The sequence below is a fragment of the Streptomyces sp. Q2 genome, from assembly GCF_056820935.1.
In genome coordinates this window covers 1-56,264 of record NZ_JBXEJE010000040.1, presented here as the reverse complement: position 1 = coordinate 56,264, position 56,264 = coordinate 1, and the positions used below count along the sequence as shown (strand labels likewise).

Genomic DNA, 56,264 nt, shown 5'->3' with positions numbered 1-56,264 from the left:
ACGGCAACTGGATCTTCGCGGTCGGCGGCAACAAGGAGTCCGCGCGGGCCGTCGGCGTGCCGGTGACCTTCACCAAGATCTCGCTGTTCATGCTGGTCGGTTTCGGTGCCTGGTTCGTCGGGATGCACCAGCTGTTCACCTTCAACACCGTCCAGTCCGGCGAGGGCGTGGGCCAGGAGCTCATCTACATCGCCGCGGCGGTCATCGGCGGCTGTCTGCTGACCGGCGGCTACGGCTCGGCGATCGGCCCGGTCTTCGGTGCCTTCATGTTCGGCATGGTGAACCAGGGCATCGTCTTCGCCGGCTGGAACCCCGACTGGTTCAAGGCCTTCCTCGGCGTGATGCTCCTCGGCGCCGTCCTGATCAATCTGTGGGTCCGCCAGTCGGCGACCCGGAGGTGACCCACATGACTACCAACGAAACCGGCACCCACGGCGCCGTCATTCCCGACAGTGACACCGCCGCCCCGGACACGGACGCCCCGATCGTCGAACTGCGCGGTGCGGGCAAGTCCTACGGCAACGTCCGCGCCCTGCACACCGTCGACCTCCAGGTCCATCCCGGCCGCGTCACCTGCGTGCTGGGCGACAACGGCGCCGGCAAGTCCACCCTCATCAAGATCATCTCGGGGCTGCACCAGCACACCGAGGGCGACTTCCTCGTCGACGGCGAACCGGTGCGCTTCTCCACCCCGCGCGAGGCCCTCGACAAGGGCATCGCCACCGTCTACCAGGACCTGGCGACCGTCCCCCTGATGCCGGTGTGGCGCAACTTCTTCCTCGGCTCCGAGATGACCCGGGGCCCCTGGCCCGTGCGCCGTCTCGACATCGAGCGGATGAAGAAGACCGCCGACGAAGAGCTGCGCAACATGGGCATCATCCTGCACGACCTCGAACAGCCCATCGGCACCCTCTCCGGCGGCCAGCGCCAGTGCGTCGCCATCGCCCGCGCCGTCTACTTCGGCGCCCGCGTCCTCATCCTCGACGAGCCCACCGCCGCCCTCGGCGTCAAGCAGTCCGGTGTGGTGCTGAAGTACATCGCCGCCGCCCGCGACCGCGGCCTCGGCGTCATCTTCATCACCCACAACCCGCACCACGCCTACATGGTCGGCGACCACTTCAGCGTCCTGCGCCTCGGCACCATGGAACTGTCCGCCTCCCGCGACCAGGTCAGCCTGGAAGAACTCACCAACCACATGGCGGGCGGCTCCGAACTCGCGGCTCTCAAGCACGAGTTGTCCCAGGTGCGAGGCGTCGACGTCGAGGAACTCCCGGAAGCGGAGGACCTCACCGCGTCCGTGGCGGCCACCGGCGAGGGGAAGCCCTGAGATGCCCCGCTCCACACGCGTCAGTGCCTTAAGGTCCTGCGGCGCCTGAAGGGACGGCCATGAGACCCCGTGGCACGAGCGAGGAACTCGGCGTCGCCGTCATCGGCACCGGCCGGATGGGCGCCGACCATGTCCGCCGTATCCAACAGGTCACCAGCGGAGCCCGGGTGACCGCCGTGGTGGACGTCGACGCGGAGCGCGCCAAGTCGGTCGCGGCCCGCGTCGACGGCTGCACCGTGCACACCGACCCGGCCTCCGCGATGGCGGCGGCCGACGTCGACGCCGTCCTGATCGCCTCCCCGGGCCCCGCCCACGAGGCGGCTGTGCTGACGGCCTTCGAGCACGGCCTGCCGGTGCTGTGCGAGAAGCCGCTCACCCCCGACTCGGCCTCCGCCCTGCGGGTGCTGGAGGCCGAGCGCAGGCTGGGCCGGCGACTGGTCCAGGTCGGCTTCATGCGGCGCTACGACGCCGAGTACGTCAAACTCAAGGCGCTCCTGGAGACAGGCCAGTTGGGCCGCCCGCTCATGCTGCACAACCGGCACCGCAACGTCGCCAGCCCGCCCGGCTTCACCAGTGGCATGCTCATCAGCGACTCCGTGGCACACGAGACGGACGTGACCCGCTGGCTGCTCGGCCACGAGATCACGGCCGTCACGGTGCTGCGCCCGACCCCCTCCGCGAGCGCGCCAGAAGCCCTCCAGGACCCGCAGTTCGTCGTGTTCGAGACGGACGGCGGCGCGGTGTCCGACGTCGAGATCTTCGTCAACTGCGGGTTCGGCTACCAGGTCCAGGCCGAGATGGTCTGTGAACGCGGCACCGCCCGGGTCGGCGACGGCCACGCCATGGTCACCCACATGGCCGGCCGCTGGGGCGGCACCATCGACCAGGACTACACCGTGCGCTTCGCCGACGCCTACGACCGTGAGATCCAGACCTGGGTCGACGCCACCCGCCGTGGCGAGACGGTCGGCCCGAGCGTCTGGGACGGCTACGCCGCGGCGGCGGTCTGCGAGGCGGGGGTGCGGGCCCTGGAGGACGGCGGCCGGGTGCGGGTGGAACTCGTGGAGAAGCCCGCGCTGTACCGGTGAGCGAGGCCGTGGAGGCGGCGACGCCGGCCCGTCGTGTCCGCGGGCCGGCGTGCCCCCCGGACCCGGACCTCAGCCCCCGAAGCCCCCGGCCGTCATGCGGGGGCGCGGCGCGAACCCCGCCGCCCGATAGCACGCGTCGATCAGCGTCATCGTCGCCAACGCGTCGTCCGTGTCCGGCGGCACCGGAGCGCCGCCCCGCACCCGGTCCGCGAACGCCTCCAGCTGATACGTGTAGGACGACCGCGTGCCGAGCCGTTCCGTGCGCTCGCCCTCCGGCGTACGCACCACGATCCGGTCGTCCAGGTGCGGCAGCACGAAGTTCGGCGCGCTCGCCTCACCGCGGGTGCCGACGATCTTGCAGCTCATCTCCAGTTCGGCGTACGCCATGTGGCAGCGGGCCGACGCGACCGCCCCGCCCGGGTACGCCAACTCGGCGTCCAGCCACTCGTCGACGCCGGGGGCGGCCGCGCGTTCCCCGCCCCGTGCGGAGACCAGCCGTGGCGCGCCGCCCGCCCAGGGAGCCAGCATCCGCACGAAGTGCAGGCTGTAGCAGCCCAGGTCCATCACCGCTCCGCCGGCCAGCGGCAGCGACCAGCGCGGGTCGAAGTCGTCCGGGGCCGGGATGGCGACCATCGTCTCCACCCGCCGCAGTTCACCGAGTTCACCGCTGCCCAGGATCTCGTGCAGACGCCGGGTGAGCGGGTGGAAGAGGTAGTGGAAGCCCTCCATGAAGACGGCCCCCGACTTCGCCGCCGCCTCCCGTACCTCGGCGGCCTCCTCGGCGTTGCTCGCCGACGGCTTCTCCGTCAGGACGTGCTTGCCCGCCGCGAGGGCGGCGAGGTTCCACGGCCCGTGCAGGCCGTTCGCGAGGGGGTTGTAGACAACCTCGACCTCGGGGTCGGCGATCAGGCCGGCGTACGAGTCGGCCACCCGCTCCACGCCGTGCGCCGCGGCGAAGGCCTCGGCGCGGGAACGGTCGCGGGCGGCCACCGCGACGAGGCGGTGGCCGGTCGCCCGGGCCGGGTCCACGAGGGAGCGTTCGGTGATGCGTGCCGCGCCCAGTACTCCGATGCGCAGTGGTTCCCGGCCCGGTTCGCTCATGCCTGCCGTACCTCCTCGATCGTCACGGGACGGTGCTCGCCCAGCGACAGGGTGCACGCGTCGGCGATCCAGCCGGCCTCCAGCGCGTCCTCGATCGTGCACGGGGAGGTGCGGGTGCCGGCCACGACCTCGGTGAACGCGGTGAGTTCGGCGCGGTAGGCCTCGGTGAAGCGGTCCATGAAGAAGTCGTGCGGGGTGCCGGCCGGGAAGGTCACGCCGGGCTCGACCGAGCGCAGCGGCAGCTTGTCCTCCAGGCCGACGGCGATGGAGTCCGTGAAGCCGTGGATCTCCATGCGGACGTCGTAACCGCGGGCGTTGTGCCGGGAGTTGGAGACCACCGCGATGGTGCCGTCGTCCAGGGTGAGGATCGCGCCCGTGGTGTCGGCGTCGCCCGCCGCCTTGATGTAGTCGGCGCCCCGGTTGCCGCCGACCGCGTACACCTCGGTCACCTCGCGGCCGGTCACCCAGCGGATGATGTCGAAGTCGTGCACCGAGCAGTCCCGGAAGATGCCCCCGGAGGCGGCGATGTACGCGGCCGGCGGCGGCGCCGGGTCCAGCGTGGTCGACCGCACGGTGTGCAGCTTGCCCAGCTCACCGCTCTGCACGGCGGCCCGCGCGGCGACGAACCCGGCGTCGAAGCGCCGGTTGTAGCCGATCTGGATCGGGACGGCACTGCCCTGGACGGACTTGAGGACCTCGACGCCCTCCCGCATGGTGCGGGCGACGGGCTTCTCGCAGAACACGGGCACGCCCGCCTCCACGGCGGCGCGGATCAGCGCCGGGTGGGCGTCGGTCGCCGCCGCGACGACGATGCCGTCGACCCCGGCGGCCAGGACGGCCTCGGGGGAGTCCGCGACCTCGGCGCCGAAGCGCTCGGCGGCGGCCTTGGCGGCGTCCGCGAACGGGTCGGCGACGACGAGCGAGGTGACCGCGTCGAGTCCGGAGAGGGTCTCGGCGTGGAAGGCGCCGATGCGGCCGAGGCCGAGGATTCCGATACGCATGGGGGACGTGCTCCTTGGGGTGCGGGGGTCTTACCAGCGGGGAGGAGAAGGTGGGGCTACGAGCCGAGGGGGCGAAGGCGGAAGCGGAGGCGGAGAAGGCGGTGGGGAGGAAAGGTCAGTCAAGTCCGCCCAGGACGTTCTGGTCCCAGTCGATCACCGAGCCGGTGACCACTCCGGACCGGTCCGACAGGAGGAAGACCACGAAGTCGGCGATTTCGTCCGGCTGGCCCAGTTTGCCCATCGGCAGCCGGGCCGCGGCCTGCTCGCGCCAGTCGTCTCCGGCGCCGTGGAAGGCCTTCTGCGTGGCGTCCTCGCCCTCGGTCGCGGTCCAGCCGATGTTCAGCCCGTTGATGCGGACCCGGTCGAAACGGTGCGCGTGGGCCGCGTTGCGGGTCAGGCCGACCAGTCCGGCCTTCGCGGCGACGTACGGGGCGAGGAACGCCTGCCCGCCGTGCGCCGAGGACGTGATGATGTTGACGACCGTGCCGGGTGCCTTCCTGCCCACCATGTCGGCGACGGCGGCCTGCATGGCGAAGAAGGGCGCCTTGAGGTTGATGGCGATGTGCTGGTCGAACAGCTCGGGCGTGGTGTCGAGGAGCGTGCCCCGCGAGGTCAGCCCCGCCGAGTTCACCAGGCAGTCGACCCGGCCGTACGCGGCGACGACCTGTGCCACGGACGCCTTGGCCTGCTCGGCGTCCGCCAGGTCGGCCCGTACGAACATCGCCTTGCCGCCCGCGGCGGCCAGCTCCGCCACCAGGGCCTCGCCGGGTTCCGGGCGGCGGCCGGTGACGGCCACCACCGCGCCCTCCCGGACGGCGGCCCGCGCGATGGCGGCGCCCACCCCCTGGCTGCCGCCGTTGACCAGGACGACCTTGTCGTCGAGAAGTCCCATGCGTTGCAGGCCCTTTCAGCTCGTGCGGCGCTCGGCGCCGGCCCGTAGTTCGTCCCGCAGTGCCTCGGGTGTCCACGCCTCGCGCACCGCCCGCCGTACCGTGTCCGCCTGCGACGGCGGGGCCAGGCCCGCGACCGGCGGATCGCTGTCGAGGTTGGTGGGGAAGGCGTATCCCTCCGCGCTCGCCGCGATCACGTTGTCCAGCCACGCCTCGTCCGCGCCCCGGGCCCGGCGCTCGAGCAGCACGGGGAACACGGCGTTCGCGACGGCCTCGCGGTCCACCGTCTCCATCGCCCGGCCGAACGCCGAGGACACCTGGAGGAGGTTGGCGGTGCGCCGGATGTCCGCGGAGCGGTTGGTCCCGGCGGCGTGGAACAGCGCCGGGTTGAAGAAGGCCGCGTCGCCCTTGGCCAGCGGGAGCTGGATGTGCCGTTCCTCGAAGTACGCCCGGAACTCGGGCAGGCGCCACGCCAGGTAGCCCGGTTCGTAGGTCTGCGAGTACGGCAGGTACAGCGTGGGCCCGGACTCGACCGGCATGTCGCAGTGCGCGACCGCGCCCTGCAGCGTGAGCACGGGGGAGAGGCGGTGTACGTGCGCGGGGTAGGCGGCCGCCACCTCGTTGGACAGGAAGCCCAGGTGGTAGTCGCGGTGCACCGTCTGCGCCGCGCCGCCCGGGTTGACCACGTTGACCTGCGAGGTGACCTGGTAGCCCGGACCCAGCCAGGCGGTCGAGACCAGCGCCAGGATGTCGTTGGCGTAGTAGTCGGCGAACGCGTCCGGGTCGTGCCGGGCCGCCTTCTCCAGGGCGTTCCAGACCCGGTCGTTGGCGCCGGGCGTGGCGAAGTGGTCGCCGGCCGTCGCACCCGAGGCGTGCTGCGCGGCGATCAGCGCGTCGAACACGGCGGAGAGCCGGTCGACGACCGACGGGTCCGGGAAGGCGCCCCGGAAGACCACGATGCCGGGCCCGTCGGTGAGGGCGCGCACCAGTTCGGCCTGGACCTCGCGCCGGTCCTCGGCGCGCAGCCGCGCACTGTCGTAGACCAGGACGTCGCGCTCCACCGAAGCGGCGTAGGGGTAGTCGGCGAGGTCCGTCGAGCGTTCGACGAGCGAGCGCAGTCCGGCCAGGTCGCAGTCCCGCTCGGACAGCCAGGCACGGCGTTGCACGGAGGTGAAGGACATCGTCGTCCTCTCGATGACAGGGGTGACTCGGCGCTGCCATTCTTGTCAGTACAAACCCCTCGAACAACCGGCAGCGAGCCATCAAAAACCCCTCAAAGGAGCCGCAGGTGGGCCACCCCTTCCCGATCCGGGAGATCGCACGTCAGGCGGGCCTCAGCGAGGCCACCGTCGACCGGGTCCTCAACGGGCGGGGCGGCGTGCGCGAGAGCACCGCGCGGGAGGTCCGGCAGGCCATCGCCGACCTCGACCGACAGCGCACCCAGGTCCGTCTGGTCGGCCGCACCTTCATGATCGACATCGTGATGCAGGCACCGGAGCGGTTCTCCACGGCCGTCCGCGCCGCCCTGGAGGCCGAGCTGCCGTCCCTGCACCCGGCGGTCGTGCGCTCGCGCTTCCACTTCCGCGAGACGGGCCCGATCCAGGAGCTCACCCGGACCCTGGACGGGATCGCCCGGCGCGGCTCCCAGGGCGTGGTCCTCAAGGCCCCGGACGTCCCCGAGGTGACCGCGGCCGTGGGCCGGCTCGCGGAGGCCGGCATACCGGTCGTCACCCTGGTCACCGACCTGCCCGCCACCGCCCGCCTCGCCTACGTCGGCAGCGACAACCGGGCGGCCGGCGCGACCGCCGCGTACCTCATGGGCCAGTGGCTCGGGGACCGCCCCGGCAATGTCCTCACCAGCCTCAGCAGCGGCTTCTTCCGCAACGAGGAGGAGCGCGAGATGGGCTTCCGCAGCGCCATGCGCGCCCTCCACCCGGACCGCACCCTGGTCGAGATCGCCGAGGGGCAGGGCCTGGACGCCACCCAGTACGACCTCGTCCGGGCCGCACTGGAACGCGACCCGGACATCCGGGCGGTGTACTCGATCGGCGGCGGCAACATCGCGACCCTGCGCGCGTTCGAGGATCTGGACCGCCCGTGCGCGGTGTTCGTCGCCCACGACCTCGACCACGACAACACCCGGCTGCTGCGCGAACACCGCCTGTCCGCCGTGCTCCACCACGACCTGCGCCACGATCTGCGCGAGGCCTGCCACCTCGTGATGCGCGCCCATGGCGCCCTGCCGCCCGCGGGGCCCACGCTGCCGTCGGCGATCCAGGTGGTCACGCCGTACAACATGCCGCCCCAGGCGACGGCCGTGTGATCCCCGGCGGCGTTCGGGGGCGTGACGGGCGTGGATCCGAAAGGGAAGCTTGCACAGCCCCTACCGTCGAGCCCATGTGGACATCGCGCCCGGACGGCGGGCCGGACCGGTTGCTGGCACTCGCCGACGGCGTGTTCGCCATCGCCATCACGCTGCTCGTCCTGGATCTCTATGTGCCACGGGGCCTGGAGCCCGACCAGTACCACGAGGCCCTGCGCCGGGTGCTGCCCGACCTCGGGGCCTACGCGCTCAGCGTGGTGGTGCTCGGCGGCTACTGGCGCGACCACCGCAGGATCTTCCGCGGCGTGCGGGAGGTCGACGGACAGGTGGTCATCCTGTCCGTCGCCGGCTTCGGCGTCGCGGCCCTTGTGCCCTTCCCGACCAGGCTGCTCGCCGAGTACGGCGATCAGCCCGTGTCGGTCGCCGTCTACGCGGGGGCGGTCGCCGCGCTCGGCGCCTGCCATCTCGCGGTGGCCGCCGTCCTGGCCCGACGCCCCTGGCTGCGCCATGACACGCCCTCCGATGCGGCGACCACGCTCTACCTCCTCGACAGCGCCACGATCGTGGTGGTCTTCCTCGTCACCGTCCCGCTGACCTTTGTGATCGGCCCCACGATCATGTGGCTGTGGCTCGTCCTCGTCCCAGCGAAGGTCTACCTGGGCCGGCGGCTCCAGACGTCGGGCCGAGGACAGGCGTGACGCCCGACGCACGGCGTCACGTCCGGCCGGGCCGAGGCACGGTCTCATCCCTGCTCGCCCACCTCCGCCCAGGCACCGCTCTCGGCCGACCGCACCATCGCCTCCAGCGCGGCGGCGCTGTGCACGGCGTCCGTGAGGGTGGCCCCGTGCGCGGTGCCCTCGGCGATCGAGCGGAGGAAGCGGTGCGCCTCGATCACCTTGAGGTCGTCGTAGCCCATGGCGTTGGCGGAACCGGGCTGGAAGGCTCCGTACTCGCCCTCGCCGGGGCCGATGTACACCGTGCTGACCGACTGGTCCTGGTAGCGGTCGCCGCGGCTGACGCCGAGCTCGTTCATCCGGCGGAAGTCCCAGAACACCGCGCCCTTGGTGCCGTGCACCTCGAAGCCGTAGCTGTTCTGCTCGCCGACCGAGACCCGGCAGGCCTCCAGGACGCCACGGGCGCCGGAGGCGAAACGCAGCAGGCAGTTGACGTAGTCCTCGTTCTCGACCGGACCCAGCTCGCCGCCGGACGCACGGCTGTGACCGGCCGTGGCGCCGGTGGGGCGGGCCCGCTCCGGGACGAAGACCGCGGTGTCGGCGGTCAGCGAGGCGATGTCGCCGAGCAGGTACCGGGCCAGGTCCACACCGTGCGAGGCCAGGTCGCCGAGTACTCCGCTGCCGCCCCGCTCCCGTTCGTAGCGCCAGGTCAGGGCGCCCTCGGGATGGGCCGCGTAGTCGCTGAACAGGCGGACGCGGACATGGGTGACCGTGCCGATCCCGCCGGTGGCGATCAGCTGCCGGGCCGACTCGACGGCGGGCGCGTTGCGGTAGTTGAAGCCGACCGTGCCCTGCACGCCGGCCGTCGTGACGGCGTCGGCGACCGCCCGGGCGTCGGCCAGGGTCAGACCGACCGGCTTCTCGATCCAGACGTGCTTGCCGGCCTCGGCCATCGCGACGCCGATCTCCCGGTGCAGGAAGTTCGGCGCGGTGACGCTGACGGCCCGCACCCGCGGATCGGCGGCCACCTCGCGCCAGTCCCGGACGGCCGTGGCGAACCCGAACTGCTCGGCGGCCGCCTCGGCCCGCCCCGGCACCTCGTCGGCGACCGTCACCAGTTCCGGGCGCAGGCCGAGCTGCGGATAGTGGTGCAGGACGCGGGCGTACGCCTGGGTGTGCACCCGGCCCATCCAGCCGAATCCGATGACGGCGACACCGAGCGTATCCACCATGAGCCCCTCTTTGGACCGGTCCACAAACTGTCCAAGCCACCCTGAGCGGGCTTTCTACAGGTGTCAACCCCTTTGACAAGGTGGCGCGCCGCATGGAACGGTCCAGAGCATGAGACAGCCGACGATCCGGGACGTGGCCGAGCAGGCCGGCGTCTCCAAGTCGCTGGTCTCGCTCGTACTGCGCGGCTCCGACCAGGTCCGCCCGGAGAAGCGGGAGGCCGTACTGCGGGCGGTGCGGGAACTCGGCTACCGCCCCAACGCGGCCGCCCGCAGCCTCAGCGAGCAGCGCACCCGCACGGTCGGCGTCCTCCTCAACGACCTGCGCAACCCCTGGTTCGTCGACCTCCTCGACGGCCTGAACCCGCTCCTGCACGAGCACGGCCTGCACATGCTGCTGGGCGACGCCCGCCTCAACCGCCGCACCGGCCAGGACCTCGCCCGGCCCTTCCTGGACCTCCAGGCCGACGGCCTGGTCGTGGTCGGCACCCTGCCCGACCCGGCCGCCCTCGGCACCGTCGCCGAGCGGATACCGGTCGTCGTCGCGGGCGCCCGCGAACCCGTCCCGCCCGGCGTCGACGTCGTCGCGGGCGACGACGAGCAGGGCGCCCGGCTGGTCACCGAGCACCTCATCGGCCTCGGCCACCGCCGCATCGCGCACATCGCGGGCTACGGAGCCGTCGGCGAACTGCGCCGCCGCAGCTTCGAGGCGGCCATGCGCGCCCACGGCCTCGCCGACCGGGCGCTCGTGGAGACCGGCGACCTGACGGAGGAGGGCGGCTTCCGGGCCGCCGTACGGCTGCTCGGCCGGCCGGGGCGGCCCACCGCCGTCGTCGCCGTCAACGACATCACCGCCGTCGGCGTGCTCTCGGCGGCCGCGGAACTGGGCCTGCGCGTCCCGCACGACCTGTCCGTCACCGGCTACGACGACACGAGCATCTCCCGGCTGCGCCACCTGTGGCTCACCACCGTCGACAACGCCGGCCACGAGGTGGGCCGCCGCGCCGCCCGCTGCCTCCTCGACCGCTTCGAGGGAGCCCAGGGAGCGGGACGGCTCCACCTGGCCACCCCGACCCTGGAGATCCGCGGCACCACGGCCCCGCCGCTCACAGACTGATCGCGTAGGCCTTCCGCAGCGTCTCGTGCACTGTCCACGTCGTACGGTCGCCCGCGCGCAGTACGGCCATGTCCCCGGGTCCGACCCGCAGCGTCGGCCCGCCCTCGACCTCCACCGTGGCCGACCCGCTGACCACCACGAACAACTCGTCCGCCTCGGTGTCGGTGACCACGCCCGGCGTGATCTGCCAGATCCCACGGAGCTGCCGCCCGTCCTGCGACTCCCAGACGACCTTCCCGGTCACCTCAGGCGTCCCGGACACGATCTGCGCCGGGTCGAGGGGCTCGGGTTCGAGCTCGGCGTCGGGGATGTGGAGAGCGAAGCTGTGCGTCATGCGCCGACCCTAACCAGGCGCGACCGTCTCCGGCCGCCGACAGAGTGTGGGGGAGGTGCCCAGGCGGGAGGACACTTCGTCGCGGGTTCGCGCCGGCTGGCGCCGCCGCCGGGCCCGGGTGATCGTTGGGGGCATGGCGGACAGTACGGCGGCCGTCTCCGAGCCGCACCGGCACAACACGCGCGAGGCCGTCCTGTTCGGCGGTGTCTACGGAGCGGTACTGGCCTGCTCCATGGTCGCCGCGCTCACCCAGCACGGCCACTCCTCCGAGGGCAGCCGCCGCTACGACGCGTTGTGGCTGCTGGTGACGGCATTCGCCTCCGCCCTCGCGCACGGCTACGCCCACTTCATCGCCGAGCGCGCCCCGCACCGCCGCTGGGACGTCCTGCGCGCCCTCGTGGACGAGTGGCCCCTGATCGCGGCCGTGCTGCCGACCGTGGTCGTTCTCGCGGGGGCGGGCTGGGGCTGGTGGCCGGCCGACGGGGTCGAGTACCCGGCGTTCACCCTGAACATCGTGCTGCTGTTCACGCTGGGGCTGGTCACGGCCAGGTGGTCGCACCGCACATGGGCCGTCGCCGTCCTCATCGGAGTGGGCGACGCGCTTTTCGGGGCGGTCGTCGTCGTGGCCAACGCGGTCATCAAGTAGTCGGTGACATCCGAGGCGGCCGCCCCCCGTCGTCCGGTGGCGGCCGCCTCGGTCCTCATAGGGCGTGCGGTCACACCTTGGCCGCGGCGACCTCCGTGGTCTCGGCCGGGCCGTCGGCGGCGGGTGCGGTCCGCGGGGCGCGGTGCTCGGGGATGAAGGTGGCGATGAGGAAGGCGAGGAGGGCCGCTCCGGCGCCGAGGGCCATGACGACCTTGAAGCCGTTCTCCGAGGGGAGGGCGTAGCCGCCGAAGTCGGTGGTCATCTGGGCCAGGATGACGCCGGCGATGGCGCTGGCGAAGGACGTGCCCAGGGACCGCATGAGGGTGTTGAGGCTGTTGGCGGCGCCGGTCTGGGTGGGGTCGACGGCGCCCATGATGAGGGCGGGCATCGCCCCGTAGGTGAAGCCGATGCCGCCGCCGATGACGCAGGAGACCAGGACGAGGTGCCAGACCTCGGACATGAGGACCATGTTGAGGCTGTAGCCGCAGGCCACGATCAGCGCGCCGATCATCAGCGTCAGCTTGGGGCCCTTGGCCTTGGTGATGGCCGCGGACACGGCGGACATGGCCATCATGACCAGGCCCTGCGGGGCCAGCACCAGGCCGACGGTGAGCATCGACCTGCCGAGGCCGTAGCCGGTCTGCTCGGGCAGCTGGAGCAGCTGCGGCAGCACCAGGGACATCGCGAACATCGAGAAGCCGAGCGCGACGGAGGCGAGGTTGGTGAACAGCACCTGCGGGCGGGCGGTGGTACGCAGGTCGACCAGCGGCCGGCTGCTGCGCAGTTCGTAGAGGCCCCAGGCGATCAGGATCGCGACCGAGGCGATGCCGAGGCCGAGCGTGGTGACGGACGTCCAGCCCCAGTCGCCGCCCTTGGAGACGGCCAGCAGCAGGGTCACCAGTCCGGCCGACAGGCCCAGCGCGCCGACCAGGTCGAAGCGGCCGCCGGCCCGCACCGTGGACTCCGGCACGATCACCACCACCAGCACGAAGGCGACGGCGCCGAGGGTGGCGGAGGTCCAGAACAGCAGGTGCCAGTCCCACCTGTCGGCGATGAAGGCCGCCGAGGGCAGGCCAAGGGCGCCGCCGACGCCGAGGGACGCGCTCATCATGGCGGTCGACCCGGCGAGCCGTTCGGCGGGCAGGATGTCGCGCATGATGCTGATGCCGAGCGGGATGACGCCGGCGGCCAGGCCCTGCAGGGCGCGTCCGGCGATCATCGGGATCACGGAGTCGCTGAGCGCGCAGACGACGGAGCCGGCGATCAGCAGGACGATGCTGACGAGCAGCATGCGGCGCTTGCCGTGCATGTCGCCGAGGCGGCCGACCACGGGGGTGGCGACGGCGGCGGCGAGCAGGGTGGCGGTGACGGCCCAGGCGGTGTTGGACGCGGAGGCGTCGAGGAGTCTGGGCAGCTCGGGGACGATCGGGATGACCAGGGTCTGCATCAGCGCGACGACGATTCCGGCGAAGGCCAGCACCGCCACGACGGCGTTCGACCTCGGCGGGGCGGATGTCCCCGCTGCGGCGGGTCGGGCAAGGGCGTCGGACATGGCAAAGGCCTCCGGTCAGAGCAAGGGGGTTCGGTTCGGTCAGTATTGCTTGACTCACTCAAGTTAATCTCAATTGATTGACTTAAGCAAGCGGAAGGGTGGGGGCGCCACGGGCGGGGCGGGGCGGGGCCTCGGGTGGCCGCCGTGCGGATGCTGCCGCCGCGCCGTCGGCGTTGACGACCGTGACGACCGGCCGGTCGTGGGTGTAGGCGAGCCGCACGTCGGCCGAGCCGGTCACGGCGTGCTTGGTGACGTTGGTCAGGGCCTCCCGCGCGACCCGGTACGCCGTGAGAGCGGCACCGGCGGACAGGGGCCGCGGGTCCCCGTCGGTGACGGGAGTGACCGCGAGGCCGGTGTGGTGGAAGGAGGCCGCGAGGGCGGGGAGCTGTGTGAGGCCGGGGGTGGGAGAGCCCGGCCATGTGCCGGCCAATGCCGAGCGCGTGCTGTCGAAGGAGCGGATCTGCCGGTGCGTATGGGGGCGGGTATCGCGCCGACCAGGTCATCGAGAAGCTCGTCTCCCGCCGCCGCGCAAGGCGGACCGGGAGGACCCCGCCCTCATCCACACCCGCCGCGGCTTCGGTTGCGGGCTGGGCCGCGCCACCCGCTGAACCGCTCTCGAAGCGCCCTGCGGGACACTCCTGGGAAGATCCGCCCGCAATGCAGCCGACAAAATTGTTGACAATTTTGTTTGGCTAGATTTAGGTTCGACAGGCACTCACTCAGGGAGGGCAGCGATGCCGAAAGAAGCCCGTCCGAGCACCGGAGAGCAGGCCAGACAGCACGCGCTCGCGCAGCTGCGGCAGGCGATCCTGCACGGCGAGATGGCACCGGCACAGCGGCTGGTGGAGAACGAGCTCGCCGAGCAGTTCGGTGTGACACGGGCCAGCATCCGTGCGGCACTGATCGACCTGGAGTCCCAGGGGCTCGTCGAGCGGATCCGCAACCGAGGCTCGCGGGTACGGGTGGTGACCGTGGACGAAGCGGTCGCCATCACCGAGTGCCGCATGGTCCTCGAAGGGCTGTGCGCGGCGAAGGCGGCCGTCGCGGCCAGCGACGAGCAGCTCGGTGAACTGACCGACCTCGGCACGGCGATGACCAAGGCCGTGGCCGACGGCGAGCCCGTGACCTACTCCGACCTCAACCACGAACTGCACACCAGAATCCGGGAGTTCTCCGGGCAGCAGACCGCCCTGGAACTCCTGGAGCGGCTCAACGCCCAACTGGTGCGCCACCGCTTCCAGTTGGCGCTGAGGCCGGGACGCCCGCAGCAGTCCCTGAACGAGCATCTGGCGATGATCGAGGCGATCAGGGCCAGGGACCCGCAGGCGGCCGAGACGGCCGTCCGCGCCCACCTCACCAGCGTGATCGAGGCGCTGCGCGTCTGAGCGGCGCGAGGCGGGCGCACACCTGTCCACCCCGAGGAGAAACCGAGCATGACGCACCCAGGCGCGCCCGCCACCCCCCGATCGACACTCGTCGTCACCGCGCACGCGGGGGACTTCGTATGGAGAGCCGGTGGAGCCATCGCCCTGGCCGCCTCCCGCGGGGAGAAGGTCACCATCGCCTGCCTGACCTTCGGCGAGCGGGGCGAGTCCGCCAAGGCCTGGCGCGAGGGCAGGAAGCTGGACGAGATCAAGGCGCTGCGCCGGGACGAGGCCGAGCGGGCCGCCGCCACCCTCGGCGCCGAGGTCCGCTTCTTCGACGCCGGCGACTACCCGCTGCTCGTCACCCCCGAGCTCACCGACCGGCTCGTCGAGGTCTACCGCGACACCCAGCCCGACGTCGTCCTCACCCACCCGACCGAGGACCCGTACAACGGCGACCATCCGGCAGCCAACCGGATGGCCCTGGAAGCCCGGGTCCTCGCCCAGGCCATCGGCTACCCCGGCCCCGGCGAGATCATCGGCGCCCCGCCGGTGTTCTTCTTCGAACCGCACCAGCCCGAGATGAGCGGCTTCAAGCCCGAGGTGCTGCTCGACATCACCGAGGTGTGGGACACCAAGCGCAAGGCCATGGAGTGCCTGGGTGCCCAGCAGCACCTGTGGGACTACTACACCGACCTCGCGGTCCGCCGAGGCGTGCAGCTCAAGCGCAACGCCGGCCCGAACCTGGGGCTCGCGCACAAGACCATGGCCGAGGCCTACATGCGTCCGTACCCGCAGATCGCGAAGGAGCTGGCATGAGCGGCGTCATCGTCACCAAGCCCCCGAAGGCCGAGCTCGACGACGTCGACGCGCTGGCCGGCTACGGCGTGGCCACCGTCAGCGAGGCCATGGGCCGCACCGGTCTGCTCGGGCCCGGGATCCGCCCGATCCAACAGGGCGTACGGGTCGCGGGCACCGCGGTGACCGTGCTCAGCTGGCCCGGCGACAACCTCATGATCCACGCCGCCGTCGAGCAGTGCGGCGAGGGCGACATCCTGGTCGTCACCACCACCTCTCCGTGCACGGACGGCCTGTTCGGGGAGCTGTTCGCGACCGCCCTGCACCGGCGCGGGGTGCGCGGCGTCGTCATGAACACGGGCATCCGTGACACCCAGGAGCTGCGGGAGATGGGCTTCGCCGCCTGGTCGCGGGCGGTCTCCTCACAGGGCACGGTCAAGGCCACCGGCGGTTCGGTCAACGTGCCGATCGCCATCGACGGTCAGGTCATCCGCCCCGGTGACGTGATCCTCGCCGACGACGACGGCGTGGTGGTCGTACCCCGCGAGCGGGTGCGCGCCACCGTCGAGGCGTCCGAGGCCCGCGAGGCCAAGGAGGCCAAGGCCCGCGCCGCCTTCGTCGACGGCCAACTCGGCCTGGACCGGTACGGCTTGCGGGAGACGCTGCGGAGGCTGGGCGTCGAGTACAAGACGTATGACGAGTACGAGGGGGAGCGGTCGTGACCGCGGCGCCCGAGGGGGTGCCCTGCCTGCTGATGCGGGGCGGCACCTCCAAGGGTGCCTACTTCCTCGCCGACGACCTTCCCGCCGAACCGGCCCTGCGTGACGAGCTGTTGCTGCGGATCATGGGCAGCCCCGACGAGCGGCAGATCGACGGCCTGGGCGGCGCCCACCCGCTCACCAGCAAGGTTGCCGTGGTCTCACCCTCAGCCGACCCACGGGCCGACGTCGACTACCTTTTCCTCCAAGTCGGCGTCGGCGAACCAGAGGTGAGTGACCGTCAGAACTGCGGCAACCTCCTCGCCGGCATCGGACCGTTCGCCGTCGAACGCGGACTCGTGGCCGCGGGGGAGGAGGAGACCTCCGTCCGCATCCGCATGGTCAACACCGGTGACCACGCGACGGCGACCTTCCCGACCCCCGGCGGCCGGGTGCGCTACACCGGGAACGCCGAGATCTCCGGTGTGCCGGGGACCGCCGCGCCGGTCCTGATCGAGTTCCCGCCGAGCGCGAACCCGCTGCTGCCCACCGGCAACGTCCGCGACGAGATCGACGGCGTGCCCGTGACGTGCGTGGACAACGGCATGCCGACGGTCCTCATCGAGGCCGCCTCGCTCAAGGTCACCGGCTACGAGTCGCCCGCCGAGCTGGAGGCCGACGAGGGACTGGCCGACCGGTTGCGCACGATCCGCCTGGAGGCGGGCCGCCTGATGGGCCTCGGTGACGTCTCGAACGCCACCGTGCCCAAACTCTCGCTGCTCGCCCCGCCCAGGGACGGCGGCGCGGTCACCACCCGCACCTTCATCCCGGTGCGCTGCCACACCTCGATCGGGGTGCTCGGCGCGGCCAGTGTCGCCGCCGGACTGCGGATCGACGGCAGCGTCGGGGCCGGCCTCGCGGAACTCGACGCCGACGGCGACCGCATCCGCATAGAACATCCCATGGGGTTCCTGGACATCGAGAGCAGCCTCGACGCCACCCCCGACGGCCTGCCCTCCGCCCGCCGTACCGCCGTGGTCCGCACGGCCCGCAAGATCTTCGACGGCACCGTCTTCCCCCGGTCCGCCGAGACGGCACCGATTCCCCCGCACACCCGAGGAGGCCGACGATGACTCCGCCGCTCGGCGACATCGCCCACATCGGCCACGCCCAGCTGTTCACCCCCGACCTGGACGCCAGCGTCGCCTTCTTCACCGACTATCTGGGGCTCACCGTCAACGGGCAGAACGGCGACACGGTCCACCTGCGGACCTTCGACGACTACGAGCACCACAGCCTGGTCCTCACCGCCCGCGAACAGCCCGGCCTCGGCCGGCTCGCCCTGCGCACCTCCAGCGAGGAGGCACTCCAGCGCCGTGTGAGGGCGGTCGAGGAGGCGGGCGGCAGCGGCCGCTGGGTCGAGGACGAGCCCGGCCTCGGCAAGCTCTACGTCACCACCGACCCGGACGGCCACGAGCACGCCCTGTACTGGGAGAGCGAGCACTACCGGGCCCCCGACGAGCTGAAGCCGGCGCTGAAGAACCAGCCGCAGGCCAAGCCCAACCGGGGCGTGGGGGTGCGGCGCCTGGACCACGTCAACTTCCTCGCCGCCGACGTGCTCGCCAACGCCGAGTTCCAGCAGAACATCCTGGGTGCCCGGCCCACCGAGCAGATCCGCCTCGACACGGGCAAGATCGCGGCGCGCTGGCTGACGTACACGAACAAGTCGTACGACGTCGTCTACACCTCGGACTGGACCGGCTCGGCGGGCCGGCTGCACCACATCGCCTTCGCGACCGACACGCGCGAGGACATCCTGCGCGCGGCCGACCTCGCGATCGACGCCGGTGTGTTCATCGAGACGGGCCCGCACAAGCACGCCATCCAGCAGACGTTCTTCCTGTACGTCTACGAGCCCGGTGGCAACCGCATCGAGCTGTGCAACCCGCTCACCCGACTGGTGCTGGCGCCCGACTGGCCGCTGATCACCTGGACCGAGGAGGAGCGGAGGAAGGGGCAGGCCTGGGGGCTGAAGACCATCGAGTCCTTCCACACGCACGGCACGCCGCCGGTCGCGTAACACCCCCTCGTCTCCCTGTCGCCCCGACGCTCTTCATTGTCGATGAAATTGTTGACAAAAACGTTGACGAGCATCCCCGCGGGTATCCAGCGTCGGGGCACCACGCCCGCACGAGAGGAAGACAACGATGTCCTCCTCCCCCTGTCCGCCCGCGGCAGCACACTGGCCCTCCTGGTCGTCGGCCTGTGCCGGCTGGCCGTCCTCTTCGACGGCCTGGACATGTTCATCTGCGGCTCGGTGCTCCCGCACCTGCTGGAGACGAAGACCTTCGGCCTCACCCCGGACCAGGCCGGCGACCTCGGCAGCTACGCCACCTTCGGCATGCTGGTCGGCGCCCTGACCGCCGGCACGATCGCCGACCGGATCGGACGCAAGAAGCTGATGGTCTCCCGCGTCGTCCTGTTCTCGCCGGCCTCGGGCGTGTGCGCCCTGGCGGACGGCGTCGCCGTCTTCGGCCTGGGCCAACCCTGGCCGGCGTCGGCCTCGGCGGCCGGTTCCTCGCCGCGGGCAACGGCGAGTGGGGCTTCACCGCCTTCGCCCTCGCCGGACTGTCGTCCATGGTCTTCATCGGCATCGCCACGCTGCGAGGCTCCCGGCAGGCTCCGCGCAGCGCCGCCGGTCAGGAGCTGATCGGCGCCCACTGACGGAGTGGACCCGCTCCCGAGGGCGCGAGGACGGACGCCGGCCCACCGCAGGGGATGCGGGCGCCGGCGTCCGGCGTCAGGCTCGGAGTATGAACGAGAGCTGGGATGTCCGCCGCGCGGGGCCGGCCGAGGCCCCGCACCGGGCGCTGATGATTCCGGGCGGTCTGTGCACGACCGAGTTCTACGCGGACGTGATGGCCGAACCGGCGGTGGAGGGACTGGGGATGGTGGCGGCGACGATGCCGGGGTTCGGAGGGACCTCGGCGCCCGAGGACGTCACCCTGGACAACTACGCCAGGCTGATGGCCGGACTCGCGGCCGAGTCCGGCTGCGACGTGGTGGTGGGCCACAGCCTCGGGGCGAACGTGGCGATCGAGATGGCTGCGTCCGGCCTGTTCCCGGGACCGCTGGTCCTGTTGTCGCCGACGTTCTCGCGCGGGGACGAGGCGAAGTTCCTGGGCGTGATGAACTCCGTCGGACGGGTACCGGTACTCTCCGCCGCCGCCTGGGCCGCGATGCTCAAGCTGCTGCCCCGAGCGATGAAGCACGAACTGCCGCCGCGGCGCGCGGAGGCGCTGGCGGCGGACATGGGCCACAACGACCCGGAGACGTGCCGGCGGATCATCCGGCGCTACTACGAGTACCTCGACCGGCACCCGTCGCTGGTCGCGCGACTGTGTGACTCCGGCGCCACCGCCTGGGTGGTCCGGGGCGACCACGACGAGATCGGTCTGACGGACGGTGAGCGGCTGGAGCTGGAGGCCTGCCCCCGCATCCACATGGTCACGGTGCCCGACGCGGGACACGCGGTCCTGGTCGAACAGTCCGCACGCGTCGCCGACGTCGTCGTGGAGGCGGCCGCCGCGACCTCGGCGGCCTGAACCGGGGGCGTCCGCCTCCTCAGGAGCGGACGGCCTCGCGTAGGTGGCGGGCGATCAAGGCGTACGTGTCGCGCGCCTTCTCGTCGTCCGAGCCGTCGTACCCGTGGTCGGCCCCGGCCACGTCGTGGTGCCCGGCCAGGGACCCCGTCTTCCGCAGTCGGTCGGCGTAGCTCACGGCCTCCGCCCGCAGCAGGTCGTACTCGGCCGTGACGACGAGGGCCGGGGCGATGCCCGTCAGATCCGCGGTGTCGCAGGAATGGGCGGGCGACACCAGCCGGTCGGTGCGCAGCCGGACGTCCGGGACGTACGAGGTGTCGAAGACGTCGGCCATCCAGGGCCGCAGCATCGGCCGGTCGACACTGGCGCGCTTGTGCCGGGCACCGGTCGCGAGGTCCAGCGGGGGATAGTGCAGGACCTGGAGCGCGATCGGGGGACCGTCCTCTTCGAGTGCCTGGCGCGCCACGGCCGCCGCGAGTCCGCCGCCCGCGCTCTGCCCGCCCACGGTGAGGCGGCTGCCGTCCCAGCCGTGTTCGGCGCCGTGCTCGGCGACCCAGCGGACGACCTCGTACGCCTGCCTGGGCGGAGCCGGGAACGGGTGCTGCGGGGCGACGACGTAATCCACGTTGATCACCACGACCCCCGCCCGAGCGGCGAGGAAGCGGCACAGCGGGTCGTCCAGCTCCGTGAGCGACATGACGTAGCCGCCGCCGTGGAAGTTGACGTGCACCGGGGGCGCCGCCCCGCCGGTCTCCTCGGTCGCGGGCAGGTACACCGTCACCCGGGCCGGGGCGATGGTCGTGGGGATCGTCAACTCTTCCACGGTGCGCGGGAATTCGGGGAAGCGGGCGTGCGAGGACGCCGCGGAGCCACGCCCGCCGGAGCGCCGGTCGGCGAGGAGGGTCATCCGTTGCATCGTCTTGGCGGCGAGGGTGGCCACCGCCGGGCGGGCCAGGAGAGGCATGTGGTTCCGTTCGCTGGGACTGCGGCGGGCCCGGGGGGAGCGGGCCGGCGCCTGACGGGCAGCGTGCCGCTGCCGTTTGCTGCGGTGTTACCGGGCGCCAAATTTACTTGAGTCAGGCAATGTAAGGCTAGAGCGGAGTCTCAGTGCCGGGTGCGCACGCCGTCGAGGGCGACGGACAGGACCCGGTCGCGCTGGGCGTCGTCGTCGAACGTCGTCGCGCTGATGCCCGCCACCATGCGCAGCAGGTCGACGAAGTCCATGTCCGTGCGCGCCTCGCCGGACTGCTGGGCCCGGACGAACAGCGGCCCCCCGGCCGCGTACAGGGAATCGCGGCAGGCGGCGAAGATCTCCGACTCGTCATTGAGCGCCTCCCGCACGGCCCGCTTGGTCACCATGTAGCCGGCGAACCGGTCCAGCCAGGCCGTCAGGGCGTCCCAGGGCTCGCGGTCGGCGACCTCCTCGGCGACCCGGCACAACGCGTTGACCTCATGCGCGTAGACGCTCTCGAAGAGGTGGCGGCGGGTGGGGAAGTTCCGGTACAGCGTCCCGATGCCGACGCCCGCGCGGCGGGCGATGTCCTCCAGCGAGGCCTCCGAGCCGTGCTCCGCGAAGGCCTCGTTGGCGGCGGCGAGCAGGGCGTCGTAGTTGCGGGCCGCGTCCTTGCGGTGCGGTCGCCTCGACGCGACGATCTCGCTGACGGGGAAGGGCTGGGCGGTCACGGCTGCCTCCCGGGCGGGCGACTCGATTGAAGCGGAGGGTTGCCTCCGCTAGAGTGGAGGCGTACCTCCACTTTAGCAGTGCGGGGTGCGCTCACCGTGGACGCGTGCGGCCGCACGCGCCCACGACGTCTCCCGCAAGTCCGGCGGGCCCTGTCTCCCGGGCACCGTCCGCCCCCACCATCCCCTCCGCGACCGCTCACCGCGGCCGTCCGCGTCCCGTTGCCGCCCGCAGGGCACCCCGGGCCCGTACGGACGACCGTGATCAGAGGCTTCGGCCGCGTTCTGTGTTCGGAGAGGCTTTTTCATGCCCCGCAAGTCCACCCGCCTCACCTTCGCGGTCCTCGCTGCCGGTGCCGGCGTGTTCTCCATGCTGCAGTCGCTGATCGCACCGGCCCTGCCGACCGTCCAGCACGCCCTGCACACCTCGCAGTCCACCGCCACCTGGGTGATGACGGCCTATCTGCTGTCCGCCTCGGTCTTCACGCCGATCCTCGGCCGCGTCGGCGACCTCATCGGCAAGAAGCGCACACTGGTCGCCGTCCTGGTGACCGTGACGGTCGGCTGTCTGCTCGCCGCGCTCGCGCCGAGCATCGGCGTACTGATCGTCGCCCGGGTCGTCCAGGGCGTCGGGGGAGCCCTGTTCCCCCTCTCCTTCGGCATCATCCGGGACGAGTTCGCCCCGTCCGAGGTGAGCGGCAGCATCAGCAACCTGTCCGCCGTGATCGCCGCGGGCGGCGGCGTCGGCATGGTCGCCGCCGGACCCATCGTGACCACGCTCGACTACCGGTGGCTGTTCTGGATCCCGGTCGGCATCGTCGTCGTGGCCACCCTCATCGCCCTGCGCTACGTCCCCGAGTCGCCCAACAGGGCCGAGGGCCAGGTCAACTGGCTCGGCGCCGCACTCCTGTCGGCCTGGCTGGTGGCCCTGCTGCTGCCGCTCAGCCAGGCCTCCGTGTGGGGCTGGGGATCGGCCCGGGTGCTCGGCCTGTTCGCCGCCGCCGTCGCCCTGTTCGCGCTGTGGCTGTACACCGAGGCCCGCTCCCGCACCCCGCTCATCGACCTGCGGGTCATGCGGCTGCCGGCCGTGTGGACCACCAACACCGCGGCGCTCCTCTTCGGCGCCGGAATGTACTCGATCTGGTCCTTCCTGCCGGGCTTCGTCCAGACGCCCACGTCGGCCGGGTACGGCTTCGGGGCGAGTGTCACCGCCGCCGGACTGCTCATGCTGCCGATGCTGGTCGCGATGTTCCTCTCGGGTGTGCTCAGCGGCCGGCTGGAGCCGGTCCTGGGCGCCAAGACCCTCCTGACGGCCGGTGCCGCACTCGACGCGCTCGCCTGCGGCATCCTCACCTTCTGGCACGACGAGCAGTGGCAAGTCGCCCTGGTCGCAGGCGTGTTCGGGCTCGGCATCGGACTCGCCTTCGCCTCCATGGCCAACCTCATCGTGGGCAGCGTCCCCGCCGACCAGACCGGCGCCGCCACCGGCATGAACGCCAACATCCGCACCATCGGCGGATCCATCGGCGCCGCCGTCACCAGCGTCCTGGTCACCGGCCGCCTCCAGCCCTCGGGCCTGCCGTACGCCTCCGGTTACACCCACGCCTTCGCCCTGCTGGCCCTGCTCTGCCTGGCCGCCGCGCTGGCCGCGCTGCTCGTGCCGGTCCGGCGCGGTGGCCCTGCGACCGGCAAGGCCCGCGCCACGAGTGAGGCGACCGCCGTGGAGCAGGAACCCGTGGCCCACGGCTGACCCGCGCGCAGCGGGCCGACCCGCCGCGGCAGCGGGCCGACCCGCACGCATGGGGTAGGGTTGACCTGCGCGCTCACACGGTGACCTCACACGGATGCCGGTGGAGAGCGCACCGGGACGTGGCGCAGCTTGGTAGCGCACTTGACTGGGGGTCAAGGGGTCGCAGGTTCAAATCCTGTCGTCCCGACTTGCGGATCAGCAGGTCAGAGGCCGTGACGGCGATACCCGTCACGGCCTTCGCGGTTTTCCGGGGCCTGCGTCGAGCCGTTCCCGCAGCGGTCGAGTTTTACGCCAACGCTCATGTGCGGTGGGCGAGTCCGCGACTCCTTGAGTGTGGGGAGCGATTGCCGACCGGGGCGGGGCGATCGATCCCAGGGCGTTCCGGCATCCCGAACCCCTCGCGCGCGCTTCGGCCGCGCACTGAACCCGGCGCGGCCATGGGAGAGTTCGGACGTCGTCCATCCCGGCGATGGGGGCGGACGTACCCACCAGCCGCGCGCAGGCCAGGAAGAGCCTCGCCCGCGACCTCACTCGCCACCCGCCCCCCGACGGCAGGAGTCGACGCCCGCCCCGTGGACGCCCCCTTGACGCCGGCCGGAGCTCGGCCGACACTCCGGAGGGGAATCCTAGTGAACAGGTAGGGAAGCATGAGGTGCCTTGGACCGGTCACCGCCGACGTGAGCCGTACGTCCGGGCAGTCACCCCTTCTGACCTCCCGCCGGCACATCGATCTGCTGCGAGTGTGCAGCGCGATCAGCCCCCTGGGCTGAGCCCGGCCTTCCCCCCGCGCCTCGACGCCCGCCGGCGCCGTCGCACGCGAGGGAGGCCCGCCCCCTCACCGCCCGACGTCGCCTCCGCGGCGTGTACGTCCACGCCTCCACCCGGGGAGAACCATGTCCGTCACACCGCTCGCCGCCATCCCCTCCGCCCTGCCCGCCCCGGCTTTCCGGGGGAGGATCGGCCGGGACGCGCGCAGCGGGCACTACGCCGTGCCCCGCCGCTACCGCCTCCACCTGTCGCCGACGTGTCCCGACGGTCTCCGCATCGCCGTGACGCACAGCCTGCTCGGACTCGACGACGTCTGCCCCGTGACGCTTCTGGGCGCGGTCCCCGACTGTCCCGACGGGGGACACTCCGCACTCCGCCCGCTGTACGAGGCGAGCGTGCACCGGTACACCGGTGCGGCCGCCGGGCCGGTGCTCAGCGACGACTGGTCGGGGCGGATCGTCAGCACCCACGCCCCCGACATCACCCGCGACCTGGCCCTGCACTTCGGGGGCGGTCGCTCGGCGCTGTACCCGTGCGGGGCGGAGTCGGAGATCGAGGCCGTGGAGCGGCTCTGCGGGCAGGGCATCGAGCAGGCCGCGCAGGCGGCCGGGGCGGCGGGCCCGGACACCGGGGCGCGTGACGTGGCTCTCGACAGGCTGCTGGAGACGCTGGGGTCGCTGGAGCGCCGGCTCGTCGGACGCGCGTATCTGATCCGTGATCAGATCACCGCGGCCGACGTCGAGTTGTGGGTCACGCTGGTCCAACTCGACACCGTGCACCGCCACCACCTGGACGCCGCCGCGGTGCACCGCATCGCCGGCCACCCCCTCGTGTGGGCCTACGCCCGCCGCCTGGCCGCCCACCCGGCCTTCGGTGTCCACCTCGACCTCGACGGCATCGCCCGCCGGCACCACGCCCGCTGCCGGGGCCTGGAGGCCGCCGGAGCCGCCGTACAGATCCTCGACTGGGCTGCTTACGCGGCTCAGCAGGCGTAGCCGGTTCCATCTGGCGGACCGGCGTTGACATTCGTACGGGCGTTTGTCTTAACTGACTGGCAGAACGGTAATGAGTGTCAGCGACAAGCCCTGGCTTGCTGACCGGCAACCCTCGCACGCGGTGGGGTGCCCCAGGTGACGACCGGACCGGATGACATTCGGTAAGCGCGAGGGCCCTTCGGGCCGGAAGAGCATGGTGACGGACATGTACGCAGCTCCCAGGACGGCCCCGCGCCGCTCCCAGAGCTGCGTGCCGCCGTACGCGCACCGGCTCGTCGCCGACCGGGCCGTCGATCTGCTCCGCGTGAGCAGCGCACTGTGTACCGCACCGGGCCGTGCCCGCTGTCGGGGCTGACGTCCTTCCCCAGCCCCCGCGTTCCTGACGAACCCCGCCCTCGCGGTGCCTCGTCGTCCGCCCAACCCCCGGTCACCGTGCGTCCCCGTGTGCCACGTCCCGCCGCCCCAGAGCGGCCGCCGTAGCAGTACCATGTTCGCCGCGTCCGGGGGGTCCCGACCCCCGCCGGAGCCCTCCATGAGTGAACCCCCAGGCGCAGCCGTGTCCCTCGCCGAGGCACCGCCGCCCGCCGACACCCCGTCAAAACCACTCGCCGCCCAGCGGGTTCTGCCACTGCGGCGGCCCGGCCGCTGGATCGCCACCGCGGTCGTCCTGGTCCTGGCGGCCCAGTTCGTCCACGGCCTGGTGTCCAACCCCTTCTACCAGTGGGACCGCTTCGGCTACTGGTTCCTGCGGCCGACCATCCTCGACGGGCTCCTCATCACCCTCGAAGTCGCCGCCTACAGCGCGGTGTTGGGCCTCCTCGGCGGCATCCTGCTGGCCCTCGCCCGGCTCTCGCGCAGCCCGGTGCTCCGCGCCGTCAGCTGGACCTACATCTGGGCACTGCGGTCGATCCCGCTGATCGTGGTGTTGCTGTTCCTCTACAACTTCAGCGCCCTGTACCGGACACTCAGCGTGGGCGTCCCCTTCGGGCCGGCCTTCCTCACCTTCGACGAGTCGCGGCTCGCCACCGACATGGCCGTCGCCGTCATCGGCCTCAGCCTCAACGAGGCGGCCTACGCGGCCGAGGTCGTCCGCGGCGGCATCCTCTCCGTCGACCAGGGCCAGCACGAGGCGGCCTCCGCGCTCGGCCTGCCCAAGGGCTACCAGTTCAGGAAGATCGTCTTCCCGCAGGCGCTGCGGTCCATCACGCCGAACTACGTCAACCAGCTCATCGGCCTCATCAAGGCCACCTCGCTGGTCTTCTACGTGTCCCTGCTCGACCTGTTCGGCACCGCGCAGACCATGGGCGCCACCTACCCCGGCGACATCGTGCCGCTCCTGCTGGTCGTCACCGTCTGGTACCTGATCCTCACCAGCGTCGTGTCCGTCATCCAGTTCTACGTCGAGCGGTACTACGCCCGGGGCGCCACGCGAACCCTGCCGCCGACGCCGTTGCAGAAGCTGCGGACCGGTCTCACCGACCTGAGGGACCGCATCCGCCGGGAGGCCGCCGTATGACCGCCGACACGATCGAGCACGCCGCCGCCGTCGAGGTCCACGACGTGCACAAGTGGTACGGCACCCACCGGGTGCTGGACGGGGTCGACCTGACGGTACGGCCCGGCGAGGTCACCGTGATCCTCGGCCCGTCCGGCTCCGGCAAGTCCACCCTGCTCAGGGTCGTCAACCACCTGGAGAAGCCGGAGATCGGCCACGTCAGCGTCAACGGCGAGCTGATCGGCGTACGCCGCCAGGGCGACCGCCTGAAGGAGCTGAGCGAGCGGGCCATCCTGACCCAGCGCAGCCGCATCGGCTTCGTCTTCCAGAACTTCAACCTCTTCCCGCACCTCACCGTGCTGGACAACGTGGCCGCCGCCCCGGTGGCGACCGGGAAGCTCGGCAAGGCCGAGGCCCAGGTACTCGCGCGGGAACTGCTGGACCGCGTCGGCCTGGCCGACAAGGCCGCCGCCTACCCGCGGCAGTTGTCCGGCGGCCAGCAGCAGCGCGTGGCCATCGCACGCGCCCTGGCGCTGCGTCCCGGAGTCATCCTCTTCGACGAGCCGACCTCCGCGCTCGACCCCGAACTCGTCGGTGAGGTCCTCGCCGTCATCAAGGACCTGGCGAGGAGCGGCACCACCCTGATGATCGTCACCCACGAGATCGGCTTCGCCCGGGAGATCGCCGACCGGGTCGTCTTCATCGACGAAGGCCGGATCGTCGAACAGGGCCCGCCCTCCGAAGTCCTGGACAAGCCGCGCCACGAGCGGACCCGGGACTTCCTGAGCAAGGTGCTCTGACCCGGCCGACGCCGGGAACCACCGCTTCCCCCCACGCCACCCTCACCACCCTCCGCATGACAAGGACAAGGACAGCCATGCCCACCCAGATCTCCCGACGCGGCCTGCTACGAGGCATCACCGCGGCGACCGCCGTCACCGCCCTCGCCACCCAGCTCACCGCCTGCGGGGGCGACAGCGACGCCGCCACCAGGACCGACACCGCCGGCACGGTCACCGTCGGTCAGTTGTCCAACGGCGCCGCCAAGGAGACCACCCTGAAGGTCTCCGAGGTGAAGTCCATCAGCGCCGAACTGCCCGCCGCCCTGAAGAAGAGCGGCAAGCTGGTGATCGGATCCGGCACGCTGCCCTCCGGCAGCCCGCCGCTCGGCTTCGTGGGCGACGACCAGAAGACGATCACCGGCTCCGAGCCCGACCTCGGACGGCTGGTGGCCGCCGTCTTCGGACTCGAGCCCGAGGTGCGCCGGTCGACCTGGGAGAACCTGTTCATCGGCCTCGACAGCGGAAAGGTCGACGTGGCCTTCTCCAACGTCACCGACACCGAGGAGCGCAAGCAGAAGTACGAGTTCGCGTCCTACCGCAAGGACGATCTCGCCTTCGAGGTGAGGAAGGACAACACCTGGAAGTTCGACGGCGACTACCAGAGCCTCGCCGGCAAGACGGTCTCCGTCGGCAACGGCACCAACCAGGAGAAGCTCCTCCTGGAGTGGAAGGCGAAGCTGGCCAAGGAGGGCAAGAAGCTCACCGTCAAGTACTTCCAGGAGAGCAACAGCATCTATCTGGCGTTGAACAGCGGCAAGATCGACGCCTACTTCGGCCCCAACCCGAACCTCGCCTACCACGCGGCGAAGACCGCCGGCACGCCCCAGGCCACCCGCATCGCGGGCCAGTTCTCCGGCGCCGGCGAGACGCTCCAGGGCCTGATCGCCGCGACGGCGAAGAAGGACAGCGGCCTCGCCAAGCCACTCGCCGACGCCATCAACCACCTGATCGAGAACGGCCAGTACGCCAAGTGGCTCGCCGCCTGGAACCTCTCCAACGAGGCCGTCGCCAAGTCCGAGGTCAACCCGCCCGGCCTCCCACTGGCCAACTTCTGATCGATCGTCACGCCGCCTGCGACACATGCCGATCACACCAAGAAGGGACACCGTCTCCGTGGCCCGTCCGACCGTCCTCCGCGGGGGCGCGGCCCCGTCCGCACCCGACGCCCCCGTCCTCGACAACGCCGTGTGGGCGGCGCTCGACGGCCCGCACGCCCACCTCGCCGAGCGCGTCGGCCGAGCCGCCCGCTACCCGGCCGACGTCTACGACTTCGCCGCCCTCGCCGATCCCGACGACCCGGCCGCCTGGGCCGACCTGCACACGCTCGTCGGTGCGGGGACCGTCGTACGGATCAAACCGGTCGAGAAGGTGCCCGCCGCCTGGGAGGTGGTCGGCGGCGGGGTGGGTGTCCAGCTCGTCGACACCGCGCTGCGGGCCGAGCCCGCCCCCGAGGCGGTACGGCTCGGGCCCGACGACGTCCCCGAGATCCTGGACCTCGTCGCCCGCACCAGGCCGGGCCCGTTCCTGCGGCGGACGGTCGCGCTCGGGACCTACCTGGGGATCCGGGAGCGGGGGCGACTGATCGCCATGGCCGGCGAACGGATCCGGCCGCCCGGCTGGACGGAGATCAGCGCGGTCTGCACGGACCCGCGACACCGCGGCCGGGGCCTGGCCACCCGGCTGGTGCGCGCGGTCGCCGCGGGCATCCGCGAACGCGGCGACACCCCGTTCCTGCACGCCGCCGCGGACAACACTCCCGCCATCCGGCTGTACGAGTCGATCGGCTTCACCCTGCGCCGCCGCTCGCCCATCCTCCTGGTACGCAGCCCCGGAACATCCCACGAGGCCAGGACGTTGTGACTCACGACGAGATCCGCGAGGCGCCCTCCCGCGCCCGGACGAAGGAGGTGACGGCCGTGCCCCGCGTCCTCCACGCCGTCCACCTCCACTCCCGGCCCCACATCGATCTCCAGCGCGTGGCCGGCGCGCTCTGTTGCTCCTGACCCGTCGCCCAGCCGCCGTGCCCCCCTGTCTGCGGGCCGGTGATCTCGTACGGACCTCCAGGAAGGCACCCACTCGTGTCCCCATCTCCCTCCCCCTCCCTGCACCTTGCCGTCGCCCTGGACGGCACCGGCTGGCATCCGGCCTCCTGGCGCGAGCCGGTGTCCCGTCCGCGTGACCTGTTCACCGCCGGATACTGGGCCGACCTGGTCGCCGAGGCGGAACGCGGCCTGCTCGACTTCGTGACCATCGAGGACGGACTCGGCCCGCAGTCCTCCCACTTCCTCGAACCGGACGAGCGCACCGACCAGGTGCGCGGCCGCCTGGACGCCGTCCTGATCGCGGCGCGCATCGCCCCGCTGTCCCGGCACATCGGCCTGGTGCCGACCGCGGTGGTCACGCACACGGAGCCGTTCCACCTCTCCAAGGCGATCGCCACCCTCGACTACGTGAGCACCGGCCGCGCGGGACTCAGGGTGCAGATCACCGCCCGCCCGAACGAGGCCGCGCACTTCGGCCGCCGCACCATCCCCCGCATCGAGGCCTACGACAGCCCGGACACCCGGGACCTGGTGGCCGACCTCTTCGACGAGGCCGCCGACCACGTGGAGGTCGTGCGCCGCCTCTGGGACAGCTGGGAGGACGACGCGGAGATCCGGGATGTCATCACCGGCCGCTTCGTCGACCGCGACAAGCTCCACTACATCGACTTCCAGGGTCGGCACTTCAGCGTCAAGGGGCCCTCCATCACGCCCCGCCCGCCGCAGGGCCAGCCACTGGTCAGCGCCCTCGCGCACGACACCGTCCCGTACCGGCTGGTGGCCCGCGCGGCCGACGTCGGCTACGTCACCCCGCACGACACCGACCAGGCCCGTGCCATCGTCGCCGAGATCCGCGCCGAGCAGGAGACGGCCGGCCGTGCCGACGAGCCCCTGCACGTCTTCGGGGACCTGGTGGTCTTCCTCGACGACGACCCGGCCGAGGCAGCGGCCCGCCGGGACCGGCTCGACGCGCTCGCGGGGGAGCCGTACACCAGCGACGCCCGCATCTTCACCGGCACTCCCGCCCAACTGGCCGACGTTTTGCAGGAGTTGGCGTCCGCCGGTCTCACCGGCTTCCGGCTCCGCCCCGCCGTCCTCGGCCACGACCTCCCGGCGATCACCCGCGGCCTGGTCCCCGAACTCCAGCGCCGCGACGCCTTCCGCCGCGCCTACGAGGCCGACACCCTGCGCGGACTGCTGGGGCTGCCCCGCCCCGCCAACCGCTACGCCGCTGCCGCGACCGCCTGAGCCGGAAGGACCGCAGACCCATGAGCAAGCCCCTGAAGCAGATCCATCTGGCCGCCCATTTCCCCGGCGTCAACAACACCACCGTCTGGAGCGACCCCGAAGCCGGCAGCCACATCGAGTTCAGCTCCTTCGCCCACTTCGCGCAGACCGCCGAGCGCGCCAAGTTCGACTTCCTGTTCCTCGCCGAAGGGCTCCGGCTGCGCGAACAGGGCGGGAAGATCTACGACTTGGACGTCGTCGGCCGCCCCGACACCTTCACCGTCCTCGCCGCGCTCGCCGCCGTCACCGAGCACCTCGGCCTGACCGGCACCATCAACTCCACCTTCAACGAGCCCTACGAGGTGGCCCGCCAGTTCGCGAGCCTCGACCACCTCTCCGGCGGCCGCTCCGCCTGGAACGTCGTCACCTCCTGGGACGCGTTCACCGGCGAGAACTTCCGCCGCGGCGGCTTCCTCCCGCAGGACGAGCGCTACTCCCGCGCCAAGGAGTTCCTGGCCACCGCCAACGAGCTCTTCGACTCCTGGCACGGTGACGAGATCCTCGCCGACCAGGGCGCCGGCACCTTCCTGCGGGACGCGAAGGCCGGTTCCTTCGTCCACACCGGCCGGCACTTCGACATCCACGGGCAGTTCAACGTGCCCCGCTCCCCGCAGGGCCGCCCGGTCGTCTTCCAGGCCGGCGACTCCGAGGAGGGCCGCGAGTTCGCCGCCGCCGGCGCCGACGCGATCTTCAGCAGGTACGCCACCCTCGACGCGGGCCGGGCCTTCTACACGGACGTCAAGAACCGCCTCGCCGAATACGGCCGCCGCCACGACCAACTCAAGATCCTGCCCGCCGCGAGCTTCGTCCTCGGCGACACCGACGCGGAGGCCGAGGAGATCGCCAAGGACGTCCGCCGCCAGCAGGTCAGCGGCGCCACCGCCCTCAAGCACCTGGAGTTCGTCTGGAACCGGGACCTGTCCTCGTACGACCCGGACGGCCCGCTCCCCGACATCGACCCGGACCTCGGCGAGCACCACATCGCGCGCGGTCGCGCCCAGGTGCGCATGTACCGCGATCCGCTGGCCACCGCCCGCGAGTGGCGCGAGCTCGCCGCCGCCAACAACTGGTCGATCCGCGACCTCGTCATCGAGACCGGCAACCGCCAGAACTTCGTCGGCTCCCCGGCCACCGTGGCCCGGACCATCAACGACTTCGTCCAGGCCGACGCCAGTGACGGCTTCATCCTCGTCCCGCACATCACCCCGACCGGCCTCGACGTCTTCGCCGACAAGGTCGTCCCACTGCTCCAGGAACAGGGCGTGTTCCGCACCGAGTACGAGGGCCCGACCCTGCGCGACCACCTCGGGCTCGCCCACCCGGACGCCGTGGGGGGCGAGCAGCGGGCGGCGTCGTGAAGTCCCTGTCGATCACCGGGGGTTGGCGTCATTCCCCCCAGTCGAGCTGATGCTCGGGAGTGCCCACCGACCGGCCGTACGCGATCGCCTCGGCGCGGCACGCCTCGTCGCCGCGCCGGTAGCGGAAGACCTTCCCGGCGAAGACGACCACGCGCTCGTCGCCGGCGGTGAAGTCGGCGTACCAGCCGTTCTCCGGCTCCAGCGCGGCGGCGAAGGCGTCCGCGAGAGCGGCGACGTCCTCGCCGTCGCTCTCCCACTCGACGAACGTCCACAGCCGCGGCTGTCCGTCGGTCGCGCTCGAACCGACGTCGACCCGGCTGACCTTGCGCAGCCGCAGTCCGTGAGACGCGAACGCGGCGCCGGGGCGGAGGCTTTCGCCGATGACGTATCCGGTGATCACGCGCTGTCTCCCTGACGGTCGATGCCCTGTGTGCCCCAGAGGCTACGACCCATGACTGACATCCCGGCATGGGTCGGGGGCACGTCACCCTCCCCCGAAGGTGACGTGCCCCCGACCGCTCCCCCGGCGCCGGACAGTGGTCCAGCATCGCCCGTGCGGCCCGCATGTGCTGTCACCAGCACATGACCGCTGTTTCCCCCGAACCCCAGCTGGAGTACAGGCGCACACGGACGAAGTAGCGGCGGCCCTTGACGAGACGGGCCTTGATCGTGGCGTTGCGCGGGGTGCCCCCGTCGTCCTCGCCGGTGAGGTAGCGGGGCTCGCCGTCCCGCTCCTCGAAAAGCAGCACCAGGGCGTCGCTGTCGCCGAAGGTGCCCACGGTGTACTCGCGGGTCTCCGGCGGCTCGACGACGAAGTCGGCCTGTTCGCCCGGGCCGAGACCGAGCGGAGCGGAACGGAAGGGCACCAGCGCGTGCTCCTGCGGCGGCCGGCCCGGCGGGTACCAGCGCAGGACGTACTCCTTGTCGGCGGCGGAGAGCGCGCCGGGCGGGTGGAGACCGGCGCGGTACTGCTCCGGCTCCAGGATCAGTCCCGCCTCGAAGGGATACTCCATGATCGACTGCGGATCCCACACGGAGCCGTTGACCTCCCGCGGGTCCAGCTTGCGCAGGATGTTGAAGAAGGTGCGGTCCCGGCTCCAGAAGTTCGGCGGACCCGCCAGATCGGCGTAGACGGCCTCGTCGTCCCAGTGGATGCCGGCGAACGGGCTCTGGTGTTCGTGCAGCATGCCGAGCGCGTGACCGATCTCGTGCAGGGGCGTTCCGCGCTCCCCGGGCGCGGTCAGGTCCCAGCCGAAGTTCATGGTGCGCTCGTTCAGGCCGACCCGGAGAGCGTCCTTGCCGACGGTCGACCAGGAACCGTCGCCGAGCTGGAACCCGATCCGCAGTTCGGCCTCGGAGCGGTCGCCGACCTCGGCGAACGACACTCCGATACCGAGGTCCTGCCACTCCTGGAAGCACTCGCGTACGACGTCCCGCTGGTCCTTGCCTCCGGCCCACGAGACCCGCCTGGTCGCACCGGAGCCCGGTACCGGAATGACGGACCCGTCGGTGTCGTCGTCGAAGAAGTAGTAGTGCAGCACGGTGTGGTTGGCCCACATCCGACTGCCGGCGATGAGCGCACTGTGCCGCTCGGCGGCCAGTCCCGGCGCGAACGCCGGAGCGGGCTGCTGCGCGAGTGAGCAGTAGCGTGCGGTCATGGCGAACAGACTGCCCCGGGCCGCCCCGGGGCGCCTGAGTCGAGGGCTACTCAAGTCCCCCTGTATCAGGCGTGAGTATGGCGCCTCTTGTAGTCGTGACGATTTTCGAACGGGACGCGAAGACGCTGGAGCTGCCCTGGCCGTTCACCGGCCGGGAGGACGAACTCGAACTGGTCCGCCGGGCCCTGTCCGCCGGTCGCCAGGGCATCGTGGTGACCGGGCCGACGGGCAGCGGCAAGACCCGCCTCGCCACGGAGGCCGTGCGCGGCACCGACTGCGCGAAGGTCGCCGGGACGCCCGAGACGCGGCAGATCCCCTTCGCCGCGTTCGCGCACCTGCTCCCCGAGCCCGTCTCCCTGCACGGTGCCGTGCAACTCCTGTCCGAGACCCGGGTGTTGCTGGTCGACGACGCCCACCTGCTCGACGACGCCTCGGCTGCCCTGGTCCACCAGCTGGCCGTGCACGGACGCACCCGCCTCTTGGTCGTCGCCACCGAGGGCGCCCCGGTGCCCGGCGCGATCTCCCGGCTGTGGACCGGGGAGTTGCTGCCGCGCCTCACCCTGGAACCCCTGTCCCGTCAGGAGACGGCCCAGCTGCTCGCGACGGGCGCGGGTGAGGGCCTGGAGCCGCTCACCGTCAACCGCCTGTACCGCCTGTGCCAGGGCGACCTGCGGCTGCTGCGCGACCTGCTGGGTGCCGTGCGCGAGTTGCTCACCCCCCTCCCGGGGGCCGACGGCGACCGGGCCTGGCGCGGCCCGGTGCCGATCACGGCGACCGTCCGCGAACGCACCGCGCACCTCCTCGACCGCACCGGCCCCGCGGAGCGCGAGACCCTCGAACGGCTGGCCTTCGCCGAGCCCCTTCCACTTCCCATGGACGACCTCGACCTGCGCACCCTCGAACACCTGGAGGCAGACGGCCTGGTCCACGTCGACGACCACGGCGCCGCCCGCCTCGCCCACCCCCTGCACGGCCCGGTGCTGCGCGCCGCGGCCGGACGGCTGCGGTCCCGACGGCTGGCCCGCACGCCGGACAGCTGCACGGCCGCCCTGGCCGCCGAGTCCGCCGCGCTGACCCGGGGGATCGAGCGGGCGGACGTACGGGCGGTCCCCGCACCGGTGGGCGAGTGGCTGCTGGACGAGGGCGCTGTGGTGCCCGCCGGATACGCGGCCGTCCGCGCGCGGTTCTCGCGGCTGCGGGGGGAACTGCGCGAGGCGGCGGCCTGGGCGGGGGAGGGGCTGAGGGGGGCTCCCGGCGACCGGCCCTGCCGCGTCGAACTCGCCCTGGCCGCCGCCCAGTCGGGCGAGGCGGCCATCGAGACCGTCATGGGTGTGGCGACGGTCTGGCAGGCGGCCGCCCGCGATGACCTCGACACGGTGGCGGCGGCCACGGACGATCCGTACGACGCCGTCCGTCTCGGCGTGCCCGAGACCGCCGTCGGCAGGCTGACCGGAGTGTTCGCCGCCCACGCCGACGCGCTCGCCCGCGGCGACGGACCGGCCCTGGACCGGGCGGCCGTACGGCTGGAGGAGCGGGGCTTCGTGCTGTTCGCCGCCGAGGCGCACGCCCAGGCCGTCCGCGCGCACCGTGACCCGCGCGCCGCCCGCACCTCACGCACCCGCGCCGTCGCGCTGGCCCGCCGCTGCCAGGGCGCCCGCACACCCGCGCTGTCCGGGCTGGTCCTCGGCGAACTGACCGCACGCCAGCGGCAGATCGTCACGCTCGCGGCCGCCGGTCTGAGCAACCGGCAGATCGCGGAGAAACTCACCCTGTCCGTCCGTACGGTCGGCAATCACCTCTACAGCGCGTACGCCCGCCTCGGCGCGAGCGACCGCGGTGCGCTGCCCTGGCTCGTCGAACTGCCGGAGGCACAACCGGCCTGAGCCGCATACCGGACCGGCGGTCTGACCCCCGTGATCGGGGGTGGGGTCAGGCCGCCACACACCGCGTGGCGCCCTGGGGTCGGGCTGCCGTGCATGGCGGGGTGGGCTGTGGGTCGGGCTGCCGTGCATGGCGGGGTGGGCTGCGGGTCGGGCTGCCACGCACTGCGGCGGTGCCCTGGGGTCGGGCCGCCGTGCATGGCGGGGTGGGCTGTGGGTCGGGCTGCCGTGCATGACGGAGTGCGCTGCGGGTCAGGCCGCCACACACCGCGTGGCGCCCTGGGGTCGGGCTGCCGTGCATGGCGGGGTGGGCTGCGGGTCGGGCTGCCGTGCATGGCGGGGTGGGCTGCGGGTCAGGCCGCCACGTACTGCGGCGGGGTCCTGCGTTCACGCCGCCCCGAACGCCGAGAACGCCCACCCCGTCGCCTGGTGGGTCGCGTCGCCCGGCAGCGCGGCACGGGCGTCGCGCAGCGCCTCTGCCAGGGACAGGCCGGCGTCGAGCCCTTTGTGCAGGGCGAGCATCAGGGGCACCACCGCGGCGTCGTTCACGGGTGCGCTGCACGCCACCACCCCCGCCGTGCCCAGCGGCAGCAGCGCGGTCACCAGGCCGAGCAGTTCGTCGGCGCCGACGGACGCGAACCGGGCGGTGTCGCAGCAGGACAGGATGATCCGGTACGGGCTGCGGTCCAGGCGTTCGAAGTCATGGACGATCAGCGGGCCGTCGGCCATCCCCAGCGACGAGAACAGGGGGCTGTCCGCGCGGAACGTGCCGTGCGCGGCGATGTGCGCCAGCGCCGACCCGTCGAGCTCCTCCAACACGCGGGGAACGCAGGCGTCCTCGTCCTCCAGGACGGTCGATCCGCCGTACCGCTCGGCCAGTTCGGGCACCTCCGCGCCCCCGGTCGCCAGGCCGGGGCCCCGTACCAGCACCTGGCGACCGCCCGGCGGCGGCGCCGTCTCCAGGGCGCGCAGCCAGCTGCTCGCCGACGGAGACACGCTGAACACCCGCTCCCGCAGCGAGGGCAGCAGCGCCCACGGCACCCGGTGCAGCCGCCCCGGCGGCACCACCACGACCGGGCCGGAGCCCAGCTGCGCCGCCGCCGGACCGAACAGCAGTTCCTCCAGCCGGCGCCCCGCCGCCTCCACCACCGGAAGCCGCGCCTCCGCCCCCGGATGGGCCAGTCGCCGCAACCCGGCCTGCACATGCTCCGCCTCGGTCTCCGCCTCGGCCAGCAGCCCGGCCTCGAACCGGCGCACCCGCCCCCGCCCGCACAGCAGCACCTGCACCCGCCCGTCGAGCACGGCCAGCTCCACCAGCCGTACGTCGTCCCCCAGGCGTTCCAGCAGCCGGGCGGGGTCGAACCGGTCGCCGTCGCCGGGCGCCTCGCCGCGGATGTGCAGGGTCCGGGAGCGGATCTCCCGCTCCAGCCGCCGCTGGTCGCGCTCCAGCACCGGCACCGGACGGCCCTCCATCCGGGCGGACTCGGCGCGGGCGGCGATCTCCCGGAACGCGGTGAGGCCGCTGAGCAGGGCGGGGTCGGCCGGGGGCCGGGTCGGCGGCGCGGTCAGGACGGTGGCCCGCCAGCGCTCGCTCCACACCAGCAGCCGCCGCGGACCGCCCGAGTCGAGGCTGGCCCGCTGGGCCAGCGCGGCGAGTTCCGCGCCCTGTGCGGTGGCCCGGGCCCTCAGCTCCGAGGCGCCGAGCGTCATCCGGTGGTCGTCCAGCACGTCGAGGCCGTGCCGGCAGGCCTTGAGGACACCCCGGCCGGAACCGGCGGCCCGGGCCCACAGCGCCTGCGCCGCCCAGCCCGTCATCCGCGCCAGCGGCGGCCCGCTGTGCCGGCTGCGGGCGGCGACCGTCAAGTGCCGTTCGGCGTCAGCCGTCCAGCCCAGGGCGAGGGCGATCCGCCCGGCGAGCAGCGAGGCCTCCGGCGCGGCCGGCGCGCCGAAGGAGGCCAGCCGGTCGGCCACCGCGGCGGCGTCGGCGACCATGCGCCCGGAGCGGCGCCCGGTGGCGACCCGCGCCTCGATCAGCACCAGCCGGGCGTGCGTCTCCCACCAGGTGCGCCGCTGCCCGGCGAACAGCCGTACGGCCATGTCCGCGCGCGCGATCGCCGTGTGCGGGTCGCCTGCCAGCCGTGCGGCGCGGGCGGCGGCCAGCAGCAGTTCGGCCTTGCGGGTGGACTGCCCGCCGATGGAGTCGAGGACGGCGATCGCCGAGTCCGCCTCGCCCAGCGCCTCCGGGGCGAGCCCGGCCGCCATCAGGACCTCGCAGCGGCGGATGTTGAGCATGAATGTGGGCGTGCCGAGCTTGGCGTACCGCTCCTCGGCCTCGTCGAGCAGCCGCAGCGACGCGGGGATGTCGCCCGAACGGTACGCGGCAAGTCCCCGGCTCTCCACCGCGTCCGCCTTGTCGTGCTCCTGGCCCGTGGTGTCCCACAGCGCCTCGGCCGCGGTGAAGTCGGCGTCCGCGCGGTCCACCGCGCCGAGCGCCAGATGCACGGTCGCGCGCAGCGTCAGCGCGCGCGCCGTCCAGATGACGTCGTCCGCCTGCCGCAGCACCGGGACCGACCGGCGCACGTCGTCCAGCGCCTCCCGGTGATGCCCCAGCACCCACGAGGCGTAGGCCCGCCGGAACAGCACCCGCGCGCGGGTGTGCCCGCTGCTCACCTCGACTCCGCGTTCCAGCGCCTTCAGACCCTCCCGGGTGCGGCCCGCGTGCACCAGGGCCACGCCGAGGGCGGCCAGGACGTCCGCCTCCCGGTCGGCCGACTCGGCGCGCGCCGCCAAGTCGCGGGCACGGCGCAGGTGGTGCAGCGCGATCCTGAGGTCACCCCAGTCCCGCTGCCAGATGCCGATCACCTGGTGGGCGACGGAGGCACACCACGGAGACGGATCGGAGTCGAGGACCGCCTCTGCCCGCGCCAGCGCCTCGTTCGGTGCGGCGAACACCATCGGCAGCAGTTCGAGAACCGAGTCGCTTCCCGCTGTCACTCCATGGATGGTAGTGGCCCTGGTCGCACGCCACACAGGGTTGTCGCTGTATCAATCGCCGTCTCGGCGGCTCTGACTGACGACCGCCGCCTCAACCGGAGGACATGCCATGGCACCACAGCGTTTCCACGAGCAGTTCGACCAGATCCAGCGTTCCATGCCCGACGTCGCCCTCGCCCTCGGGCCCGACGACGCCGCGGAGTTCATCTACGAGAAGGGCGTCGTGCTCGCCCGCGACGGTGAGGAGGCGCGCCTCGTCGAGGACAGCGTGCGCAGCCACTTCACCGCGGCGCCCGACCTGACCGCCGACCACGTGCGGCGGGCGAGCCCGGAGACCAACCGCTCGGGCATCACCCGTATCCAGGTCGGCGACCCCGGCCAGGGCGACCGGCACGCGGACCTGGCCGTCGCGAACGCCCTGCGGGCCCTGCGCGCGCCCGAGGGACGCGCCGGACGCCGCCTGGTCAGCCGTAACCACGTGGTGTCGATCGCGGTCAACTCCTGCCCCGGTGACGAACCCGTGCCCGCCCCGCGCGCCCAGGGCACCAACCCGGCTCCGGCCGAGGCCGGTCACGACCCGGACACCGCCGTCGGCGTCCTCGTCATCGACAACGGCCTCACCCACGACTACGCGGCCCTGCCCCTGCTCGCGCACGTCCAGGGCGACCTGCACGGCACCGAGACCGACAGCGCGGGCAACCTCCTGCAGTACGTCGGCCACGGCACCTTCATCGCCGGGCTCGTCGCGGCCGTGGCACCCAACACCGACGTCACCGTGCTGAACACCCTGAACGACGCCGGCGCCATCCTGGAGTCGGAGTTCGGCGAGCGGCTCTTCGACGCCGTCGACCGGCACGGCTGGCCCGACGTCATCAGTCTCTCCGCGGGCACCTCCAACGGCCGCACCGACGGACTGCTCGGCATGGACGCCTTCATGGAGGAACTCCGGCAGCAGCGCACCCTGCTGGTCGCGGCGGCCGGCAACAACGCCAGCGCCACCCCCTTCTGGCCCGCCGCCTACGCCGCGCTGCCCGACTACCAGGGCGTCGTCCTGTCGGTCGGCGCGCTGCGCGGCGACGGCGAGCACGGCGCCTGCTTCAGCAACCACGGCTCCTGGGTCGACGCCTACGCCCCCGGCGAGCGCCTCACCAGCGCCCTCACCGGATTCGACGCACCCGTCCCGTACCTGTACCAGCACTCCACGTACGACGCCTGCCGCTACGGCTTCACCTACGCCTGCACCTGCCAGTCCCCGCAGCACACCGGTGCGCTGAGCGAGGAGGGCGACACCGTCACGCCCGACCAGGTGACGTTCGAGGGGTTCGCGCACTGGAGCGGCACCTCCTTCGCCACCCCGGTCGTCGCGGGCCTGGTCGCGGCCCACATGACCGCGCACAAGGAGACCGACCCGCGCGCCGCCCGGCAGCAACTGCTCACCGCGAACACCGAGTTCGCGGAAGTGCGCGGGGCGCACGTGCCGGCGCTGCGGCCGGCCACCTGGCGCCCGGTCCCGGTCACGCAGCCCTCGGCGGGCGCATGACGGCCGGAACCGCCCACTCCACGGCGTACGATGACTTGCCGTACACGAGGGGTGGGGCCGTGGACCGTGCAGATGTCGGCGCGCTCGTCCAGTCCGCCGTCGACGGTGACGCGGCGGCCTGGAAGGCGCTGGTGGAAGGGCTGAGCCCGCTGGTGTGGTCCGTGGCGCGCGCACACCGGCTGTCCGACGCCGACGCGCACGAGGTGTACCAGACCGTGTGGTTCCGCTTCGCCCAGCACCTGGGCCGGATCCGCGAACCCGAGAAGGCGGGCTCCTGGCTGGCCAGCACCGCGCGGCACGAGTGCCTGAAGGTGCTCAAGAGCCTGAAACGGCTGATGCCGACGGACGACCCTCAGGTCCTGGACCGGATCAGCGAGGACCGCACACCCGAACAGTCCTTCCTCGACTCGGAGGAGGCCGCCGCCGAGACCGAGCGGATCCGGCGGGTCTGGCAGGAGTTCGAGGAACTCGGCGACCGGTGCAGGCAGTTGCTGCGTGTGCTGATGGCCTCGCCGCCGCCGAGCTACCAGGAGGTGTCCGCCGCCCTGGGTATCGCGGTGGGCAGCATCGGGCCGCTGCGCCAGCGCTGTCTGCGCCGCCTGCGGGCCCGACTCGACGCACGGGGGGCGTTGTGAGCGACACGCATGACATGAACGACATGTACGACCTGAACGGAGACTCCTTCGCCGAAGAAGGCATCGGCGACGAGGAGTTCGACGACGCGGCCGACGCCGCGGAATTCGACGCCGGCCTCCTGGACGACCTGCGCCTGGCCGCCGGCATCCTGGACCCGGTGCCGGCCGAGCTGCGGCAGATCGCCGTCGAGGCCTACGCCCTGCACGACCTCGACGCCCGGCTCGCCGAGCTGACCTTCGACTCGCTGGTCGACGCGATCCCCGTCAGAGGAGCGGCGGCCCCACCGCGGATGCTCACCTTCCACACCGGTGACGTGACCGTCGACGTGGAAGTGACCCCGCAGGGTCTGATGGGGCAGGTACTGCCTCCGCAGCCGGCGAGCATCGAGGTGCTCAGCGGCCCCCGGCCCGGCGCCGCGCTCGTCGCCGACGCCATGGGGCGCTTCACGTCCGACGTGCCCCCCGCCGGGCCCTTCGCGCTGCGGTTGCGGGCCGGCGGGGAGGTGGTGGTCACGGAGTGGCTGCGGGCCTGACCGCGTGCTCCCTCCGCACCACGTGACGGGTAGGGCAGGGGCTCCGGTCCGCGGGTCGTCGTCTTCCGACGTCGGGGGACCTGGCCGGCCGGGACCGTGAGCCGCGGGCCGGGCAGCCGGTCGAGCAGCGTGCCGGCCAGGGACTCGCTTGGCGGGCACGTGAGGACGGCACCGGTGCGAAGCGGCCCCGGTCGCCGAGGTGGGCGGCGGGGGCGAGGCCGAGGGCGCCGACGGTGAGGCGGCCCGGCATCAGCTCGGTGCGACTGACGTCGATCAACCCGGCATCAGTTGGGTGCCGCTGACGTCGACCAACTCGGCGATGCGCAGGGCCGCTTGCGGGCCCGTTGCCGAAGGCGAGAAGCACCAGGTGGGATCCCGGCCCGGGCCGATCAGGTCCGGTCAGGGCCGATCAGGTCCGGTCCGGCCAGCCGGTCAGCGCGTCGACGAGGCCGGCCAGCGCCGACGCGAGACGGGTCAGTCCGGGCCCGGCGGGGCCGCCCGGCTCGCTCATGTACGTATCCCGGCGGATCTCCACCATCAGAGCACCGACCCGGGGCTCGGTTCCGTAGAACTCCAGCGGCACGTATGCCCCGCCGAACGGACTGTCGAGCCCGATCTCCCCGCACCCCGCGAACGCCTCCCGTGCCGCGGTGAGCAGACCGGGCGGCGTGTGGAAGGAGTCGGTGCCCAGACAGACCGGCGGGCGCGGACCCTCGCCGTGCAGCTCGTAGGGCAGCGGCTGGGTGGGGTACGAGTGCACGTCGATGATCACGGCCCGCCCCGCCACGGCAAGCCGTTCGGCCACCGCTTCCGTCATGGCCCGGGCGTAGGGGCGGAAGTACCGCGCGATCAACGGCTCCGGGTCGGCGTCGGCGGGCCGCAAGGGTGCGCGGTGCGTGGTTCGCGTGTACACGGCGCCCATGCCGACGGCGAGCATCTCCTCCCGCTCGTCCGGGAACCGTTCCGGGTCCACGACCAGCCGGGAGAGCCGGTTGACGAACCGCCAGGGGGCGACCGGGGACAGCCTGGAGGCCTCCGTGGCGATCTCGGCGGTGTGCGCGTCGGTGATGTGGTCGAGTTCCCGCTCCAGCCCCGCGTCGTCCAGCACGATCCCCGCCCGCACCGCGGGCGGTATCTCCCGCGCCGAGTGCGGCACGTGCAGGATCACCGGTGAGTCCGCCGCACCGGGCAGCAGCTCGAAGGACGGTGCGGCAGAGGTCATGAGGCTGCTCCCGGGGGCGTTGTCAGTGGCGTGGTGCACGATCAAGGTGCCACATCGGAACGTCGAGGAAGGGCGGGGGAGCAGCATGCCCGTCAGTAACCAACAGGTGACCGCACACCCGTTTCTCAAGGGGCTGTACCGGGACGACTACTACCCGGACCACGTGGTGGACCGGGGCAGGGAGATCCTGCTGCGGCTGTGCGAGCGCATCGAGACCGAGCGGCCCGCCGGTCTGGCGGCGCTGTACGCCCTGACCCAGGCCGCCACCGAAGAGTTCAACGGCCTCCAGGCCGACTTCGAGGAGGCCGACAGCGACATCGAGACCGTGGCGCGCGAGGAGATAGCCGAGGACTTCTGGTTCGTGGCGCAGGCCTACGGCTTCGCGGACGCGGACGTGGAGGTGCTGATCGCCACCCGGGACTGGTGAGGGTCGGGCAACCACCGCGGCTGTCGGCGGAGCCGGGCGCGCAGCCCGGGCCGCCGCTGGCGTCCGGGCGTCGACGTCGGCGTCGGGTGCGGTCTCGCGGTCGTTGAGCGCCCGGCCGGAGACAGGCGCCCGGGTCCGCCGGCGTCGTTCCGGCGTGGTTCCTGCGTCGGTGCCACATGCGGCCTCACGGTCATGAACCCGGGCGAAGACAGCCCCCGATCCGCTCCCGGACGACTGCCGGACGACGCTCCGCCCCGGCCGGGCAGCTGCCGACCGGGGCGGAGTCGTGCGGGGCCTCGCAAAGGCCGGTGCGTCAGCTGAGGGACGCGAGCGCCTCGTTCCACGTGGCCGACGGGCGCATCACCGCGGCGGCCTTGGCCGGGTCGGGCTGGTAGTAGCCGCCGATGTCGGCCGGCTTGCCCTGGACGGCGTTCAGCTCGTCGATGATCTTCTGCTCGTTCGCGGCGAGGGTCTCGGCGAGCGCGGCGAAGGCCTTCGCCAGGTCCGCGTCCTCACTCTGCCGGGCCAGCTCCTGCGCCCAGTACAGGGACAGGAAGAAGTGGCTGCCGCGGTTGTCGATGCCGCCGACGCGACGGGTCGGGGACTTGTCCTCGTTGAGGAAGGTCGCCGTGGCGCGGTCGAGGGTGTCGGCGAGGACCTTGGCACGGGTGTTGCCGGTGGCCGTCGCGCACTGTTCCAGGGACGGGACCAGCGCGAAGAACTCGCCGAGGGAGTCCCAGCGCAGGTAGTTCTCCTTGACCAGCTGCTGGACGTGCTTCGGCGCGGAGCCGCCGGCGCCCGTCTCGAACAGGCCGCCGCCCGCCATCAGCGGGACGACCGACAGCATCTTGGCGCTGGTGCCCAGCTCCAGGATCGGGAACAGGTCGGTGAGGTAGTCGCGCAGCACGTTGCCGGTGACCGAGATGGTGTCCTCGCCGCGGCGGATGCGCTCCACCGACAGCTTGGTCGCCTCGACCGGGTTCAGGATCCGGATGTCCAGGCCCTCGGTGTCGTGCTCCGCCAGGTACGTCTTGACCTTGGCGATCAGGTTGGCGTCGTGGGCGCGGGTCTCGTCCAGCCAGAACACCGCCGGGTTGCCGGTGGCGCGGGCGCGGGTGACGGCCAGCTTCACCCAGTCCCTGATCGGGGCGTCCTTGGTCTGGCAGGCGCGGAAGATGTCACCGGCGGAGACGGCCTGCTCGATCACGACGTTGCCGGCCTGGTCGACGAGGCGGACCGTGCCCGTGGTCGCGATCTCGAACGTCTTGTCGTGGCTGCCGTACTCCTCGGCCTTCTGCGCCATGAGGCCGACGTTCGGGACCGAGCCCATCGTGGACGGGTCGTAGGCGCCGTTGGCGCGGCAGTCCTCGATCACGGCCTGGTACACGCCGGAGTAGCTGCTGTCCGGCAGGACCGCGAGGGTGTCGGCCTCCTGGCCGTCCGGGCCCCACATGTGGCCGGAGGTGCGGATCATGGCCGGCATCGAGGCGTCGACGATGACGTCGGACGGCACGTGCAGGTTGGAGATGCCCTTGTCGGAGTCGACCATGGCCAGCTCCGGGCCCTCGGCGAGCTCGGCGTCGAAGGAGGCCTTGATCTCGGCGCCCTCCGGCAGGGCCTCCAGGCCCTTGTAGATGCCGCCCAGGCCGTCGTTCGGGGTGAGACCGGCCGCGGCGAGCGTCTCGCCGTGCTTCGCGAAGGTCTTCGGGAAGAAGGCGCGCACCACGTGACCGAAGATGATCGGGTCGGAGACCTTCATCATCGTGGCCTTGAGGTGCACGGAGAAGAGCACGCCCTCGGCCTTGGCCCTGGCGATCTGCGCGGTGAGGAACTCGCGCAGCGGCGCGACGTGCATGACGGAGGCGTCGACGACCTCGTCCTTGAGGACGGGTACGGACGGGCGCAGCACGGTGGTCGTGCCGTCGTCGCCCACGAGCTCGATGCGCAGGGCGCCGTCCTCGGCGATGACCGCGGACTTCTCGGTGGAGCGGAAGTCGTCGACGCCCATGGTCGCCACGTTCGTCTTGGACTCGGGGGTCCAGGCGCCCATGCGGTGCGGGTGGGTCTTGGCGTAGTTCTTGACCGACGCGGGGGCGCGGCGGTCGGAGTTGCCCTCACGCAGGACCGGGTTGACCGCGGAGCCCTTGACCTTGTCGTAGCGGGCCTGGATGTCCCGCTCCTCGTCGGTCTTCGGGTCGTCCGGGTAGTTCGGCAGCGCGTAGCCCTGGCTCTGCAGCTCGGCGATCGCGGCCTTGAGCTGCGGGATCGACGCCGAGATGTTCGGCAGCTTGATGATGTTGGCCGCCGGGGTCTTGGCCAGCTCGCCGAGTTCCGCGAGGGCGTCCGGGATGCGCTGGCCCTCCTCCAGGTACTCCGGGAACAGCGCGATGATGCGCCCGGCCAGGGAGATGTCGCGGGTTTCGACGGCGACACCCGCCTGCGAGGCGTACGCCTGGACCACCGGCAGGAAGGAATACGTCGCCAGGGCCGGGGCCTCGTCAGTGTGCGTATAGATGATGGTCGAGTCAGTCACCGGGTGCTCCGCTCCACGTCTGCAACATTGCTCGACATCAAGATATCTCCTGACCGCTCTCGTCTCGACAGGGGTCCGGACAGTCGTGCGGTCCCGCAAGAAATTTTCGCTCCGAGGCAACCGACTGTTCCGATCATGTGGTCATGGAGGGTGATCGCCCACGATCGCCCACCGGATGCGGCGGCCGGACCTGACCCGTCGGCCGCCAGAGCGAAAGCGGACCATGAGATATCGCACCCGAGTGACGGCCCCGGCGGCCGTCCTCATCGGCACGGCCGCGGCCCTGGCCACGGCACCTTCGGCACACGCGGCTCCGAAGGAGACCGGCACCCCGGGCCCCGAGACCCTCGGCGACCCCGTCTACCCGAGTCTCGGCAACGACGGCTACCGCGTCTCGGCCTATCGCCTCGACCTCGCCTACGACGCGACGACCCGGCTCGTCGACGCCGAGGCGACCCTGCGGATGAGGACCACCCAGGCCCTGACCCGGTTCTCCCTCGACGCGCTCGGCCTGGACATACGCGCGGTCCGCGTCGCCGGCCGTCCGGCCACGTTCGAGCAGGTGGACGAGAAGCTGCGGATCACGCCGGCGAGCCCCCTGCCGGCGAACACGCCCGTCACCGTCTGTGTGGAGTACGGGGCCGACCCCCGCCAGGCACTCGCGCACACCGCGTGGGTCCCCACCCCGGACGGCTTCGCGGTGTGCCCCCAGCCGAACTCCGCGCACACCGTCTTCCCCTGCAACGACCACCCGGCGGACAAGGCCGACTTCACCTTCCGCATCACCGTGCCCGCCGGCCTGCGCGGCGTGGCGTCCGGCCTGCTCGTCGCCACCGAGAGCCTCGACGGCGACCGGACCGCGTACACCTACCGGTCCCGCTCGCCGATCGCCACCGAACTGGTGCAGATCACGGTCGGCGACTACGTGGTCAAGGAGCGGCAGGGCCCGCACGGACTGCCGCTCAGGGACGTCGTGCCGGTCGCCCGCGCCGCCGCCCTGGAGCCCGCGCTCGCCCTGACGCCCGGGCTCGTCGACTGGATCGAGCAGCGACTTGGGGCGTACCCCTTCGAGACGTACGGGCTGCTGCCCTGCAACTCCGACGATCCGGCCGCCTTCGACTTCACCGGCCTGGAGACCCAGACCCTCACCCTGTACAAGCCGAACTACCTGCTGCAGGCGGAGCCGAAGATCGGCTCGCACATGATGCACGAGCTGGTCCACTCCTACTTCGGCAACAGCGTCAGCCCCGCCACCTGGGCCGACCTGTGGCTGAACGAGGGCCACGCCGACTTCTACGGGCTGCTGTACCGCTACGAGCGCGGCTGGACCGACTCCCTGGGCCTGACCACGATGGAAGCCCGGATGAAGGACACGTACGCGCGCGGCGACCAGTGGCGCAAGACCTCCGGGCCGGTCGCGTCGCCCAACGAGGCGAACCTCTTCGACAGCCAGCGCTACCTGGGCGGCGTCCTGGTGCTCTACGCGCTCCGGCAGGCCGTCGGCGAGGACGTCTTCCACGCGATCGAGCGCACGTTCCTGGAGCGGTACCGCAACTCCTCCGCGTCCACGCAGGACTACATCGCCGTCGCCACGGAGGTCTCCGGCCAGGACCAGTCCGGCTTCCTGCGGGACTGGCTGTACGGCACGAAGACCCCGCGGATGCCCGGCCACCCGGACTGGACGGTCACACCGGTGACGTCGACCCTCATCGCGCCGAACAACCGGACGGGCGGGCACTCCCACGACAACTCGGCCACCCTGTGAGGATCAGCCGAGGCTGGTGATCAGAGACAGGTGATCAGAGGAAGATGATCAGTCGAGCCGGGCGGAGGTGACTTCGCCCGGCTCGGTCTCCGCGCCGCGCTGCTGCGGGATCACCACCGCGCCCTGCTGCAGGGCCACCGTGCGGGTCGGCGCCGGGATCCGGATGCCCTCCGCGCGGTAGCGCTTGTGTAGGCGCTTGATGAACTCGTGCTTGATCCGGTACTGGTCGCTGAACTCGCCGACGCCCAGGATCACCGTGAAGCCGATCCGGGAGTCGCCGAAGGTGTGGAAACGGACCAGCGGCTCGTGGTCGGGGAGCGCACCGGTGATCTCGGTCATCACCTCGGCGACGACCTCGATGGTCACCCGCTCGACCTGCTCCAGATCGCTGTCGTAGGCGACCCCCGCCTGCACCAGGATGGTCAACTGCTGCTCGGGGCGCATGAAGTTGGTCATGTTCGTCTTCGCGAGCTCCCCGTTGGGGATGACCACCAGGTTGTTGGAGAGCGAGCGGACGGTCGTCTGCCGCCAGTTGATGTCCTCGACGTAGCCCTCCTCGCCGCTGCTCAGCCGGATGTAGTCGCCGGGCTGGACGGTCTTGGAGGCGAGGATGTGGATGCCCGCGAAGAGGTTGGCGAGGGTGTCCTGGAGGGCCAGGGCGACCGCAAGACCGCCGACGCCCAGGGCGGTGAGCATCGGCGCTATGGAGATGCCCAGCGTCTGGAGCACCACCAGGAAGCCGATCGCCAGGATCAGTACCCGGGTGATGTTGACGAAGATCGTGGCCGATCCGGCGACGCCGGGGCGGGACTGGGTGACCGACCGCATCAGGCCGGCGACGACCCGGGCCACGGCCACCGTCACGACGAAGATCAGCAGGACGGTCAGGACCTGGTTGACGTTGTGCTGGACCGTCCCGGTCAGCGGCAGCGCCGCCGCCGCGGTCGCCGCACCGCCCGCGATCGCGGCCCACGGGACCGCGGTCCGCAGGGCGTCCACGATGACGTCGTCACCGCTCCAGCGGGTGCGGTCGGCGTGCTTGCCCAGCCAGCGCAGCAGCATGCGCAGCAGGAACGCCGCCAGCAGGCCCGCGATCACCGCGATGCCGGCGATCACCAGGTCGTCCATGGTGAGATCCCGCTTCACCGGTCACCTCCGGAGAGAAGTCCTGCGGCGAAGTCCCTCGCCGACGGCCGGATGTGAAGTCGTGTCACGTTGCCACCTGTTCGATTCCGGGATGAGAGGTCGCGCCGTCCAGGAAGCCCCCCATGGCCGACGCGACCGCTCATCCTGCCGCATCCGGTACAGGAGTTCGTACCTGGACCCGCGCCGGACCGCGCGGATTCAGACGATCCCCCCGGCCCCGGTTCGGCCGGTTCGGCCTGTTCCCGATCCGGGTGCGGCGGTGGTGGGCATTGCGGTCCGGTGCGCGTCGCGCTCGCGCGGCGGTGAGTCAGATCACCTTCAGCCGTACCAGCGCGCCGAGCGTCAAAGCCCCCGGCAGCAGCGGCAGCCACACGGTGATGATCCGGTAGGCGAGGACCACAGCGGTGGCCACGGCCACCGGGCCGCCCGCCGCCACCAGGGCCACGATCAGCGCCGCCTCGACCGAGCCGATCCCGCCCGGCACGGGCACCAGGGCGACCGCGACCGTCGCCGCCAGATAGGCGAGGGCCATGTGCGCGGGCGGCACGTCCAGCCCGAGCGCCTGTCCCACCGCGACCAGCCCCGCCGCCTGCAACGCCGGGAAGGAGAGCGAACCGCCCCACAGGGCGAGCGCCCGGGCCGGCCGCGCGTGCACCGAGCGTGCCTCGCCCAGCGCGGTCCGCAGGAACGAGAACACGGCCGTACGCAGCCGCCGTACCGACGCGAGCACGCCCACCGCCACCACCAGGACCGCCACGACGGCCGACAGCAGTGGGCCCACGGCCCCTTCGGGCAGGAGCGGGCCGAGCCGCAGCGCGTCCGGGAAGGCGATGAGCAGCGCGGCCAGCAGGCCGAGCCGGCCGATCGACTCCGCCAGCAGATACAGGGCGAGCGCGGCGGAGGAACGGGCGAGTGGCAGCCCGCACACCGTCATGAACCGCAGGTTGACCGCGCTCGCGCCCAGGCCCGTGGGCAGCAGATGGTTGGCCGCGCCCGCCGCGAACTGCGTGGCCACCAGCCGCCCCTTGGGCAGGGGCTCGACCACGGCACCCTGGCGGGTGAGCGCCGCGGCGACCCAGGTCAGGCAGGTGGCGCCGACCGCGACCGCCAGCCACGGCAACCGGGCGTCGCGCAGATGACCGAAGCCCTCGGCGAGCACGGACCGGTGCTCCACCGCGACGACGGTGACCAGCAGGAGCGGAAGCAGACACAGGATCTGGCGGATGCGGCGGACCGGGACGCGACGGGGGAGTTCGGGGAGTTGTACCGCTGTCACATCCGAAGAGCCTTCCCACCCCGCACCAACGGCGGGTTGCGGAAGCGGGGACAAGGGATTGCGTACGGTCATCGGGTCCTTCGTGGGGGTGGACGACGGGCGGGGGGACGAGGGGCGGGTCGACGACGGGCGGGTGAACGACGGAAGCACCTTGACCTCAATCATGCTCGAGGTTCTACGGTCCTTCCCATGAGTATGGAGACCACAGCCTGGACCCAGCTGCACAGCGTCATGAACGCCGAGCAGGAGCGCCGCCCCCTCGCCCGCGCCACCCTGAGCCGCATCGGCGGGTTCGCCCGCCCGCACCGCCGCCGTATCGCCCGGTTCGTGGCGCTCGGCGTGGTGACCGCGCTGCTCGCCGTCGCGACCCCCGTCCTCGCCGGGCGTGTCGTGAACGCGATCGTGTCGGGCGGCGACGAGGGCACGGTGGTACGACTCGCCCTGCTCATCGCGCTCATCGCGGTCGCCGAGGCGGCCCTCGGCGTGCTCGGCCGACGACTCTCGGCGACGCTCGGCGAGGGCCTCATCCTCGATCTGCGGACGGCCGTGTTCGATCATGTGCAGCGGATGCCGGTCGCGTTCTTCACACGTACTCGTACGGGAGCGCTCGTCTCCCGTCTCAACAACGACGTCATCGGCGCCCAGCGTGCCTTCAGCAACACCCTCTCCGGAGTGGTCAGCAACCTGGTCACGCTGCTGCTCACACTCGCCGTGATGCTCACCCTGTCCTGGCAGATCACCCTGCTCGCGCTGGTGCTGCTGCCGGTGTTCGTGATCCCGGCGCGGCGCATGGGCCGCAGAATGGCCGGGATGCAGCGGGAGGCGGCGGCCCTGAACGCGGCGATGGGCACCCGGATGACCGAGCGCTTCTCGGCCCCCGGCGCCACACTGATCAAGCTCTTCGGCCGCCCGGAGCAGGAGTCCGAGGAGTTCGCCGTCCGCGCGCGCCGGGTGCGGGACATCGGCGTACGGACGGCCATGGCGCAGTCCCTGTTCATCACCGCCCTGACCCTGGTCTCCGCCCTGGCACTGGCCCTGGTCTACGGCCTCGGCGGCTGGTTCGCCCTGCGCGGCACCCTCGACCCGGGCGCCGTCGTGGCCCTCGCCCTGCTCCTGACCCGCCTGTACGCCCCGCTGACCGCACTGGCCGGCGCGCGCGTCGAGGTGATGAGCGCCCTGGTCAGCTTCGAGCGCGTCTTCGAGGTGCTGGACCTGGAGCCGCTGATCAAGGAGCAGCCGCACGCACGGCCCGTCCCCGACGGCCCGGTCTCCGTCGAGTTCGACAACGTCCGCTTCGCCTACCCCTCCGCCGACAAGGTCTCCCTCGCCTCCCTGGAGGAGGTGGCCTCCCTCGACACCCGGGGCGGCGCCGAAGTCCTGCACGGCATCTCCTTCCGCGCCGAACCCGGGCAGACCGTCGCCCTCGTCGGCTCGTCCGGCGCCGGGAAGTCGACGGTCGCCCAACTGCTGCCGCGTCTGTACGACGTCGACGAGGGCGCCGTCCGGGTCGGCGGCGTGGACGTCCGTGACCTGCGCACCGAGTCACTGCGCGGCACCCTCGGCATGGTCACCCAGGACGGCCACCTCTTCCACGACACCGTCCGCGCCAACCTCCTGCTCGCGAGCCCCACCGCGACCGAGCCCGACCTGTGGGACGCCCTGCGCCGCGCCCGCCTCGACGATCTCGTACGGTCCCTGCCCGACGGCCTCGACACGGTGGTCGGCGAGCGCGGCTACCGGCTCTCCGGCGGCGAACGCCAGCGCATGACCATCGCCCGGCTGCTGCTGGCCCGCCAGCGCGTCGTCATCCTCGACGAGGCCACCGCCCACCTGGACAACACCTCCGAGGCGGCCGTCCAGGAGGCGCTCGCCGAGGCCCTGGAAGGCAGGACGGCGATCGTGATCGCCCACCGCCTGTCCACCGTGCGCACGGCGGACCTCATCCTCGTCGTCGAGGCGGGGCGGATCGTGGAACGCGGCACGCACGAGGAGCTGTTGGCGGCCGGTGGACGGTACGCACAGCTGTACCGGACACAGTTCGCGCAGGAGCCGCGCGGGGTCACGGAGATCGAGTCGGCGGCGTAGACGGCCGGCGGCTCAGGCGCCGGGCGGGGCCGCGGAGGTGCGCGGACCGCGCCACTGGCCGGGGGAGACGCCGTACGCCGTGCGGAAGGCCCGGCTGAAGTGGGTGGGGCTGACGAAGCCCCAGCGCCGAGCCACCGCCGACACCGTGGGGTTCGTCCGGCCGCGGCGGGCCAGATCGCGTGCGCACTCCTCCAGCCGGCGCTGCTGGACGAGCCGTCCCACGGTGACGCCCTCGCCCTCGAAGAGCCGGTGCAGATACCGCACGGAGATCCGGTGCGCCCCGGCGATGGCCTCGGGCGTCAGGGCCGGATCGCCGAGGTTGCGGTCGATGTGGTCGCGCACGCGCCGCACCAGGTGGGCGCGCGTGCCGTCCTGGTCCGGGCCGGCCTGACGGGTTCGCTCGGTCACCAGGGCGCCGACCAGGTCGACGACGCTGCCGGCCAGCCTGCCCCCGAGGGCGGGCGAGTAGGAGTGGGCCGAGGTCGCCAGCGAGGCCAGGAAGGGCAGCAGCACGGTGCCGAAGCCGTCGGCGGTGCCGATGGCGGTGCCGGTGATCCGGCGGAGGTCGGCGTCCGGTACGCCCAGTGCCGGGCGCGGCAGGCGGAAGACGTGGGTGACGAACCGCTCCGGGTGGTCGAGGGAGTACGGCCGCGTCGTGTCGTAGACCAGGAGGTCACCCGCGCGTACTTTCGCCCTTCGGCCGTCCTGGGTCAGGGTCGCCGTGCCCGACACCTGGATGCCGACGGCCCAGAACGCCTCGGGGGAGCGCGCGATGAGTGACGGCGTACGGCTGATCCGAGCGGCGTCCGCCTCCAGCGTGGACACCCGCAGGTGGCCGAGGTCGCTGGTCGTGATCCGGCCGTCGAACGGACCGGTGCCGCGCGGGACGACGGCCATCGGCACCAGTGCTCGTCCCACCGCGTCGCGCCAGCAGACGACTTTCTCCCCGTCGGGAACCGAAGCGGTCGTCAGTACCGGACTCAATCGGCTCGCCCCCTTCTCGCCTGTGCTGTCGTGCAACAGCAGCCAATCAGGGGCGTGTCGGTGACTCCAGGCAGAACACAGGCAGAAATGCGGCCAGGACGGCGGCGCCGTTCAGGCGTCGCGTCCGGCCAGCCGCTCGCGGGCCTCGGTGACGGCCCGGGGGTCCGCACCCGCGCCGAGGGCGAGACAGCGGGTGAACGCCTTCCGGCCCTCCGCCTCGCGTCCCGCGTCCAGCAGGACCTGGCCCAGGTCGACCAGGCAGCGGCTCTCCAGGCCGGTGTTGCCGCTGTCGTGGCTGAGTTCGAGGGCGATCCGGAGGTGCTCGACGGCCTCGTCCCAGCGCTTCAGGAGGGCGTAGGCGCGACCGTTGCCGTGGTGCCGGCTGAACCGGGTGAACAGGGCTATGTGCGGCTCCAGGCGGTCCCCGGCCTCATCGAGGAAGGCGAGAACCCGAAGGTTGGCGGCGATGGCCTCCTCCGCCCGGCCGGCCTCCACCAGGACGCTGCCGTGACCACTCATGGCCTGGACGGTGCCGTGCATGTCGCCTGCGTCCTGGAACAACCGCGCTGCCCGCTGGTTGTGTTCGGCGGCCGGCGTGTAGTCGCCGAGCCAGCGCAGGGCCCAGGCCGTGTAGAAGTGCGCCCACGCCTGCTGGACCGTGTCGCCGGCGCGCCCGGCGGCCGCGAGGGCCTCGGCGGCGCGGGCGATGCTGTCGTGGTGGCGTCCCTCGCACAGGAGCAGTGCCCAGGCGTGGTAGTTCAGCTGGGTCGCTTCGATGAGCGGGTCGCCCAGCTCCTGGGCGGAGCGGGCGGCGGTACCGAAGACCTCGGGCCAGTGCCCCCAGTAGATCCACTGGTCGGAGAACCAGTGCAGGGCCTCGGCCACCTCCACGACGGTGGCGTGCGCGCCCGCCGAGGCCGCCCGGCGCAGCGCGGCCAGCCAGTTGGCGCCCTCGGCCTGCAGCCACCGGCGGGCCTTCTCGGCGGTCGACAGGTCGACGGTGCCCTGCCAGGTCGGGGGCGGGGCACCGTGGTCGGGCTCGTACCAGCGGCCGGCCACCACGGCGGTCTCCAGCAGCCAGTGGTGCATCGCCGCGCGGGCCCGCTCGGTGTCCTCGGCGCTCTCCTCCGCCGCCAGACGGGCGCGGGCGTACAACCGCAGCAGGTCGTGGAAGCGGTAGCGGTCCCCTTCCGCGGCGAGCAGACCGGTCTCGACCAGTTCCTCCAGGGTGTCCTCGGCGTCGAACACCTGCTGCCCGGTCAGCCGGGCGGCGCAGGCCGTGCCGACGTCCGGTCCCTCCACCAGGGCCAGACGCCGGAACAGCCGGGCCGCCGTGGGGGTGAGCTGGCGGTAGGACAGGTCGAAGGCGGCCGACACGCGAAGGTCCCCGGCCGCCAGCGCGTCCAGCCGCCGCTCCTCGAAGGCGAGACGGTCGGCCAGCCGTCGCACGCTCCAACCGGTACGGGTGGCCAACCAGTTGCCGGCCACCCTCAGCGCCAGCGGCAGATGCCCGCACCGCTCGGCGACCTCCGCCAGCGCGGCCGGATCCGCACCGGCCCGCTCCTCGCCCACCAGAGTGGTCAGGAACACGGCCGCCTCGTCCGCGCTCAGCTCCCCGAGCGGCAGCCGGTGCACGCTCTCCAGCCCGGTGAGCATCCGCCGGCTCGTCACCAGGACCATCCCCGCACCGCTGCCGGGCAGCAGCGGGCGGACCTGGGCCTCGTCACGGGCGTTGTCCAGCACCAGCAGACACTGCCGGTCGGCCAGCACCTGCCGGTACAGCCCGGGATGCCCCTGAGGCCCGGCCTTCGCCAGATCCCGGTCGGCCACGCCGAGGGCCTTGAGCACGCCCAGCATCAGTTCGACCGGCTCGGGCGGAACGTCGTCCATACCGCGCAGGTCCACCAGCAACTGCCCGTCCGGAAAAAGGCCGGCCAGCTCCCGGGCGGCGTGGAGCGCGAGGGTGGTCTTGCCGGTGCCGGGCGGGCCGGACACGGCGGCGACGACCACGCCCCCCTGTGGTCCGCCTTCCACCGCCGTCGCCGCGGACCGCACGACCACGCGCGCCCCCTCGGCCAGCTCTCTCAGCCGCACGAGCTCCCGCTCCCGGCCCACGAAGTCGTCGATTCCGCGCGGGAAGGCGCGCACGCCGACCGGGCTGTAGCCGGGGCTGCGTCCGGCCCGGGCGGCGGCCAGGAGCCGTTCCCGACCCGGTTCGGCCAGACCCAGACCGTCGGCGAGGGCGGCCACCGTACGGCGCTGCGGGGCCGCCCGCCGCCCCCGCTCCAGATCCCCGATGCCCCGCACGCTGACGCCCGAGGCCTCGGCCAGGCCCTCCAGCGTCAAGGACGCGGCGAGCCGCAACTCCCGCAGCACAGAGCCGAACGCCGCGCTCTCCTCGGCCAACCCGCCCCCCTCGCACACCCTGCGCGAGCGGAACGCCCGAACAGGATCACGAATTGTATGGGGGTGTTGTGTGCCGGACGTAAACGAGCGGTGCGTACGGGAAGGCCGGCGACGGGAACCGCCTGTGTCAGCTCGTCGCGCGCACCGCCTCGCGGATCAGGTCGGCGACCTCCTTGGGCCGGGACACGGCCACGGCGTGCGAGGCGCCCTCCACTTCGACGATCGTGGCCCCGGCCCGCTTGGCACCGAAGCGCTCCACCTCGGGGTTGATCGCCTGGTCCGCGCCGGCGACGAGCGCCCAGGACGGCTTGGTCTGCCAGGCGGCCGCGGCGGCGGTCTCCTCGAAGGCGGCGGCCGCCAGGGGGCGTTGGGCCGCCGCGAGGACCTTGGTGACGGCGGCTGGTACGTCGGCGGCGAAGATCTCCGGGTAGGCCTCGGCCTTGATGGTGACCTCGACCGCGGGCTTCGCCCCCTCGACCGGGTACGTCCACTCCTTGAGGTTGCTGACGAGCGGCGAGAGCGGGAAGCGACCCTGCAGTTCGCCGAGGCTCTCACCCTCTTCGAGGACGTAGGCGGCGACGTAGACCAGGCCGACCACGTTCTCCGTGGTGCCGGCCACGGTGATCAGCGCACCGCCGTAGGAGTGGCCGACCAGCACGACCGGGCCGTCGATCTGGGCGGCCGCCGAGGCGATGTACGCGGCGTCGGACGCCAGGCCGCGCAGCGGGTTCGGCGGCGCCACGACGGGGATGCCGTGCTGCTGCAGCTCGGCGATGACGCCGGACCAGCTGCCGGCGTCCGCGAAGGCGCCGTGCACGAGAAGGACGGTGGGGGTGGTGGACATGCGGGGTTCTCCTTGTCGATGTCTCAGTGGCCGTGGAGCGCGGTGCGCAGGGCGCTGACGGCCATCGCGATCGCGGCCTCGGCGGCGTGGGTCTCGCGCAGGGCGTTGAGCATCACGAAGTCGTGGATGATGCCCTGGAAACGCACGGCCGTGACGGGGACGCCGGCCTGGCGGAGCTTGTTGGCGTAGGCCTCGCCCTCGTCACGCAGGACGTCGGCCTCGCCGGTGATGACCAGGGCCGGGGGCAGGCCGGTGAGCTGGCCGGTGGTGGCGCGCAGCGGGGATGCGGTGATCTCGGCGCGCTGCTGCTCGTCGGTCGTGTACTGGTCCCAGAACCACTGCATGCCGTCGCGGCGCAGGAAGTAGCCTTCTGCG

At 72.3% G+C, this 56,264-nt stretch carries 51 protein-coding genes, 1 tRNA gene, 1 pseudogene and 1 riboswitch (1 of these 54 running past the window's edge); of the genes and pseudogenes, 32 read left to right on the top strand and 21 right to left on the bottom strand.

Translation table 11 applies throughout. The features are described 5' to 3' along the window. The 3 genes in view from ACWBNA_RS36245 to ACWBNA_RS36235 are tightly spaced (at most 59 nt apart) and all read left to right on the top strand, a layout consistent with a single transcriptional unit that may run on beyond the window. Window positions 1-401 carry the end of an ABC transporter permease gene (locus ACWBNA_RS36245; RefSeq protein WP_482708768.1) on the top strand. 676 nt of this gene lie to the left of the window's left edge, so 401 of the gene's 1,077 nt are visible here — the last part of the coding sequence; its start codon lies off the left edge, out of view; it ends in the stop codon at window positions 399-401. Window positions 402-406: 5 nt separating this feature from the next. Continuing rightward, a complete protein-coding gene (locus ACWBNA_RS36240) occupies window positions 407-1,327 on the top strand; it encodes an ATP-binding cassette domain-containing protein (protein WP_482708767.1) in 921 nt (306 codons plus the stop codon). A 59-nt stretch (window positions 1,328-1,386) separates the two neighbouring features. Continuing rightward, complete coding sequence (locus tag ACWBNA_RS36235; protein ID WP_482708766.1) at window positions 1,387-2,415, top strand: Gfo/Idh/MocA family protein; 1,029 nt, start codon at window positions 1,387-1,389, stop codon at window positions 2,413-2,415. A gap of 69 nt (window positions 2,416-2,484) precedes the next feature. Here the strand turns inward: ACWBNA_RS36235 and ACWBNA_RS36230 are convergent, their stop codons facing one another. From ACWBNA_RS36230 to ACWBNA_RS36215, 4 genes are all read right to left on the bottom strand, one after another. Continuing rightward, complete coding sequence (locus tag ACWBNA_RS36230; RefSeq protein ID WP_482708765.1) at window positions 2,485-3,516, bottom strand: Gfo/Idh/MocA family protein; 1,032 nt, start codon at window positions 3,514-3,516, stop codon at window positions 2,485-2,487. Further along, window positions 3,513-4,517, bottom strand: a complete 1,005-nt coding sequence (locus tag ACWBNA_RS36225; RefSeq protein WP_482708764.1) for a Gfo/Idh/MocA family protein — start codon at window positions 4,515-4,517, stop codon at window positions 3,513-3,515. Before ACWBNA_RS36225 ends, ACWBNA_RS36230 begins: the two co-directional genes overlap by 4 nt. Window positions 4,518-4,632: 115 nt before the next feature. After that, entirely contained in the window at window positions 4,633-5,409 is a 777-nt protein-coding gene (locus ACWBNA_RS36220; protein WP_482708763.1) for an SDR family oxidoreductase, read from the bottom strand. A 15-nt stretch (window positions 5,410-5,424) separates the two neighbouring features. Beyond that, window positions 5,425-6,588, bottom strand: a complete 1,164-nt coding sequence (locus tag ACWBNA_RS36215) for a phytanoyl-CoA dioxygenase family protein (RefSeq protein WP_482708761.1) — start codon at window positions 6,586-6,588, stop codon at window positions 5,425-5,427. Between the two features lie 107 nt (window positions 6,589-6,695). Here ACWBNA_RS36215 and ACWBNA_RS36210 point away from each other — a divergent pair, with 107 nt between their 5' ends. Together ACWBNA_RS36210 and ACWBNA_RS36205 are read left to right on the top strand one after the other, a co-directional pair. Beyond that, window positions 6,696-7,730, top strand: a complete 1,035-nt coding sequence (locus ACWBNA_RS36210) for a LacI family DNA-binding transcriptional regulator (RefSeq protein ID WP_482708760.1) — start codon at window positions 6,696-6,698, stop codon at window positions 7,728-7,730. Window positions 7,731-7,804: 74 nt separating this feature from the next. After that, window positions 7,805-8,428 carry a TMEM175 family protein gene (locus ACWBNA_RS36205; protein WP_482708759.1) on the top strand — a complete coding sequence of 208 codons (624 nt, stop codon included), beginning with the start codon at window positions 7,805-7,807 and terminating at the stop codon, window positions 8,426-8,428. A gap of 44 nt (window positions 8,429-8,472) precedes the next feature. Here the strand turns inward: ACWBNA_RS36205 and ACWBNA_RS36200 are convergent, their stop codons facing one another. Next, entirely contained in the window at window positions 8,473-9,636 is a 1,164-nt protein-coding gene (locus tag ACWBNA_RS36200) for a Gfo/Idh/MocA family protein (RefSeq protein WP_482708758.1), read from the bottom strand. A 109-nt stretch (window positions 9,637-9,745) separates the two neighbouring features. Between ACWBNA_RS36200 and ACWBNA_RS36195 the strand changes: the two genes are divergently transcribed. Next, a complete protein-coding gene (locus tag ACWBNA_RS36195) occupies window positions 9,746-10,750 on the top strand; it encodes a LacI family DNA-binding transcriptional regulator (RefSeq protein ID WP_482708757.1) in 1,005 nt (334 codons plus the stop codon). Here ACWBNA_RS36195 and ACWBNA_RS36190 read toward each other — a convergent pair. Beyond that, window positions 10,740-11,084: a cupin domain-containing protein gene (locus ACWBNA_RS36190; protein WP_482708756.1), complete on the bottom strand. Its 345-nt coding sequence runs from the start codon at window positions 11,082-11,084 to the stop codon at window positions 10,740-10,742. The two genes, ACWBNA_RS36195 and ACWBNA_RS36190, sit on opposite strands and share 11 nt — an antisense overlap. Window positions 11,085-11,217: 133 nt before the next feature. Between ACWBNA_RS36190 and ACWBNA_RS36185 the strand changes: the two genes are divergently transcribed. After that, window positions 11,218-11,730: a hypothetical protein gene (locus ACWBNA_RS36185; RefSeq protein WP_482708755.1), complete on the top strand. Its 513-nt coding sequence runs from the start codon at window positions 11,218-11,220 to the stop codon at window positions 11,728-11,730. A gap of 70 nt (window positions 11,731-11,800) precedes the next feature. On the opposite strand, the gene ACWBNA_RS36180 is transcribed toward ACWBNA_RS36185, so the two are convergent. Together ACWBNA_RS36180 and ACWBNA_RS36175 are read right to left on the bottom strand one after the other, a co-directional pair. Next, complete coding sequence (locus ACWBNA_RS36180) at window positions 11,801-13,282, bottom strand: MFS transporter (protein WP_482708754.1); 1,482 nt, start codon at window positions 13,280-13,282, stop codon at window positions 11,801-11,803. An 82-nt stretch (window positions 13,283-13,364) separates the two neighbouring features. Then, window positions 13,365-13,712: a hypothetical protein gene (locus ACWBNA_RS36175; RefSeq protein ID WP_482708753.1), complete on the bottom strand. Its 348-nt coding sequence runs from the start codon at window positions 13,710-13,712 to the stop codon at window positions 13,365-13,367. Between the two features lie 304 nt (window positions 13,713-14,016). Here ACWBNA_RS36175 and ACWBNA_RS36170 point away from each other — a divergent pair, with 304 nt between their 5' ends. The 7 genes and pseudogenes from ACWBNA_RS36170 to ACWBNA_RS36140 all read left to right on the top strand — a co-directional run bounded on the left by ACWBNA_RS36170 (window position 14,017) and on the right by ACWBNA_RS36140 (window position 19,747). Then, a complete protein-coding gene (locus ACWBNA_RS36170) occupies window positions 14,017-14,667 on the top strand; it encodes a GntR family transcriptional regulator (RefSeq protein ID WP_482708752.1) in 651 nt (216 codons plus the stop codon). Between the two features lie 48 nt (window positions 14,668-14,715). Continuing rightward, on the top strand, window positions 14,716-15,465 hold the full coding sequence (locus ACWBNA_RS36165) for a PIG-L deacetylase family protein (RefSeq protein ID WP_482708751.1): 750 nt from the start codon (window positions 14,716-14,718) through the stop codon (window positions 15,463-15,465). Continuing rightward, the gene (locus ACWBNA_RS36160; protein WP_482708750.1) at window positions 15,462-16,166 is read left to right on the top strand and encodes a 4-carboxy-4-hydroxy-2-oxoadipate aldolase/oxaloacetate decarboxylase; all 705 of its coding nucleotides are present in this window, start codon (window positions 15,462-15,464) and stop codon (window positions 16,164-16,166) included. The genes ACWBNA_RS36165 and ACWBNA_RS36160 overlap by 4 nt, the downstream gene beginning before the upstream one ends. After that, window positions 16,163-17,275, top strand: a complete 1,113-nt coding sequence (locus tag ACWBNA_RS36155; protein ID WP_482708749.1) for a 4-oxalomesaconate tautomerase — start codon at window positions 16,163-16,165, stop codon at window positions 17,273-17,275. Before ACWBNA_RS36160 ends, ACWBNA_RS36155 begins: the two co-directional genes overlap by 4 nt. Further along, window positions 17,272-18,222: a VOC family protein gene (locus tag ACWBNA_RS36150; protein ID WP_482708748.1), complete on the top strand. Its 951-nt coding sequence runs from the start codon at window positions 17,272-17,274 to the stop codon at window positions 18,220-18,222. The genes ACWBNA_RS36155 and ACWBNA_RS36150 overlap by 4 nt, the downstream gene beginning before the upstream one ends. 141 nt (window positions 18,223-18,363) lie before the next feature. Further along, a pseudogene (locus ACWBNA_RS36145) lies at window positions 18,364-18,713 on the top strand (MFS transporter); the annotation flags it as partial. A gap of 242 nt (window positions 18,714-18,955) precedes the next feature. Continuing rightward, complete coding sequence (locus ACWBNA_RS36140; RefSeq protein ID WP_482708747.1) at window positions 18,956-19,747, top strand: alpha/beta fold hydrolase; 792 nt, start codon at window positions 18,956-18,958, stop codon at window positions 19,745-19,747. Between the two features lie 19 nt (window positions 19,748-19,766). On the opposite strand, the gene ACWBNA_RS36135 is transcribed toward ACWBNA_RS36140, so the two are convergent. Together ACWBNA_RS36135 and ACWBNA_RS36130 are read right to left on the bottom strand one after the other, a co-directional pair. After that, a complete protein-coding gene (locus ACWBNA_RS36135) occupies window positions 19,767-20,708 on the bottom strand; it encodes an alpha/beta hydrolase fold domain-containing protein (RefSeq protein ID WP_482708746.1) in 942 nt (313 codons plus the stop codon). 140 nt (window positions 20,709-20,848) lie between these two features. Continuing rightward, on the bottom strand, window positions 20,849-21,427 hold the full coding sequence (locus ACWBNA_RS36130) for a TetR/AcrR family transcriptional regulator (protein WP_482708745.1): 579 nt from the start codon (window positions 21,425-21,427) through the stop codon (window positions 20,849-20,851). A 304-nt stretch (window positions 21,428-21,731) separates the two neighbouring features. On the opposite strand from ACWBNA_RS36130, the gene ACWBNA_RS36125 reads away from it, so the two are divergent. The 11 genes from ACWBNA_RS36125 to ACWBNA_RS36075 all read left to right on the top strand — a co-directional run bounded on the left by ACWBNA_RS36125 (window position 21,732) and on the right by ACWBNA_RS36075 (window position 31,961). Beyond that, window positions 21,732-23,174, top strand: coding sequence for an MFS transporter (locus ACWBNA_RS36125; RefSeq protein WP_482708743.1), 1,443 nt, complete (start codon window positions 21,732-21,734; stop codon window positions 23,172-23,174). Window positions 23,175-23,287: 113 nt separating this feature from the next. Continuing rightward, window positions 23,288-23,361: transfer RNA gene (locus ACWBNA_RS36120), tRNA-Pro, on the top strand. Between the two features lie 460 nt (window positions 23,362-23,821). Then, window positions 23,822-23,944 carry a putative leader peptide gene (locus ACWBNA_RS36115; protein WP_482708742.1) on the top strand — a complete coding sequence of 41 codons (123 nt, stop codon included), beginning with the start codon at window positions 23,822-23,824 and terminating at the stop codon, window positions 23,942-23,944. Between the two features lie 123 nt (window positions 23,945-24,067). Then, window positions 24,068-24,937 (top strand): glutathione S-transferase C-terminal domain-containing protein, encoded by an 870-nt coding sequence (locus ACWBNA_RS36110; RefSeq protein WP_482708741.1) that lies wholly within the window; start codon window positions 24,068-24,070, stop codon window positions 24,935-24,937. A gap of 66 nt (window positions 24,938-25,003) precedes the next feature. After that, window positions 25,004-25,111: riboswitch (SAM riboswitch) on the top strand. A 358-nt stretch (window positions 25,112-25,469) separates the two neighbouring features. Then, entirely contained in the window at window positions 25,470-26,453 is a 984-nt protein-coding gene (locus tag ACWBNA_RS36105) for an amino acid ABC transporter permease (protein WP_482708740.1), read from the top strand. Continuing rightward, window positions 26,450-27,232 (top strand): amino acid ABC transporter ATP-binding protein, encoded by a 783-nt coding sequence (locus ACWBNA_RS36100; RefSeq protein ID WP_482708739.1) that lies wholly within the window; start codon window positions 26,450-26,452, stop codon window positions 27,230-27,232. Before ACWBNA_RS36105 ends, ACWBNA_RS36100 begins: the two co-directional genes overlap by 4 nt. A 77-nt stretch (window positions 27,233-27,309) precedes the next feature. After that, entirely contained in the window at window positions 27,310-28,329 is a 1,020-nt protein-coding gene (locus ACWBNA_RS36095; protein ID WP_482708738.1) for an ABC transporter substrate-binding protein, read from the top strand. A 58-nt stretch (window positions 28,330-28,387) separates the two neighbouring features. Then, complete coding sequence (locus tag ACWBNA_RS36090) at window positions 28,388-29,134, top strand: GNAT family N-acetyltransferase (RefSeq protein WP_482708737.1); 747 nt, start codon at window positions 28,388-28,390, stop codon at window positions 29,132-29,134. After that, entirely contained in the window at window positions 29,131-29,277 is a 147-nt protein-coding gene (locus ACWBNA_RS36085; protein WP_482708736.1) for a putative leader peptide, read from the top strand. Before ACWBNA_RS36090 ends, ACWBNA_RS36085 begins: the two co-directional genes overlap by 4 nt. Before the next feature lie 75 nt (window positions 29,278-29,352). Then, window positions 29,353-30,564, top strand: coding sequence for an LLM class flavin-dependent oxidoreductase (locus ACWBNA_RS36080; protein ID WP_482708735.1), 1,212 nt, complete (start codon window positions 29,353-29,355; stop codon window positions 30,562-30,564). A 20-nt stretch (window positions 30,565-30,584) separates the two neighbouring features. After that, on the top strand, window positions 30,585-31,961 hold the full coding sequence (locus tag ACWBNA_RS36075; protein ID WP_482708734.1) for an NtaA/DmoA family FMN-dependent monooxygenase: 1,377 nt from the start codon (window positions 30,585-30,587) through the stop codon (window positions 31,959-31,961). Between the two features lie 28 nt (window positions 31,962-31,989). On the opposite strand, the gene ACWBNA_RS36070 is transcribed toward ACWBNA_RS36075, so the two are convergent. Continuing rightward, window positions 31,990-32,361, bottom strand: coding sequence for a hypothetical protein (locus ACWBNA_RS36070; protein WP_482708733.1), 372 nt, complete (start codon window positions 32,359-32,361; stop codon window positions 31,990-31,992). Between the two features lie 172 nt (window positions 32,362-32,533). Continuing rightward, window positions 32,534-33,619, bottom strand: a complete 1,086-nt coding sequence (absR1, locus tag ACWBNA_RS36065) for a beta-glucuronidase AbsR1 (RefSeq protein WP_482708732.1) — start codon at window positions 33,617-33,619, stop codon at window positions 32,534-32,536. Window positions 33,620-33,696: 77 nt separating this feature from the next. On the opposite strand from absR1, the gene ACWBNA_RS36060 reads away from it, so the two are divergent. Then, window positions 33,697-35,502: a LuxR family transcriptional regulator AbsR2 gene (locus ACWBNA_RS36060; protein ID WP_482708731.1), complete on the top strand. Its 1,806-nt coding sequence runs from the start codon at window positions 33,697-33,699 to the stop codon at window positions 35,500-35,502. Between the two features lie 384 nt (window positions 35,503-35,886). Here the strand turns inward: ACWBNA_RS36060 and ACWBNA_RS36055 are convergent, their stop codons facing one another. After that, the gene (locus ACWBNA_RS36055; RefSeq protein WP_482708797.1) at window positions 35,887-38,454 is read right to left on the bottom strand and encodes a CHAT domain-containing protein; all 2,568 of its coding nucleotides are present in this window, start codon (window positions 38,452-38,454) and stop codon (window positions 35,887-35,889) included. Window positions 38,455-38,602: 148 nt separating this feature from the next. Here ACWBNA_RS36055 and ACWBNA_RS36050 point away from each other — a divergent pair, with 148 nt between their 5' ends. From ACWBNA_RS36050 to ACWBNA_RS36040, 3 genes are read left to right on the top strand one after another with little or no spacing between them, the layout of a single operon-like run. Next, window positions 38,603-40,033, top strand: a complete 1,431-nt coding sequence (locus ACWBNA_RS36050) for a S8/S53 family peptidase (protein WP_482708730.1) — start codon at window positions 38,603-38,605, stop codon at window positions 40,031-40,033. A 59-nt stretch (window positions 40,034-40,092) separates the two neighbouring features. Then, window positions 40,093-40,668, top strand: a complete 576-nt coding sequence (locus ACWBNA_RS36045; RefSeq protein WP_482708729.1) for an RNA polymerase sigma factor — start codon at window positions 40,093-40,095, stop codon at window positions 40,666-40,668. 14 nt (window positions 40,669-40,682) lie between these two features. Further along, on the top strand, window positions 40,683-41,201 hold the full coding sequence (locus ACWBNA_RS36040; RefSeq protein WP_482708796.1) for a hypothetical protein: 519 nt from the start codon (window positions 40,683-40,685) through the stop codon (window positions 41,199-41,201). Between the two features lie 409 nt (window positions 41,202-41,610). Here ACWBNA_RS36040 and ACWBNA_RS36035 read toward each other — a convergent pair whose 3' ends face one another. Continuing rightward, window positions 41,611-42,423, bottom strand: a complete 813-nt coding sequence (locus ACWBNA_RS36035; protein ID WP_482708728.1) for an N-formylglutamate amidohydrolase — start codon at window positions 42,421-42,423, stop codon at window positions 41,611-41,613. An 85-nt stretch (window positions 42,424-42,508) separates the two neighbouring features. Here ACWBNA_RS36035 and ACWBNA_RS36030 point away from each other — a divergent pair, with 85 nt between their 5' ends. Beyond that, on the top strand, window positions 42,509-42,850 hold the full coding sequence (locus tag ACWBNA_RS36030) for a DUF5713 family protein (RefSeq protein WP_482708727.1): 342 nt from the start codon (window positions 42,509-42,511) through the stop codon (window positions 42,848-42,850). Between the two features lie 313 nt (window positions 42,851-43,163). Here the strand turns inward: ACWBNA_RS36030 and ACWBNA_RS36025 are convergent, their stop codons facing one another. After that, entirely contained in the window at window positions 43,164-45,383 is a 2,220-nt protein-coding gene (locus tag ACWBNA_RS36025) for an NADP-dependent isocitrate dehydrogenase (protein ID WP_482708726.1), read from the bottom strand. 223 nt (window positions 45,384-45,606) lie between these two features. Between ACWBNA_RS36025 and ACWBNA_RS36020 the strand changes: the two genes are divergently transcribed. Then, a complete protein-coding gene (locus tag ACWBNA_RS36020; protein WP_482708725.1) occupies window positions 45,607-47,148 on the top strand; it encodes a M1 family metallopeptidase in 1,542 nt (513 codons plus the stop codon). 48 nt (window positions 47,149-47,196) lie between these two features. On the opposite strand, the gene ACWBNA_RS36015 is transcribed toward ACWBNA_RS36020, so the two are convergent. Next, window positions 47,197-48,294, bottom strand: coding sequence for a mechanosensitive ion channel family protein (locus ACWBNA_RS36015; protein ID WP_482708724.1), 1,098 nt, complete (start codon window positions 48,292-48,294; stop codon window positions 47,197-47,199). 307 nt (window positions 48,295-48,601) lie between these two features. Beyond that, the gene (locus tag ACWBNA_RS36010; RefSeq protein ID WP_482708723.1) at window positions 48,602-49,570 is read right to left on the bottom strand and encodes a lysylphosphatidylglycerol synthase transmembrane domain-containing protein; all 969 of its coding nucleotides are present in this window, start codon (window positions 49,568-49,570) and stop codon (window positions 48,602-48,604) included. 195 nt (window positions 49,571-49,765) lie between these two features. Between ACWBNA_RS36010 and ACWBNA_RS36005 the strand changes: the two genes are divergently transcribed. Then, on the top strand, window positions 49,766-51,655 hold the full coding sequence (locus ACWBNA_RS36005; protein WP_482708795.1) for an ABC transporter ATP-binding protein: 1,890 nt from the start codon (window positions 49,766-49,768) through the stop codon (window positions 51,653-51,655). A 12-nt stretch (window positions 51,656-51,667) separates the two neighbouring features. Here ACWBNA_RS36005 and ACWBNA_RS36000 read toward each other — a convergent pair whose 3' ends face one another. From ACWBNA_RS36000 to ACWBNA_RS35985, 4 genes are all read right to left on the bottom strand, one after another. Further along, window positions 51,668-52,639 (bottom strand): AraC-like ligand-binding domain-containing protein, encoded by a 972-nt coding sequence (locus ACWBNA_RS36000; RefSeq protein ID WP_482708722.1) that lies wholly within the window; start codon window positions 52,637-52,639, stop codon window positions 51,668-51,670. 111 nt (window positions 52,640-52,750) lie between these two features. Then, window positions 52,751-55,045 (bottom strand): ATP-binding protein, encoded by a 2,295-nt coding sequence (locus ACWBNA_RS35995; RefSeq protein WP_482708721.1) that lies wholly within the window; start codon window positions 55,043-55,045, stop codon window positions 52,751-52,753. 127 nt (window positions 55,046-55,172) lie between these two features. Beyond that, window positions 55,173-55,889, bottom strand: coding sequence for an alpha/beta fold hydrolase (locus tag ACWBNA_RS35990; protein ID WP_482708720.1), 717 nt, complete (start codon window positions 55,887-55,889; stop codon window positions 55,173-55,175). 23 nt (window positions 55,890-55,912) lie between these two features. Continuing rightward, a partial coding sequence (locus tag ACWBNA_RS35985) for an alpha/beta hydrolase fold domain-containing protein (RefSeq protein ID WP_482708719.1) occupies window positions 55,913-56,264 on the bottom strand: 352 nt, incomplete at its 5' end.

Coding starts and splice junctions, on each gene's coding strand:
- ACWBNA_RS36165 (WP_482708751.1), top strand. CDS start 14,716: ATGACGCACCCAGGCGCGCCCGCCACCCCCCGATCGACACTCGTCGTC.
- ACWBNA_RS36205 (WP_482708759.1), top strand. CDS start 7,805: ATGTGGACATCGCGCCCGGACGGCGGGCCGGACCGGTTGCTGGCACTC.
- ACWBNA_RS36240 (WP_482708767.1), top strand. CDS start 407: ATGACTACCAACGAAACCGGCACCCACGGCGCCGTCATTCCCGACAGT.
- ACWBNA_RS36075 (WP_482708734.1), top strand. CDS start 30,585: ATGAGCAAGCCCCTGAAGCAGATCCATCTGGCCGCCCATTTCCCCGGC.
- ACWBNA_RS36030 (WP_482708727.1), top strand. CDS start 42,509: ATGCCCGTCAGTAACCAACAGGTGACCGCACACCCGTTTCTCAAGGGG.
- ACWBNA_RS36150 (WP_482708748.1), top strand. CDS start 17,272: ATGACTCCGCCGCTCGGCGACATCGCCCACATCGGCCACGCCCAGCTG.
- ACWBNA_RS36035 (WP_482708728.1), bottom strand. CDS start 42,423: ATGACCTCTGCCGCACCGTCCTTCGAGCTGCTGCCCGGTGCGGCGGAC.
- ACWBNA_RS36115 (WP_482708742.1), top strand. CDS start 23,822: ATGAGGTGCCTTGGACCGGTCACCGCCGACGTGAGCCGTACGTCCGGG.
- ACWBNA_RS36160 (WP_482708750.1), top strand. CDS start 15,462: ATGAGCGGCGTCATCGTCACCAAGCCCCCGAAGGCCGAGCTCGACGAC.
- ACWBNA_RS36020 (WP_482708725.1), top strand. CDS start 45,607: ATGAGATATCGCACCCGAGTGACGGCCCCGGCGGCCGTCCTCATCGGC.
- absR1 (WP_482708732.1), bottom strand. CDS start 33,619: ATGACCGCACGCTACTGCTCACTCGCGCAGCAGCCCGCTCCGGCGTTC.
- ACWBNA_RS36235 (WP_482708766.1), top strand. CDS start 1,387: ATGAGACCCCGTGGCACGAGCGAGGAACTCGGCGTCGCCGTCATCGGC.
- ACWBNA_RS36055 (WP_482708797.1), bottom strand. CDS start 38,454: ATGGTGTTCGCCGCACCGAACGAGGCGCTGGCGCGGGCAGAGGCGGTC.
- ACWBNA_RS36105 (WP_482708740.1), top strand. CDS start 25,470: ATGAGTGAACCCCCAGGCGCAGCCGTGTCCCTCGCCGAGGCACCGCCG.
- ACWBNA_RS36190 (WP_482708756.1), bottom strand. CDS start 11,084: ATGACGCACAGCTTCGCTCTCCACATCCCCGACGCCGAGCTCGAACCC.
- ACWBNA_RS36100 (WP_482708739.1), top strand. CDS start 26,450: ATGACCGCCGACACGATCGAGCACGCCGCCGCCGTCGAGGTCCACGAC.
- ACWBNA_RS36225 (WP_482708764.1), bottom strand. CDS start 4,517: ATGCGTATCGGAATCCTCGGCCTCGGCCGCATCGGCGCCTTCCACGCC.
- ACWBNA_RS36180 (WP_482708754.1), bottom strand. CDS start 13,282: ATGTCCGACGCCCTTGCCCGACCCGCCGCAGCGGGGACATCCGCCCCG.
- ACWBNA_RS36050 (WP_482708730.1), top strand. CDS start 38,603: ATGGCACCACAGCGTTTCCACGAGCAGTTCGACCAGATCCAGCGTTCC.
- ACWBNA_RS36140 (WP_482708747.1), top strand. CDS start 18,956: ATGAACGAGAGCTGGGATGTCCGCCGCGCGGGGCCGGCCGAGGCCCCG.
- ACWBNA_RS36060 (WP_482708731.1), top strand. CDS start 33,697: ATGGCGCCTCTTGTAGTCGTGACGATTTTCGAACGGGACGCGAAGACG.
- ACWBNA_RS36200 (WP_482708758.1), bottom strand. CDS start 9,636: ATGGTGGATACGCTCGGTGTCGCCGTCATCGGATTCGGCTGGATGGGC.
- ACWBNA_RS35990 (WP_482708720.1), bottom strand. CDS start 55,889: ATGTCCACCACCCCCACCGTCCTTCTCGTGCACGGCGCCTTCGCGGAC.
- ACWBNA_RS36230 (WP_482708765.1), bottom strand. CDS start 3,516: ATGAGCGAACCGGGCCGGGAACCACTGCGCATCGGAGTACTGGGCGCG.
- ACWBNA_RS36135 (WP_482708746.1), bottom strand. CDS start 20,708: ATGCCTCTCCTGGCCCGCCCGGCGGTGGCCACCCTCGCCGCCAAGACG.
- ACWBNA_RS36005 (WP_482708795.1), top strand. CDS start 49,766: ATGGAGACCACAGCCTGGACCCAGCTGCACAGCGTCATGAACGCCGAG.
- ACWBNA_RS36185 (WP_482708755.1), top strand. CDS start 11,218: ATGGCGGACAGTACGGCGGCCGTCTCCGAGCCGCACCGGCACAACACG.
- ACWBNA_RS36195 (WP_482708757.1), top strand. CDS start 9,746: ATGAGACAGCCGACGATCCGGGACGTGGCCGAGCAGGCCGGCGTCTCC.
- ACWBNA_RS36040 (WP_482708796.1), top strand. CDS start 40,683: ATGAACGACATGTACGACCTGAACGGAGACTCCTTCGCCGAAGAAGGC.
- ACWBNA_RS36110 (WP_482708741.1), top strand. CDS start 24,068: ATGTCCGTCACACCGCTCGCCGCCATCCCCTCCGCCCTGCCCGCCCCG.
- ACWBNA_RS36170 (WP_482708752.1), top strand. CDS start 14,017: ATGCCGAAAGAAGCCCGTCCGAGCACCGGAGAGCAGGCCAGACAGCAC.
- ACWBNA_RS36215 (WP_482708761.1), bottom strand. CDS start 6,588: ATGTCCTTCACCTCCGTGCAACGCCGTGCCTGGCTGTCCGAGCGGGAC.
- ACWBNA_RS36220 (WP_482708763.1), bottom strand. CDS start 5,409: ATGGGACTTCTCGACGACAAGGTCGTCCTGGTCAACGGCGGCAGCCAG.
- ACWBNA_RS36095 (WP_482708738.1), top strand. CDS start 27,310: ATGCCCACCCAGATCTCCCGACGCGGCCTGCTACGAGGCATCACCGCG.
- ACWBNA_RS36125 (WP_482708743.1), top strand. CDS start 21,732: ATGCCCCGCAAGTCCACCCGCCTCACCTTCGCGGTCCTCGCTGCCGGT.